This is a genomic window from Bradyrhizobium sp., from assembly GCF_030646015.1.
Taxonomy (GTDB): domain Bacteria; phylum Pseudomonadota; class Alphaproteobacteria; order Rhizobiales; family Xanthobacteraceae; genus Bradyrhizobium.
In genome coordinates, this window is sequence record NZ_JAUSLT010000073.1 from 1 (window position 1) to 55616 (window position 55616).

At 64.8% G+C, this 55616-nt stretch carries 54 protein-coding genes, 2 pseudogenes and 1 riboswitch (1 of these 57 running past the window's edge); of the genes and pseudogenes, 21 read left to right on the top strand and 35 right to left on the bottom strand.

Annotation, left to right across the window (positions count from 1 at the left end; all coding sequences use genetic code 11):
• The 7 genes and pseudogenes from Q7T45_RS10840 to Q7T45_RS10870 form a co-directional block, all read right to left on the bottom strand.
• On the bottom strand, positions 1-1311 hold a 1311-nt coding region (locus Q7T45_RS10840; RefSeq protein ID WP_304870672.1), incomplete at its 3' end, for a pitrilysin family protein.
• Between the two features lie 2 nt (positions 1312-1313).
• Positions 1314-2705: a pitrilysin family protein gene (locus Q7T45_RS10845; RefSeq protein ID WP_304870565.1), complete on the bottom strand. Its 1392-nt coding sequence runs from the start codon at positions 2703-2705 to the stop codon at positions 1314-1316.
• A gap of 174 nt (positions 2706-2879) precedes the next feature.
• Complete coding sequence (locus Q7T45_RS10850) at positions 2880-3611, bottom strand: hypothetical protein (RefSeq protein ID WP_304870567.1); 732 nt, start codon at positions 3609-3611, stop codon at positions 2880-2882.
• 91 nt (positions 3612-3702) lie between these two features.
• Positions 3703-4200, bottom strand: a complete 498-nt coding sequence (lspA, locus tag Q7T45_RS10855; protein ID WP_304870569.1) for a signal peptidase II — start codon at positions 4198-4200, stop codon at positions 3703-3705.
• A gap of 159 nt (positions 4201-4359) precedes the next feature.
• Positions 4360-7359 (bottom strand): isoleucine--tRNA ligase, encoded by a 3000-nt coding sequence (ileS, locus tag Q7T45_RS10860; RefSeq protein ID WP_304870572.1) that lies wholly within the window; start codon positions 7357-7359, stop codon positions 4360-4362.
• Positions 7360-7551: 192 nt separating this feature from the next.
• A pseudogene (locus Q7T45_RS10865) lies at positions 7552-7671 on the bottom strand (sugar O-acetyltransferase); the annotation flags it as partial.
• Positions 7672-7730: 59 nt separating this feature from the next.
• Positions 7731-8702, bottom strand: coding sequence for a bifunctional riboflavin kinase/FAD synthetase (locus Q7T45_RS10870; RefSeq protein ID WP_304870574.1), 972 nt, complete (start codon positions 8700-8702; stop codon positions 7731-7733).
• Between the two features lie 228 nt (positions 8703-8930).
• On the opposite strand from Q7T45_RS10870, the gene Q7T45_RS10875 reads away from it, so the two are divergent.
• Entirely contained in the window at positions 8931-9326 is a 396-nt protein-coding gene (locus Q7T45_RS10875) for a response regulator (protein WP_304742352.1), read from the top strand.
• A gap of 158 nt (positions 9327-9484) precedes the next feature.
• On the opposite strand, the gene Q7T45_RS10880 is transcribed toward Q7T45_RS10875, so the two are convergent.
• From Q7T45_RS10880 to uvrC, 10 genes are all read right to left on the bottom strand, one after another.
• Positions 9485-10339, bottom strand: a complete 855-nt coding sequence (locus tag Q7T45_RS10880; protein ID WP_304870576.1) for a TIGR01459 family HAD-type hydrolase — start codon at positions 10337-10339, stop codon at positions 9485-9487.
• A gap of 15 nt (positions 10340-10354) precedes the next feature.
• The gene (locus tag Q7T45_RS10885) at positions 10355-11827 is read right to left on the bottom strand and encodes an EAL domain-containing protein (protein WP_304870578.1); all 1473 of its coding nucleotides are present in this window, start codon (positions 11825-11827) and stop codon (positions 10355-10357) included.
• A gap of 125 nt (positions 11828-11952) precedes the next feature.
• Positions 11953-13080 carry a YihY/virulence factor BrkB family protein gene (locus Q7T45_RS10890; RefSeq protein WP_304870580.1) on the bottom strand — a complete coding sequence of 376 codons (1128 nt, stop codon included), beginning with the start codon at positions 13078-13080 and terminating at the stop codon, positions 11953-11955.
• A complete protein-coding gene (locus Q7T45_RS10895; RefSeq protein ID WP_370691255.1) occupies positions 13080-13649 on the bottom strand; it encodes a phage holin family protein in 570 nt (189 codons plus the stop codon). The genes Q7T45_RS10890 and Q7T45_RS10895 overlap by 1 nt, the downstream gene beginning before the upstream one ends.
• 266 nt (positions 13650-13915) lie before the next feature.
• Entirely contained in the window at positions 13916-15262 is a 1347-nt protein-coding gene (locus Q7T45_RS10900) for an aspartate aminotransferase family protein (RefSeq protein WP_304870582.1), read from the bottom strand.
• A gap of 155 nt (positions 15263-15417) precedes the next feature.
• Positions 15418-16380 carry a 50S ribosomal protein L3 N(5)-glutamine methyltransferase gene (gene prmB, locus Q7T45_RS10905; protein WP_304870584.1) on the bottom strand — a complete coding sequence of 321 codons (963 nt, stop codon included), beginning with the start codon at positions 16378-16380 and terminating at the stop codon, positions 15418-15420.
• Positions 16380-16847 carry a molybdenum cofactor biosynthesis protein MoaE gene (locus Q7T45_RS10910; RefSeq protein ID WP_304870586.1) on the bottom strand — a complete coding sequence of 156 codons (468 nt, stop codon included), beginning with the start codon at positions 16845-16847 and terminating at the stop codon, positions 16380-16382. The genes prmB and Q7T45_RS10910 overlap by 1 nt, the downstream gene beginning before the upstream one ends.
• 8 nt (positions 16848-16855) lie before the next feature.
• Complete coding sequence (gene moaD / locus Q7T45_RS10915) at positions 16856-17107, bottom strand: molybdopterin converting factor subunit 1 (protein WP_304742367.1); 252 nt, start codon at positions 17105-17107, stop codon at positions 16856-16858.
• On the bottom strand, positions 17104-17721 hold the full coding sequence (gene pgsA, locus Q7T45_RS10920) for a CDP-diacylglycerol--glycerol-3-phosphate 3-phosphatidyltransferase (RefSeq protein WP_304870589.1): 618 nt from the start codon (positions 17719-17721) through the stop codon (positions 17104-17106). The genes moaD and pgsA overlap by 4 nt, the downstream gene beginning before the upstream one ends.
• An 84-nt stretch (positions 17722-17805) precedes the next feature.
• The gene (uvrC, locus tag Q7T45_RS10925) at positions 17806-19914 is read right to left on the bottom strand and encodes an excinuclease ABC subunit UvrC (protein WP_304870591.1); all 2109 of its coding nucleotides are present in this window, start codon (positions 19912-19914) and stop codon (positions 17806-17808) included.
• Between the two features lie 271 nt (positions 19915-20185).
• Here uvrC and Q7T45_RS10930 point away from each other — a divergent pair, with 271 nt between their 5' ends.
• Complete coding sequence (locus tag Q7T45_RS10930; protein ID WP_304870593.1) at positions 20186-20812, top strand: outer membrane protein; 627 nt, start codon at positions 20186-20188, stop codon at positions 20810-20812.
• A 302-nt stretch (positions 20813-21114) separates the two neighbouring features.
• Here Q7T45_RS10930 and Q7T45_RS10935 read toward each other — a convergent pair whose 3' ends face one another.
• The 4 genes from Q7T45_RS10935 to Q7T45_RS10950 all read right to left on the bottom strand — a co-directional run bounded on the left by Q7T45_RS10935 (position 21115) and on the right by Q7T45_RS10950 (position 24064).
• Positions 21115-21327, bottom strand: a complete 213-nt coding sequence (locus Q7T45_RS10935) for a cold-shock protein (protein ID WP_304742374.1) — start codon at positions 21325-21327, stop codon at positions 21115-21117.
• Positions 21328-21605: 278 nt separating this feature from the next.
• Complete coding sequence (locus Q7T45_RS10940) at positions 21606-22466, bottom strand: 23S rRNA (adenine(2030)-N(6))-methyltransferase RlmJ (protein WP_304870595.1); 861 nt, start codon at positions 22464-22466, stop codon at positions 21606-21608.
• 129 nt (positions 22467-22595) lie between these two features.
• Positions 22596-23297: a ribonuclease T2 gene (locus Q7T45_RS10945; protein ID WP_304870597.1), complete on the bottom strand. Its 702-nt coding sequence runs from the start codon at positions 23295-23297 to the stop codon at positions 22596-22598.
• Between the two features lie 296 nt (positions 23298-23593).
• On the bottom strand, positions 23594-24064 hold the full coding sequence (locus tag Q7T45_RS10950; protein ID WP_304870599.1) for a hypothetical protein: 471 nt from the start codon (positions 24062-24064) through the stop codon (positions 23594-23596).
• 165 nt (positions 24065-24229) lie between these two features.
• Between Q7T45_RS10950 and Q7T45_RS10955 the strand changes: the two genes are divergently transcribed.
• On the top strand, positions 24230-24517 hold the full coding sequence (locus Q7T45_RS10955) for a hypothetical protein (RefSeq protein WP_304870602.1): 288 nt from the start codon (positions 24230-24232) through the stop codon (positions 24515-24517).
• Positions 24518-24563: 46 nt separating this feature from the next.
• Positions 24564-25106, top strand: a complete 543-nt coding sequence (locus tag Q7T45_RS10960; protein WP_304870604.1) for a DUF3617 family protein — start codon at positions 24564-24566, stop codon at positions 25104-25106.
• A gap of 169 nt (positions 25107-25275) precedes the next feature.
• Here the strand turns inward: Q7T45_RS10960 and Q7T45_RS10965 are convergent, their stop codons facing one another.
• The 3 genes from Q7T45_RS10965 to Q7T45_RS10975 are packed head-to-tail and all read right to left on the bottom strand — an operon-like array spanning position 25276 to position 27954.
• On the bottom strand, positions 25276-26664 hold the full coding sequence (locus Q7T45_RS10965; RefSeq protein ID WP_304870606.1) for an ATP-binding protein: 1389 nt from the start codon (positions 26662-26664) through the stop codon (positions 25276-25278).
• 10 nt (positions 26665-26674) lie between these two features.
• Complete coding sequence (locus Q7T45_RS10970) at positions 26675-27394, bottom strand: response regulator (RefSeq protein WP_370691256.1); 720 nt, start codon at positions 27392-27394, stop codon at positions 26675-26677.
• Entirely contained in the window at positions 27394-27954 is a 561-nt protein-coding gene (locus tag Q7T45_RS10975; protein ID WP_304870610.1) for a MarR family winged helix-turn-helix transcriptional regulator, read from the bottom strand. Before Q7T45_RS10975 ends, Q7T45_RS10970 begins: the two co-directional genes overlap by 1 nt.
• Positions 27955-28364: 410 nt before the next feature.
• Between Q7T45_RS10975 and Q7T45_RS10980 the strand changes: the two genes are divergently transcribed.
• From Q7T45_RS10980 to Q7T45_RS10995, 4 genes and pseudogenes are all read left to right on the top strand, one after another.
• On the top strand, positions 28365-29444 hold the full coding sequence (locus Q7T45_RS10980) for a branched-chain amino acid aminotransferase (RefSeq protein ID WP_304870677.1): 1080 nt from the start codon (positions 28365-28367) through the stop codon (positions 29442-29444).
• Positions 29445-29665: 221 nt separating this feature from the next.
• Positions 29666-31039, top strand: a pseudogene (hisS, locus tag Q7T45_RS10985) (histidine--tRNA ligase); the annotation flags it as partial.
• A 306-nt stretch (positions 31040-31345) separates the two neighbouring features.
• Positions 31346-31549 (top strand): tautomerase family protein, encoded by a 204-nt coding sequence (locus Q7T45_RS10990; RefSeq protein ID WP_025590867.1) that lies wholly within the window; start codon positions 31346-31348, stop codon positions 31547-31549.
• A gap of 168 nt (positions 31550-31717) precedes the next feature.
• Positions 31718-32113, top strand: a complete 396-nt coding sequence (locus Q7T45_RS10995) for a thioesterase family protein (protein WP_304870622.1) — start codon at positions 31718-31720, stop codon at positions 32111-32113.
• Positions 32114-32249: 136 nt separating this feature from the next.
• On the opposite strand, the gene proC is transcribed toward Q7T45_RS10995, so the two are convergent.
• Both proC and Q7T45_RS11005 read right to left on the bottom strand, forming a co-directional pair.
• Positions 32250-33128 (bottom strand): pyrroline-5-carboxylate reductase, encoded by an 879-nt coding sequence (gene proC / locus Q7T45_RS11000; protein WP_304870680.1) that lies wholly within the window; start codon positions 33126-33128, stop codon positions 32250-32252.
• Positions 33129-33261: 133 nt separating this feature from the next.
• On the bottom strand, positions 33262-33762 hold the full coding sequence (locus tag Q7T45_RS11005) for a YbjN domain-containing protein (RefSeq protein WP_304870624.1): 501 nt from the start codon (positions 33760-33762) through the stop codon (positions 33262-33264).
• A gap of 486 nt (positions 33763-34248) precedes the next feature.
• Positions 34249-34407: riboswitch (FMN riboswitch) on the top strand.
• Between the two features lie 68 nt (positions 34408-34475).
• Here Q7T45_RS11005 and Q7T45_RS11010 point away from each other — a divergent pair.
• The 9 genes from Q7T45_RS11010 (at position 34476) to Q7T45_RS11050 (ending at position 44705) form a co-directional block, all read left to right on the top strand.
• The gene (locus Q7T45_RS11010) at positions 34476-35033 is read left to right on the top strand and encodes a 6,7-dimethyl-8-ribityllumazine synthase (protein ID WP_304870626.1); all 558 of its coding nucleotides are present in this window, start codon (positions 34476-34478) and stop codon (positions 35031-35033) included.
• 226 nt (positions 35034-35259) lie between these two features.
• Entirely contained in the window at positions 35260-36474 is a 1215-nt protein-coding gene (locus Q7T45_RS11015) for an MHYT domain-containing protein (RefSeq protein WP_304870628.1), read from the top strand.
• A 298-nt stretch (positions 36475-36772) separates the two neighbouring features.
• Complete coding sequence (locus Q7T45_RS11020) at positions 36773-37636, top strand: xanthine dehydrogenase family protein subunit M (RefSeq protein ID WP_304870630.1); 864 nt, start codon at positions 36773-36775, stop codon at positions 37634-37636.
• A 13-nt stretch (positions 37637-37649) separates the two neighbouring features.
• A complete protein-coding gene (locus tag Q7T45_RS11025; protein ID WP_304870632.1) occupies positions 37650-38150 on the top strand; it encodes a (2Fe-2S)-binding protein in 501 nt (166 codons plus the stop codon).
• Positions 38147-40570 (top strand): aerobic carbon-monoxide dehydrogenase large subunit, encoded by a 2424-nt coding sequence (locus Q7T45_RS11030; protein ID WP_304870634.1) that lies wholly within the window; start codon positions 38147-38149, stop codon positions 40568-40570. The genes Q7T45_RS11025 and Q7T45_RS11030 overlap by 4 nt, the downstream gene beginning before the upstream one ends.
• Positions 40571-40741: 171 nt before the next feature.
• Positions 40742-41614: a MoxR family ATPase gene (locus Q7T45_RS11035; protein ID WP_304870636.1), complete on the top strand. Its 873-nt coding sequence runs from the start codon at positions 40742-40744 to the stop codon at positions 41612-41614.
• Complete coding sequence (locus Q7T45_RS11040; protein WP_304870638.1) at positions 41611-42819, top strand: VWA domain-containing protein; 1209 nt, start codon at positions 41611-41613, stop codon at positions 42817-42819. Before Q7T45_RS11035 ends, Q7T45_RS11040 begins: the two co-directional genes overlap by 4 nt.
• A 13-nt stretch (positions 42820-42832) precedes the next feature.
• Positions 42833-43657 (top strand): XdhC family protein, encoded by an 825-nt coding sequence (locus Q7T45_RS11045; protein ID WP_304870640.1) that lies wholly within the window; start codon positions 42833-42835, stop codon positions 43655-43657.
• A 238-nt stretch (positions 43658-43895) separates the two neighbouring features.
• Entirely contained in the window at positions 43896-44705 is an 810-nt protein-coding gene (locus Q7T45_RS11050) for an SDR family NAD(P)-dependent oxidoreductase (RefSeq protein WP_304870642.1), read from the top strand.
• 15 nt (positions 44706-44720) lie between these two features.
• On the opposite strand, the gene Q7T45_RS11055 is transcribed toward Q7T45_RS11050, so the two are convergent.
• Entirely contained in the window at positions 44721-44888 is a 168-nt protein-coding gene (locus Q7T45_RS11055; RefSeq protein ID WP_304870644.1) for a hypothetical protein, read from the bottom strand.
• A gap of 242 nt (positions 44889-45130) precedes the next feature.
• On the opposite strand from Q7T45_RS11055, the gene Q7T45_RS11060 reads away from it, so the two are divergent.
• Together Q7T45_RS11060 and Q7T45_RS11065 are read left to right on the top strand one after the other, a co-directional pair.
• Positions 45131-46153 (top strand): magnesium and cobalt transport protein CorA, encoded by a 1023-nt coding sequence (locus Q7T45_RS11060; RefSeq protein ID WP_304870645.1) that lies wholly within the window; start codon positions 45131-45133, stop codon positions 46151-46153.
• A 215-nt stretch (positions 46154-46368) separates the two neighbouring features.
• Positions 46369-47367, top strand: coding sequence for an aldo/keto reductase (locus Q7T45_RS11065; RefSeq protein WP_304870647.1), 999 nt, complete (start codon positions 46369-46371; stop codon positions 47365-47367).
• Positions 47368-47382: 15 nt separating this feature from the next.
• On the opposite strand, the gene Q7T45_RS11070 is transcribed toward Q7T45_RS11065, so the two are convergent.
• From Q7T45_RS11070 to Q7T45_RS11080, 3 genes are all read right to left on the bottom strand, one after another.
• The gene (locus Q7T45_RS11070) at positions 47383-48741 is read right to left on the bottom strand and encodes a hypothetical protein (protein ID WP_304870649.1); all 1359 of its coding nucleotides are present in this window, start codon (positions 48739-48741) and stop codon (positions 47383-47385) included.
• 286 nt (positions 48742-49027) lie between these two features.
• Positions 49028-50317 carry an MFS transporter gene (locus tag Q7T45_RS11075; protein ID WP_304870651.1) on the bottom strand — a complete coding sequence of 430 codons (1290 nt, stop codon included), beginning with the start codon at positions 50315-50317 and terminating at the stop codon, positions 49028-49030.
• A 184-nt stretch (positions 50318-50501) separates the two neighbouring features.
• Positions 50502-51071, bottom strand: a complete 570-nt coding sequence (locus tag Q7T45_RS11080; protein ID WP_304870653.1) for a PRC-barrel domain-containing protein — start codon at positions 51069-51071, stop codon at positions 50502-50504.
• A 405-nt stretch (positions 51072-51476) separates the two neighbouring features.
• Between Q7T45_RS11080 and Q7T45_RS11085 the strand changes: the two genes are divergently transcribed.
• Positions 51477-52247: a phosphatase PAP2-related protein gene (locus tag Q7T45_RS11085; RefSeq protein ID WP_304870655.1), complete on the top strand. Its 771-nt coding sequence runs from the start codon at positions 51477-51479 to the stop codon at positions 52245-52247.
• A 65-nt stretch (positions 52248-52312) separates the two neighbouring features.
• Here Q7T45_RS11085 and Q7T45_RS11090 read toward each other — a convergent pair whose 3' ends face one another.
• Positions 52313-52525, bottom strand: coding sequence for a hypothetical protein (locus Q7T45_RS11090; protein ID WP_304870657.1), 213 nt, complete (start codon positions 52523-52525; stop codon positions 52313-52315).
• 228 nt (positions 52526-52753) lie between these two features.
• On the opposite strand from Q7T45_RS11090, the gene Q7T45_RS11095 reads away from it, so the two are divergent.
• On the top strand, positions 52754-52984 hold the full coding sequence (locus tag Q7T45_RS11095) for a hypothetical protein (protein ID WP_304870659.1): 231 nt from the start codon (positions 52754-52756) through the stop codon (positions 52982-52984).
• A gap of 55 nt (positions 52985-53039) precedes the next feature.
• Here the strand turns inward: Q7T45_RS11095 and Q7T45_RS11100 are convergent, their stop codons facing one another.
• The 4 genes from Q7T45_RS11100 to pgeF all read right to left on the bottom strand — a co-directional run.
• Positions 53040-53438 (bottom strand): response regulator, encoded by a 399-nt coding sequence (locus tag Q7T45_RS11100; RefSeq protein WP_304870661.1) that lies wholly within the window; start codon positions 53436-53438, stop codon positions 53040-53042.
• Between the two features lie 155 nt (positions 53439-53593).
• Positions 53594-54547 (bottom strand): ribose-phosphate pyrophosphokinase, encoded by a 954-nt coding sequence (locus Q7T45_RS11105; protein ID WP_304744914.1) that lies wholly within the window; start codon positions 54545-54547, stop codon positions 53594-53596.
• A 172-nt stretch (positions 54548-54719) separates the two neighbouring features.
• Positions 54720-55358 (bottom strand): hypothetical protein, encoded by a 639-nt coding sequence (locus tag Q7T45_RS11110; RefSeq protein WP_304870663.1) that lies wholly within the window; start codon positions 55356-55358, stop codon positions 54720-54722.
• A gap of 66 nt (positions 55359-55424) precedes the next feature.
• On the bottom strand, positions 55425-55616 hold the 3' portion of the coding sequence (gene pgeF / locus Q7T45_RS11115) for a peptidoglycan editing factor PgeF (protein ID WP_304870665.1). Its footprint extends 579 nt past the window's final position; only the last 192 of its 771 coding nucleotides appear in the window; its start codon lies off the right edge, out of view; it ends in the stop codon at positions 55425-55427.

Here is a 55616-nt window from a genome sequence, read left to right on the forward strand (position 1 = left end):
GCCGACGATCACGGTGAGCAGGCCTTGCCCCCACAACCGCTTCGAGGCCTTCCTGGCGTCGTCCAGCGTCACGGCATCGACGATGGCGTTGCGCTTCTCGATGTAGTCGATCGGCAGCTTGTCGAGCTGGTATTGCAGCAGCGCCGACGCCAGCTTCGAGGAAGTGTCGAGCGCCAGCATCTGCGAGCCCTTGAGATAGGACTTGGCCTCGTCCAGTTCCTGCTGGCTCGGGCCCTCCTCGGCGATGCGGCCAATTTCCTTCTCGATCGCATCGACGGTTTCGCCGGCACGGTCGGCGCGGGTTCCGGTGGTGCCGATGAAGATCGCCGAGCGATCCATCCACAACAGCGATTCATTGACCGAATAGGCCAGACCGCGCTTCTCGCGGACTTCCCGGTAGAGCCGCGACGACAGCCCGCCGCCGCCGAGAATGTGGTTGACGATATAGCCGGCCATGAAATTTGGATCGTTGCGCTTGATGCCGGGGCCGCCGAACATCACCACGGTCTGCGGCACGTCGAGCGGAATGAAGGCGCGCTGCGGAGGCTTGGCGGCCTCGACCTCGGCGACCGGTGTTAGATTCGCCTTGGCCGGCAATCCGCCGAAGGTCTTGTCGAGCAACTGGCCGAGCGTAGCCGGGTCGACATCGCCGACCACGGCAATTCGCAGCGTATCCTTCGCCAGCACGCGGCGGACGTAATCCTTCATGTCGGCGGTATCGATCCTCGGCACGCTTTCCAGCGTGCCGTTGGCCTGGCGGCCATAGGGATGGTCGCCAAAGGCGAGTTGCAGGAACTTGCGGCTGGCCAGCGACGAGGGATTGGAGGTCTCGCGCCGCAGGCCCGAGTTGATCTGGGCGCGAATACGTTCGACATCGGCGCTCTCGAAGCGCGGCGAGGTCACCGCCTTGCGCAGCAGGTCGAAAGCCTCGTCCTTGTTATCCTTGAGCATGCGCAAGCTGCCGCGGAAATAATCCCGCGTCGAGGAGAAGCTGAGCTCGATGGCGCGGCGGTCGAGCCGCTCGTGGAAGGTCTTGGAATCCAGCTCTTCCGAACCCTCGTCGAGCAGGCTGGCGACCATATTGCCGACGCCGGGCTTGTCGGCCGGGTCCTGCGTCGCGCCGCCGCCGAAGGCATATTCCATCGCGATCAGCGGCACGGTGGCGTCCTGCACGAACCAGGCTTCGATGCCTCCCGGCGAAATCAGATGCTGGATTTTGGCAGCGGCGTGCGAAGGCATCGGCGCCAGCGCCAGACAGGCAGCCGCCGCGAAGGCGAGGCGCCGGGTGGACCTGAACGAAGTCACGAAAATGTTCACGAACGCTTCTCCTCGCGTTTCGGCGTGGCATCCTTGATCAGGTAGCCTGTCACCGATCGCTTTTTATCCAGCCATTTTTGCGCGGCGTCGCGGACCTGCTCGGCGGTGACGGCGCGAATGCGGTCCGGCCAGCTTCGGATGTCGTCGATGCTGAGGCCGGAGGTCAGCGCGCCGCCGTACCAGCGTGCCAGTGTCGCCTGATTGTCCTGGGCGTAGATTGCTTCGGCGATCAGCTGGGTCTTGACGCGCTCGAGATCCTCCGACCGTGCCGGGTTCTGCCCGACATCCGCGATCACGCCGTCGATCACCTGCTCGATGTGCGAAAACTCCACGCCTGGCTTCGGCGACACCGAGATCACGAACTGTGTCGCATCGAGCGAGGTGCCCTGGTAGCCGGCGCCGGCGCTGACCGCGAGCTGCTTGTCGATCACCAGCGCGCGATAAAGATAGGAGTTGGAGCCGCTGCCCATCAATTGCGCGAGCACGTCGAGCGCTGGGCTTTCGCCCGCCGCGGCGGTGTTGGCGGAGGGCACCAGATAATAGCGCCGCACGCTGGTTTGTTCGACTCTGGGATCGGACAGCGTCACGGAGCGCGGGGCCGCCGGCACCGGCTCCTGCGGCCGGACGCGGTGGGCGGATATGGCAGGCTGTGCCGGGATGTCGCCATAGGTCCGCTCCACCATCGCGCGGATTTCCCTGGGCTCGACGTCGCCGGCGATCACCAGGATGGCGTTGTTCGGCGCATAGAACCGCTTGTAGAACGCCAGCGCATCCTCGCGGTCGAGCTTCTCGATCTCCTGGCGCCAGCCGATCACGGGGCGGCCGTAGGGATGGTTGAGATACAGCGCCGCCATGATCTGCTCGGTCAGCCGCGCATCCGGGTTGTTGGCGACCCGCATGTTGAATTCCTCGAGCACGACGTCGCGCTCCGGCAGCACGTTTTCGTCCTTCAGGATCAGGCCGGTCATGCGGTCGGCCTCGAATTCCATCATCTTCGCCAGCTGCTCGCGCGGCACGCGCTGGAAATAACCGGTGTAGTCGGTCGAGGTGAAGGCGTTCTCGTTGCCGCCGATCCGAAGCACGGTCTTGGAGAATTCACCGGCCGGATGCCTGGAAGTGCCCTTGAACATCAGATGTTCGAGGAAGTGGGCGAGGCCGGACTTGCCGGGCGTCTCGTCGGCGGAGCCGACCTTGTACCAGATCATGTGCGTGACCACCGGCGTGCGGTGATCCGGGATCACCACGACCTGCAGGCCGTTGGGAAGCGTGAACGTGGCGGGGCGCTCCGACGTCACCGTGGTCTGGGCACGGACGCTGGTTGCGGAAAATGCCAGTGTAAGGAGCAGCGCGGCGGCGAGCGAAACGGCAAAGCGGGGTGTGGGCATCATGACCTGTCTGGCGCGTATTCCGCAAAGCGAGTACCGGGTTTGCGGCAGAATACGTGCAAATGAGAAGCTTGCAGCGCGAACGGAAATGTTCGGGATAACGCCGCGGCACCGTACACCGGGACAATACCGGCGAGCGTCACGAAGCCGAGAGGTTACAATAGATTAAGCCAGCGCCTATTCGCCGTATTTGCCGGCGGCCGGGTTGTATTCCTTGTTCATCGTTTCCTTCGGCCCGGTGCCGTAGGCAAAGTTCGGCGACGGCGTCTGGTATCCGCTCGGCGGTTGCGTCAGCGTTTCCCGGGTCGGCTCACCCTTGAACGGCGCGGTCTCGGTCTTGCTGCCGCCGAACAGGCCGCTGAAGCCGCCCTTGTAGCCGAGCTCCGACGGGCTCAGGAGCACATTGCTGTTGGTAGCGCCGGGCTGGATCGGGTCGCTGGCGCCGTTGCGGGCGGGAGCGGCGGTCTTGCCGGCGGCCAGTTCGGCCGGGGTCAGGATACGGCTGGCCATCGCCGGATCCTTGTTGTCCTTCTTGCGGGCGGCGGCCGCGGCCTTGCGCCGCTGCGCGTCGGGGTCCTTCGGCCAGTTCGGCGCGGGAGCCTCGGCCGCCGCGGAAGCCGGCGGCGGCAAATTGAGCTTGGGGGGCACCACCAGCGGCGACCGCTCGCGGTACTCGATGCCGCGGTTTTCCATGTTGGTGCCGCCGATACCGGCCATGATGCCTTCGATGATCTTCTCTTCGAAGGTCTTGTCGTCCTCGTCGTCGTCAGCGGCGCGGGCAGCACCTGCTGAAATCACGAGACCAATGCCCAGCACGGCGACGGCGAGCTTCAGCCCCCGCCAAGGGGTTCCCCAAGAGATCTGCAACGGGTTTTGCACAATCCGGAAGCTGGCTTCGGTGTCGCGCATCACGCTGTTCCTGTTCAAAATTCTTCCGCCGGGGACGCCGATCTGAGGCGCGCAACTCCGCTCCGGCCCGCAGGGCTCGTATCAGCCGGGATCAGGGCGCTTTTGCGGCGGGTACCCCCAGGAAGGAATCATACAACAGGCCTGTTACCCCGGCAACAATCGCCACGTCGGCAAGGTTAAACACGTACCAATTGTAGGTTTTTCCGCCGATATCGAGGTGGAACAGGGCGAAATCGAGCACCGCGCCATAGGCAAAGCGGTCGATGCCATTGCCGATGGCGCCGCCGATGATCAGGCCGAGGGCCATCGTCGCCAGCAGGGTCTGCGACCGTGCCATCCAGATCGCCAGAACCAGCACCGCCACCGCCTTGATCAGCATCAGGAAGACCTGGACCCACGCGCTGTCGCTCTGGAACCAGCCGAAGCTGATTCCGACATTCCAGGCCAGCACGAGGTCGAAAAACGGCGTAACCCTCACCGCGCCGCGATGGGCGATGTCGAACACGAACAGCAGCCAGAGTTTTGAGACTTGGTCGAGCACCAGCGCTGCGGCGGCGGCGATGATCCCGGAGCGGAGGTGGGGGGTCATGCGACGCCCGTTGCTACGAAACCAGCCGTCGTCCCCGCGAACGCGGGGACCCATACGCCGTGACGATGTGGTTGTAAGAGGTCGTCGATCAACGTCTTGTTTCCATCTCGGACGCCCGGGATTATGGGTCCCCGCGTTCGCGGGGACGACGATAGAGTATTACACACTTACTCCCAGCGCCTTCCATTCCCGCAACGCCCTGGCGTCGCGGGGCGAGACGTCGGGGTATTCGGCATCCTCGCCGACATCGGTGGATATCTTCCACGACCGCGCGCATTTGGTCCCGACGGCCTTCTCGACCACGACGGCGACGCCGGGCACCTCGTTCAGCCGGAATGCACCGGCCGGCGCGTCGTCATTGGTCGCCATCGCATTCGAGGTAATGAATACTTCGGCGAGATCGATGTCGAACAGCGTGTTGAAGATGTTCTGGTCGGAGACGTAGACCAGCGGCGAGGCCTCCAGCGAGGAGCCGATGGTCTTGGCGGCGCGCTCGAGCTCAAGCGCGCCGGTAACGACGCGTCGGACGTCGCGGATGGTCTCCCATTTCGCCGCCAGCGCATCGTCGCGGAATGCCTCGAACTCGGTCGGGAACAGCGTCAGATGCACCGAGGGCTCGGCGTCGGGCCGGTACATCCGCCACGCCTCTTCGGTGGTAAAACTCAGCACCGGCGCCAGCCATTTCAGGATCGAGTCGCAGATGATGTCGATCGTGGTCAGCGCCGCCTTGCGCGCCAGCGACGACGGCGCGTCGCAATACAGCGTGTCCTTGCGGATATCGAAATAGAACGCCGACAGTTCGGTGTTCATGAACGCCGAGAGGCTCGCGACCACGGTCTTGTAGTCGAACTCGGCGTAGGCCTTGCGCACGATGGCGGCCTGGCCGGCGAGCTGATGCAGCATCAGCCGCTCCAGTTCGGGCATGTCGGAGTGCGCGACGGCGTCGCCGGGCGCGAAATGCGCCAGCGTGCCGAGCATCCAGCGGATCGAGTTGCGCAGCTTGCGGTAGGTCTCGATGGTGTTTTTGAGGATTTCCGGGCCGATGCGCTGGTCGTCGGCATAGTCGGTGGCGCAGACCCACAGTCGCAGGATATCGGCGCCGGAGTCCTTCATCACCTTCTGCGGCTCGACGGTGTTGCCGACCGACTTCGACATCTTGCGGCCGTTCTCGTCCAGCGTGAAGCCGTGCGTCAGCACCACGTCGAACGGCGCGCGGCCGCGGGTGCCGCAGCTTTCCAGCAGCGACGACTGGAACCAGCCGCGATGCTGGTCGCTGCCTTCCAGATACATCACGGTATCGGCGCCGCCATCGACCTTGCGGACGATATGGCCGAGTTGAGGAAAATTCTGGCGGTCTTCCAGCACGAAGGCATGGGTCGAGCCGGAGTCGAACCAGACGTCGCAGATGTCGTCGACCTTCTTCCAGTCTTCGCCGGCGCGGGTCCCGAGAAAGCGTTCGCGGGCGCCGTCCATGTACCAGGCATCGGCGCCTTCCTCCATGAAGGCTTCGGCGATGCGCTGATTGACGATTTCGTCCTGCAGGATTTCGGCGGAGCCATCGCTCTTCTCGCGCACGAACACCGCGATCGGCACGCCCCAGGCGCGCTGGCGCGAAATCACCCAGTCGGGCTTTGAGTTGACCATGCCGTTGATGCGATTCTGGCCCGACGGCGGCACCCATTGGGCGACCGAGATGGCGTGTTGCGCGCGGGCGCGCAACGTGTCGCCCGATTTCGCATTTCCGGCATCCGCGATAGGCTTGTCCATCGCGATGAACCATTGCGGGGTATTGCGGAAGATCACCGGCTTCTTCGAGCGCCAGGAATGCGGATACTGATGCTTGAGCCGGCCGCGCGCCAGCAGCATGCCGCGCTCGACCAGCGCCTTGATCACGGCCTCGTTGGCGTCGCCCTTTTCGCCCTTGTCGTTGATGACGCGCTTTCCGGTGAAGCCCGGCGCGTGATCGGTGAAGGCACCGTTCTCATCGACGGTATAGGGGATGATAGTGTTGATGCCACGCTGCTCCAGCTCGCGCGCATTGGCCATCCAGACCTCGAAATCCTCGCGGCCATGGCCGGGCGCGGTATGCACGAAGCCGGTGCCGGTGTCGTCGGTGACGTGGTCGCCGGCGAGCAGCGGCACGACGAATTCGTAGCCGCCGTCGGCGCCTTTCAGCGGATGGGCGCATTCCACCGCATCCAGCGTGTCGGCCGGAACCTCGCGCACCTTCTCGTAGGCCGCGACGCGCGCCTGCTTGAACACGCTTTCCGCCAGCGCATCCGCCAAAATCAGCAGATCGCCGTTTTTGGCCCAGTTATCGCCGGGCGCATCGGTGACCTTGTAGAGGCCGTAGGAAATTTTCGGCGAAAAACTGATGGCGCGGTTGCCGGGCAGCGTCCAGGGCGTGGTGGTCCAGATCACGACGCTGGCAGTGGCCAGCACGCCATGCACCGGCGAGGTGATCGGAAACTTCACCCACACGGTATCGCTGGTGTAGTCCTCGTATTCGATTTCGGCTTCCGCCAGCGCGGTCTTTTCCACCACGCTCCACATCACAGGCTTGGAGCCGCGATAGAGCAGGCCGTTGGCGGCGAACTTCATCAGCTCGCGCGCGATCTGCGCTTCGGCGGCGAAGTCCATCGTGGCGTAGGGGTGGTCCCAGTCGCCGATGATGCCGAGCCGCTTGAATTCCTCGCGCTGCACGTTGAGCCAATGCGTGGCATAGGCGCGGCACTCCTTGCGGAACGCCACCATCGCGGTGGAGTCCTTGAAGTCCGGCTTCTGCTTGCCCTTGGAGCGGTAGTTCTCTTCCTCGATCTTCCATTCGATCGGCAGGCCGTGGCAGTCCCAGCCCGGCACGTAATTGGAATCGAAGCCGAGCATCTGCTGGCTCTTGGTCACCACGTCCTTGAGGATCTTGTTGAGGGAGTGACCGATATGGATGTTGCCGTTGGCGTAGGGCGGCCCATCATGCAGGACGAATTTGGCCCGGCCGGCGGCGCTCTCGCGCAGTCTGCCGTAGAGGCCGATCTCGTTCCAGCGCTTGAGGATCTCCGGCTCGCGCTGCGGCAGGCCGGCGCGCATCGGGAATTCCGTCTGCGGCAGGAACAGGGTCTTGGAATAGTCGGTAACGTCGGACTTTTGCGGCTTCTCGGACATGAATGCTCTGGTTTGGCTCAAGGGGCGCTGAAACGCGATTCATCGCGGATGATGGATAAGGTCCCGGTCTTGCGCCGAGCCTAAGCTCAGGCGGAAGCCGGGCCGCTAATGGGGATGGTGCGCCGCGCAAACATGGGGCTTTCCATAGCAGCCAAGCGGGAAAATCGCAAAGCCCCAGCGTATGCCGGACGGTCAGTCCTCGACCGCCGGACGCGGGTGACGCGGCCGGGCCGGATTGCCGGTAACGGTCTGGCCGGGCTCGACATCCCGGGTGACCACGCTGCCGGCCCCGATCACGGCGCCGTCGCCGACCTGGGCGAGTCGCTCGGTCAGCAGCGTATGCCGTTCCGATACCGGCTTTTCGGTCTTGCTCAACCGACCACTCCCAGCTTCGGAAACGCATCCGGCGCTGCCGCCAGCGCAGCGCGGGCGCGGGCTGAGTCGTCGTCCATCTGGCGCACCAGCGCCTCGATGCCGTCGAACTTCACTTCGTCGCGGATGAAGGCGATGAAGGCGACATCGAGCGACGCGCCATAGAGGTCGCCCTTGAAGTCGAACAGGAACACTTCCAGCAGCGGCGCGCCATTGTCGAAGGTCGGACGGCGGCCAAAACTGGCGACGCCGTCGAGGCGCTCAGTCCCGCGGCCGACCCGCACCGCATAGATGCCGTGCTTGAGCCCGCAATTCTTGTCGAGCCGGATGTTGGCGGTGGGATAGCCGAGATCGCGGCCGCGCTTCTCGCCATGGATCACGGTGCCTGCCACGAACCACGGGCCGCCCAGCATCGCGGTGGCGTCGTCGATCTGCCCCTCCGCGAGCGCCATCCGGATCGCCGAGGAGGACACCGGCCGCTCTTCGATATCGATATGGGCCTGGACGTCGACCTCGATGCCGAGTCGGGGCGCTTCGCTGACCAGCAGGCTCGGCGAGCCCACGCGTCCCTTGCCGAAATGAAAGTCGTAGCCGACCGCGATCCCGCTGATGCCGAGCCGTTCGATCAGGTCATGGTGAATGAAATCCTGCGCCGTGGTCCCGGCGCGGCCCTTGTCGAAGGTCATGACCACCGCGCCGGAAAGCCCGGTCCCGGCCAGCAGTCTCAATTTGCTGGCCTCGTCGGTGAGCCGGAACTGGGGGGTGTTCGGGCTGAAGAAGCTCTTGGGATGCGGCTCGAAGGTCACCGCCAGCGCCGGCCGGTCATGGGCGCGGCCCATCTGCAGGGCAGCCTCAATCACCGCGCGGTGGCCGAGATGGACGCCGTCGAAATTGCCCATCGCCACCACCGCTCCCTTGGGGATGGAGGCTGCGGGCGTGGTGTCGCGAATAACGGTAAAGCCAGGCGTCATTTTGCAGGATTTTTCCGGGCGAGGTCAGCAGGCGCGGGACCGTGACGTGGCAGCCGCGATGAAGTCAAGCCGGGTCGGACCCGCCGTAGAACGGGTGCTTTTGCCATGTTTCCCGCCAAGGTCGGTTAACGGGCTGTTTAAAGGCTGGTGGTACTGGTGGGGGCGGACTGCGGGGCTTCTTGGCCTGGCGCAGGCCGGTGTGGTTTGTAGCGTTGCGGGGGAGTCAAGATGGCGGTTGATTTGTCGATGTCGGTTCTGGTGGTGGATGACTACAACACCATGATCCGGATCATCCGAAATCTCCTGAAGCAGCTTGGCTTCGACAATATCGATGACGCCAGCGACGGCTCGGCGGCGCTGAACAAGATGCGCGTCAAGAAATACGGGCTGGTGATCTCCGACTGGAACATGGAGCCGATGACCGGCTACGACCTGCTCCGGGAAGTTCGCGCCGACCCCAATCTCGCCACCACGCCGTTCATCATGATCACGGCGGAATCCAAGACCGAAAACGTGATCGCCGCCAAGAAGGCCGGCGTCAACAATTACATCGTCAAGCCGTTCAACGCCGCCACGCTGAAGACCAAGATCGAGGCGGTATTTCCGGATATGGCGAGCGCGTAAGGCGCGTCGCAACACCCTCGGGTGTCGTCCCGGCGAACACCGGGACCCATAATCCCGGGCGTCAGTTGTGAAGAAGGCTGCTACCACATCGCGAAAACGAGAGATCACGCGGTATGGGTCCCGGCGTTCGCCGGGACGACGCAAGCAACTCTACGCCCCTACCACCTCAACTCCCGCATCAGCGCCTTCGGCGGGTGGCCGAACAGCTCCTTCACCGAGGCGGGGTCGAGTTGATCGATGCCCTCGAACTCTTCGGAGTGGATGCCGCGGGTCAGGAACAGGCAGTCGATGCCGAAGGCATGCGCGCCGGTCAGGTCGGTCCGCACGGAATCGCCGATCGCCAGCACGCGGTTGAGCTGGATGGCGTGGCTCTGGCGTTCCGCCGCGAGTGCCATGGCGCGCTCATAGATCGGCCGGTGCGGCTTGCCGTAGAAGATCACCTCGCCGCCGAGTTCGCGATAGAGTTCGGCGATCGCGCCGGCGCAGTAGATCAGGCGGTCGCCGCGCTCGACCACGATGTCCGGATTGGCACAGACCAGCGTCAGCTGGCGCTCGCGCGCCTTCAGCATCATGCCGCGATAATCCTCGGCTGATTCGGTTTCGTCGTCGAACAGGCCGGTGCAGACGATGTAATCCGCGGCTTCCAGCGGCGCGAGCATCGGATCGAGGCCGCGATAGATCGAATTGTCGCGCTCGGGGCCGAGCCAGAACATTTTCTTGGTCGAATGGTCGGCGACGAAATGCCGGGTCAGGTCGCCCGAACTGACGATGGCGTCATAGGTCTCGTCGGCGACGCCGAGCTTGCGCAATTGCCGCTGCACCGAATCGGCAGGCCTTGGCGCGTTGGTGATGAGGATCACCGTGCCGCCCTGGGTTCGGAAGTTGTGCAGCGCCTCGCAGGCTTCGGGGAAGGCCACCAGGCCGTTGTGAACCACGCCCCAGATGTCGGAGAGCACGACTTCCACGCCGGGGACGAGGTCGCGAAGCCGCTCGGCAAAGCGCAGTCCGGTCATGGCAGCGACGACCGGTCAGCCCGGCCCAGCGGCGCGCCGCGCCAGCGCGGCGTTGCCGGTCGTCCGCGCCGGGGGCTCGATGGCCGGACCAGGGAGGGGAGCCGTCTTAGGGGGGCCATTGGGTTCCTGCGCGTTGTTCGGAGGCGTCCCGCCGGTAGCAGATGCCCCCTCGGGCCGCAACGGCCGGGGCGGTGCAAACAGAAATCCCTGCCCGAACCGCACGTCGTAATCGAGCAGGTCGACCACGGCGCGTTCGCCTTCGATCCGTTCGGCGATCAGGTCGATGCCGAAGCGGCCGAGCAGATCGGAAAGGTCCGAGGGGTGAATGTCGGAGGTGGAACCCGAGCGCTGGTCGAGCAGCAAGGCGGCGGGGACCTTGATGAAACGGACGCCGCGATCGGCCAGTTCGCGCGGCTCGATCCTGAGATCGGTGACGTGGTCGATCGAGAAACGGTAACCGCGCTGCGCCAGTGCCGCGAGATGTTCGGTTTCGGTCGGGCCGAGGTTGCGAAACGTCGACTGCTTGAATTCGAGCACGAAGGACGGCGCCAGCGCCCGGTTGGCTTCGAGGAAATCGAGGCATTGCGCGAAGGTGGTGGGATTGCCAAGCGTCGCCGCGGCGACGTTGCAGAAGATCCCGACGTCCTTGTTGCGCACCATCAGGCGGCGCAGCACCTGCACGCAGCGCAGCATCACCATGTGATCGATCCGCCCGATCAGCCCGGCGGCTTCGGCGACCCCGATGAAATCCTCGGCGGCGAGAACCTCGTCCTTGTCGTCGCGCAACCGCGTCACCGCCTCGTAGAAGCGCACCTTGCGCTGCGGCAGGGTCACCATCGGCTGCAGATAGATATCGATGCGGTTTTCCTCGACCGCGCCCTTCACGGCGTTGAGGATGTGCGCGTGGCTGCGCGACGGCGTGGCCTCCGTGATCGCAGGTGCTGCTGCGGCAGGCGCTGCCGGGACCGGCACCGCCCTGGCGGGCGCGGGCGCGCTGGCTGTCTCTTCGGCGACATCGGGCAGTTCGCTCGGAGCTTCGCGTTCCGGCGGGCTCGCAGGCTGAGGCGGCGGGGCAGCGGTGCCCGCGGCCAGCATGTCGTCGTGGCTGGCGACCGAGCTCGCGAGCTGCTTGACCAGCACGCCGAGCTCGTTGATCTCGCCGATCACGGTCTGGATGCGGTCGGCGCCGGTCGAATTGGCCGACACCACCCGGCCCTCGACGGCGGCGAGGCGGCGCCCGAATTCGGCAACCTGGCGGGCGAGATCGGCGGTGCCGCGCGACAGATCCGCGATCTGGCCGCCGACATCGGTGCGGTCGCGCAGCCGCATCGACACGGCGTTATAGAGGATCAGGAAGGTCAGCGCGGTGAGCGCCACGATCGCGGATTCCGAACCGCTGATGCCCAGCACCGAATACAGGATAAGGCCGAGCGAGGCCGCAACCAGCACCATGCAGATGGCGATGAAAACCGTGGAAATGCGAATCATGTCGCGCGCAACGCCCTCAAGTCCAGACTGCTCCCGCCCGGTCGAAACGCGAAAGCCGCAGCCATCGGTCGTGTCGTGCGCTCCTCCAGGCGCCGCGAGCTTAGCATCAATGTTGATTCGACGAGCTAGTGTTCTTCTGATTCGGCCGGAACCGCCGGTCCCACCGTGTCCGCCATCACGGCGCCGCGGGCGCCGAGCGGCTTGGGCCGCCCGACCGTCGAATCCTGTGCCGTCTGGTGCTCGATTTCCGAGTTCAGTTCGGCACCGCACAGCACGATGATCGCCGACATCCACATCCACATCATCAGGCCGATGGCGGCGCCGAGCGAGCCGTAGGTGGCATCGTAGTTGCCGAAGTTCGACAGATACCACGACAGCAGCGAGGAGCCGGCGATCCAGAGCAGGGCCGCGGCCAGCGTGCCGACGCTGAGCCATTCCCATCGCGCCGCCCGCCGGCTCGGCCCGAACCGGTAGAGCACGCCGAGCGCCGCCAGCAGCATCGCGAACATCACGGGCCATCGCACCAGGCTGACAATGGTCTTGCTCTCCTGGGCGAGGCCGAGATGATCGAGCGCCAGCGGCAGTGCCACCACCGCGCTCACCATCAGCATCAGCGCCATGATCGCGCCTGTGGTGAAGGCCAGTGACAGCAAGTTCAGCCTGAAAAATCCGCGCTTCTCGCGCTCGCCATAGACCACATTCAACGCCTCGATCACGGCCTTGACGCCGGCGTTGGCGCTCCAGATCGCGAGCCCGAGGCCGAACACGAAGGTCGCGCCGAGCGCGGTATCGCCCTTGGCCAGCACGCGCGCGATCTGGTCCTGCACGATCTGGAACGAGCCCTGCGGCAGCATCACAGCCATCGTCTGCAGATTGGCGCCGATGGTGGAGGCATCCGCGAACAGCCCATAGGATGATACCAGCGCCGTGATGGCCGGAAACACCGCGAGCAGGCCGAAGAACACGACGCCGGCGGCGGTCGCGAGCAGGCGGTCTTCGTCGATCTGCTGCCAGGTACGCCACAGGATATCCTTCCAGGCGGCGAAGGGAATCTGGAAGGGATTGCTGGAAAGCCGGCCGCGTCCAGGCTGCGCGATTTCAGGCGAGAAGCGATGGGCAGGCGCGATTTCCGGTTCGCGAGCCGGCTCCGGCGCGGCGATGGTCTGAAGAAAGCGCTGCGCGGTCAGGACGAAAATCGCCGTAGCCGCGATCAGGAGCAGATTGTCGGCCGCCTCGGAGCGCCGGCCGGCCATCAGGGTGCCGTTCGTCGCGCCTGCTGCCGTCGCACGGCCGCCCAGCCCAACAACGTTGCCGCCAGGAGCAGGCCGGCCTGCATCTTCCTGCTGTCCACGACCAGGCCCGGACGGGATGTCCGCCCTGCGCGGTTCGCGCCGCTCACAGGCGTGGCTGGTTCACGCAGGATTTGCGTCGCGGTATCGGTGGCCGCCTCGACCCGGGCCGGTTTGATCGGATTGGCATTGATGGCGACGCGCAGACGGCTCGCCAGCGACGGGAATTGCGGCGCCGGGCGCTTCAGTCGGCTGGCCGCCGCTCCCGCGCAGATCGCCGCGATCGCCACCAGCAGGCCGCCGGTGGCGCCGAACGCCGGAAATAGCCCGTAATTGATTTCAATCCAGCGAAACAGCGCCGCGGCGCCGACCAGAAGCGCCGCGATCAGGAAAATGCCGGCGGCGGCAAACATCCCGGCCGCAACGGCGTAGGAGGTGGCGGTGCCGGTGGCCTGATTGGTGCGGTCGCGCAAATAAGAGTTTGTGGCCCGTTTGACCTGGTTCAGTTTGAGCGCGAGCCCCGCGCGCAGCAATCCGCTCGAAAGCGCCGGCATGTAGTCGATCCTCCGCCGCAGCGACGCTGATCATCGCTGCGGGGAGTGAACGTGGACGGGTTTTGAAGGTTCCGTAGCTGTTGCGTCGGCGGCGGTCTGCTCCCTCGCCCCGCGCTTGCGGGGAGAGGGTTGGGGTGAGGGGCTCTCTCATCCGCGAGGTCCGGCAAGGAGGAGAGTCCCCCTCACCCGAAATTCGCTGACGCGAATTTCGGCCTCTCCCCGCAAGCGGGGAGAGGCGAAGAAATCTACGCCACCGCGCGGATCACCTTGGCGATCTTGTCGACGATCTCGCCGATCTGGTCCTCGGTGATGATCAAGGGCGGCGTCAGCACCAGCGTGTCGCCGGCGACGCGCATCATCAGGTCGTTGTCATGGAACGCGCTGTTGAGTCCGTCGAAGCCGCGTTTGCCGGGCAGATCGGGTAGGGAACTGAGGTCGACGGCCGCGGTCAGGCCGACGCAGCGGATGTCCACCACATTGGGTTCGTTTTTCAGCGACATCACGGCGTCGGCGAGTTTCGGCTCGAGCATTTTCGCGCGCTCGAACAGCTTTTCCTCGCGGTAGATGTCCAGCGTCGCCAGCGCCGCGGCGCAGGCGATCGGGTGCGCCGAATAGGTGTAGCCGTGAGTCAGTTCGACGACGTGCTCCGGGCCGCTCATGAAGGCGTCGTGAATGGTGTCGCGCACCAGCACGCCGCCCATGGGGGCTGCGCCATTGGTGATGCCTTTTGCAAATGTCAGCATGTCCGGCAGCACGCCGTAACGTTCTGCCGCGAACGCAAAACCGAGTCGGCCGTAGCCGGTGATGACCTCGTCGAAGATCAGCAGAATGCCGTGCTTCTGGGTGATCTCGCGCAGCCGCTTGAGATAGCCCTTCGGCGCCGGCAGCACGCCGGTCGATCCGGCCATCGGCTCGACGATCACGGCGGCGATGGTGTTGGCGCCGTGCAAATTGACCAGCCGCTCCACATCGTCGGCGAAATGCGCGCCATATTCCGGCTCGCCCTTGGTGAAGGCCTGCTTCTCGCGGTCATAGGTGTGGGAAATATGATCGACGCCGGACAACAGCGAGCCGTAGATCTTGCGGTTGCCGACAATGCCGCCGACGGACGTGCCGCCGAAGCCGACGCCGTGATAGCCGCGCTCGCGGCCGATCAGCCGGGTGCGGCCGCCCTGGCCGCTGATCTGGTGATAGGCCAGCGCGATTTTCAGCGCGGTATCGGCGGCTTCAGAACCGGAGTTACAGAAGAACACGTGATCGAGTCCGGCCGGCGCCAGATCGGCAATGCGGCTGGCAAGCTCGAAGGCCTGGGGAATGCCGAACTGGAACGGCGGCGCATAGTCCAGTGCCGCGGACTGCCTGCCGATCGCCTCAGCGATCTGGGGACGGCCGTGGCCGGCATTGCAGCACCACATGCCGGCGGCGCCGTCGATGATCTTGCGGCCGTCGACCGTGAAGTAGTGCATGTCCTTGGCGCCGGCGAGCATCCGCGGGTTCTTCTTGAACGCCCGGTTGGCGGTGAACGGCATCCAGTGCGCGGCGAGATCGTTCGGCACGTTGACGGTGGCGGGGCGTGGGCTCTTATCCAGCATGGGAGGCCTCTTCAAGGTTTTGGGGCATGGGCAGCTACCCGCAAGCTATCAGCTTCGCTGCGCATCGGGAACGCCGATGCAGCGCAATATTTGCGCTCAATCGGGCGGATTGAGGCCGGCTCGCGCGGCACTTGGTCGCTCAAGAACCTGGCCGCTCACAAATCGGCGGCGCCGATCCAGAACACTTCGCCGTCGGAATCCTCGGTTTCGAGCCAGAGCAGCGGCAATTGCGGGTAGGCGGCCTCCAGCGCCGGCCGGCAGCGGCCGATCTCGCACAACAACCCGCCCTGCGGCGTCAAATGCTGCTTGGCCTCGTCGAGGATGCGCCTGACGATATCGAGCCCGTCGGCGCCGCCATCGAACGCGAGTTTCGGCTCGGCGCGGCATTCGCGCGGCAGGTCGGCCATCCCTTGCGCGTCGACATAGGGCGGATTGGAAATGATCAGGTCGTAGCGCCGGCCTTCGAGCGGCCCAAACAAGTCGCCCCGGTGCAGCGTTATGCGGTCCTCAAGGCCGTAATCGGCGACGTTGCGCGCGGCGACGGCAAGCGCGTCCTTGGACAGGTCGACCGCGTCGATCGCAGCATTGGGGAAATTCCGGCTGGCGAGGATGGCGAGACAGCCCGAGCCGGTGCAGAGGTCGAGCACGCTTTCGACATCAGTGGAATCCTCGATCAGCGAACCGCCGGTTTCGTCATCCTCGCCGCCGAAATGCGAGTCCAGCAGCTCGCCGATGAAGGAACGCGGCACGATGGTGCGCTCGTCGACATAGAACGGCAGGCCGCGCATGTAGATCTTGTTGACGAGATAGGCGGCGGGTTTGCGCGACGTGACGCGGCGCGCGATCACGTCGAGGATGGCCTTGGCCTCGTTGGCGGTGACCCGCGCCATCGCGAACGTCTCGAACTGGTCGGGATGCAAATGCAGCGTTTCGCAGACCAGGAAGGCGGCCTCCGCCACCGGATCGGTGGTGCCATGCGCGAACACGAGTCTGGCTTCGATGAAGCGGCTGGTCGCATAGCGCACGAAATCGAGCAGCGTCTTGAGTTCGCCGGATGCGACCCTGGGCAGTTTCATCGCGGCGGGCCGCTTTGCCGCCGGTTTTGCACGCTTCGCCATCAGGATTTGGTCCAGCGCGCGGCGGCGGCGTCGTCGTGGCTGTGGGCGTCGACCCAGCTGGTTCCGGTGGGCTTTTCCTCGCGCTTCCAGAACGGCGCATTGGCCTTCAGATAATCCATCAGGAACTCCGCCGCCTGGAATGCCGCCTGCCGGTGCGCCGAGGCCGCCAGCACCAGCACGATGTTTTCGCCGGGTGTGATGCGGCCGACGCGATGGATCACGGTCACGCCGGTCAGCGGCCAGCGCGACATCGCGGTCTCGGTATGGCGGGCGATTTCGGCCTCCGCCATCCCGGGGTAATGCTCCAGCGTCAGCGCCGCGATCGCCTCATCGCCCTCGCTGCCCCTGCAGATCCCGGAAAACGTCACGATGGCGCCGATATCGGTGCGTCCTTGCGTAAGCGCTGCGATCTCGCGGCCGATGTCGAAATCGGCCTCCTGGATCCGGATTGTCACATGGGCGGCCATTGCGGGGATCAGCCGCCGGTCATCGGCGGGAAAAAGGCAATCTCGCGGGCGCCGGCGATGGCGGTATCGGATTTGACGTGGGCATGGTCGATCGCGGCGCGAATCACCCGTGGGGTCTCGAAGGCATGGGCGTAAGTCTCGCCCTGTCCCGCCAGCCAGGCGATCAGGTCGTCCACCGTGCGAACGCTGGCCGGCGGCTCGACCGTTTCCTCTGATTTGCCGATTCGTTCGCGCACCCAGGCGAAATACTTGACCTTCAACCCTCATCCTCCTTGATGAGATGATGAATGCCGGCGCGGAAATAGTCCCAGCCGGTGTAGATCGTGAAAATCGCCGACACCCACAACAGGACGATGCCGATCAGCGTGGTCGGCGGCAGGATCGCCTCGCCGGCTTCGCCGGCGATCAAAAAGCCGATCGCGACCAGCTGGATGGTGGTTTTCCATTTCGCCAGCTTGGTGACGGGGACGCTGACCCGCAGGGCCGCGAGATATTCGCGCAGGCCCGAGACCAGGATTTCGCGGCACAGGATCACGATGGCCGCCCACAGCGTCCAGCCATGGATGCTGCTATCTGCCGCCAGCATCAGGAGGCAGGATGCTACCAGCAGCTTGTCGGCGATCGGATCCAGCATCCGGCCGAACGCCGAGTGCTGGTCCCAGATTCGCGCATAATAGCCATCGAGATAATCGGTGATGGCCGCGGCGATAAATACCGCCAGTGCCACCCAGCGCAGCCACAACGGGTAGTACATAATGGACTGCAGGAAGACGCAGCCCACCACCACCGGAATCGCGGCGATCCGGCCGTAGGTCAGGATATTCGGCAGGGACATCGAGCTCCTGCCCGAACCCTTTGCGGTGGCGATGTTCATCCGTCTTACCAATACCGCCCAAGCATGAAGGTCAACCGTGCGGCGCAGGTGATCCGTTGCGGGCGACCCCCATGTGACGCGAAACTACCCCGGTTGCGCATGGAAAAACTCGAAAATCTTGCGGGCGCTCTCGGCGCTGACCCCCGGAACCTTGCCGAGATCGGCGATCGAGGCCCGCTCGATCTCCTTCAACGTTCCGAAATGGTGCAGCAAGGCACGTTTCCGTGACGGGCCGATGCCCGGGATTTCCTGCAATCCGGCTTCGCGGATGTCCTTTTTGCGCAGCTTGCGGTGCGAACCGATCACGAAGCGATGCGCCTCGTCGCGCAGCCGCTGGATGAAATACAGCACGGGGTCGCGCGGCTCCAGCTTGATCGCCTCGCGGTCCGGCATGAACAGGGTTTCGCGGCCGGCGTCGCGGTCCGGCCCCTTGGCCACGGCCAGCAGCGTCACCCCGGTCAACTGAAATCCCTCGAAAATCTCCCTGACGGCGTTGAGCTGGCCGCGGCCGCCGTCGATGATGACGAGGTCCGGCCATTGCGGAAACGAATCATCGTCCGCTTTCGGCTTGGCGGCGCCGTCTTCCGCGGGCTTCAACAGCCGCTTGAAACGCCGCTCGAGCACCTCGCGCATCATCGCGTAATCGTCGCCGGGGGTGAGGCCTTCCGACTTGATGTTGAACTTGCGGTACTGGTTCTTGATGAAGCCATCCGGCCCCGCCACGATCATGGCGCCGACCGCGTTGGTGCCCTGGATATGGCTGTTGTCGTAGACCTCGATCCGCTTCGGCGGATGGGCCAAGCCGAGCGTGGTGACCATGCCCTGCAGCAGCCGGCTCTGGGTCGCGGTATCCGCCAGCTTGCGGCCCAGCGCCTCGCGCGCATTGGTCAGCGCGTGCGTGATCATCTCCTTCTTTTCGCCGCGCCGCGGCGTCGTGACTTCCACCTTGAAGCCGGCCTTGATCGACAGCGCATCGGCCAGCAATTCGCATTCCTCGATGGCATGCGACAGCAGGATGAGCTTCGGCGGCGGCTTGTCGTCGTAGAACTGGGCGAGGAACGAGGCCAACACCTCTTCCGGGGTGAAGGTTTTCTCGGCGCGGGGAAAATAGGCGCGATTGCCCCAGTTCTGCCCGGTGCGGAAGAAGAACACCTCGATGCAGGAATAGCCGCCCTCCTGATGGATGGCGAAGACGTCGGCTTCCTCCACGCTGCGCGGATTGATGCCCTGCTGCGACTGGATCGCCGACAGTGCCGCGAGCCGGTCGCGGTAAAGCGCCGCGGTCTCGAATTCGAGTTCGGCGGAAGCCTTTTCCATCTCGCCGGCGAGTTGCTGTTTCACCACGCGGCTGCGGCCGGACAGGAAATCGGTCGCCTCGTGCACCAGTTCGGTATAGCCGGGAAAATCGATTTCCCCGGTGCAGGGGCCCGAACAGCGGCGGATCTGGTAGAGCAGGCAGGGCCGGGTGCGGCTTTCGAAAAACGCGTCGGTGCAGGAGCGCACCAGAAAGGCGCGTTGCAGCGCCGTGATGGTGCGGCCGACCGCACCGGCCGAGGCGAACGGACCGAAATATCGCCCGGGGCGCGACTGCGCGCCGCGATGCTTTAGAATTTGCGGCGCCCAGTGGTCGCCGGTGATGAGAATATAGGGAAACGATTTGTCGTCGCGCAGCTGCACGTTGAAGCGCGGTCGCAGCTGCTTGATCAGATTGGCTTCCAGCAGCAGCGCCTCGGTTTCGGTCGTGGTCGACACGATCTCGACGGTCGCGGTGGCCGCGATCATGCGCAGGATGCGCGCCGGCTGCGGCGCCGAAACCCTTGCATAGGAAGACAGCCGCTTCTTGACGTTTTTCGCCTTGCCGACATAGAGCACGTCGCTGGCCGCATTGAGCATGCGGTAGACCCCGGGCGAGGTCGGGGCATGGCGGACTGCGTGCTCGATCGCGGCATGGCCGGACGCCAACCGGCCTTCCGGCAGTGCTTCGCCTGACTCGTCGGCAATCTCCGGCAGGCCCTCGTCGTCCTCTTCGGAGCCTGAGGTCGCGGGGTCGAACTCCTCCGGCGCCGGGTCCTGCGGCGGCAGATCGGCAGGCGCAGAGGCCGGCCCTACGGCGCTGCGCTCCGTCGGCGGAACCGGAACCTCAGGGGTATCCTCAGAGGTATCCTTGGGGGTCTGGGAAGAATCGTGATCCATCGGCCGAATACTTAAGCGCTGGCCCCGTGCATCGCCAGCGCCGCGACGGCAGCCTCTGCCGACGCCCATCCGCGCGGCGAACCGCAGCGTAACACTTTCTTAAGAATGCTGAGCGGGCGGTAACGGGTCTTAACAACCCTTTAACTTAAAACTCTCGATAAATCTTATCAGAAGAAGAGTGGATTCCGTAACCATGCGGTCTCGCGTTGCGCCCCCAATTCGGGCGCTTCTCGAAGCGGAAGGGGCACGGCAGTTGCGTGGGGAGAGTACGATGAAAAAGCTTGTATCGGGCGCAGTGGCGCTGGCCGCCGTGAGCTGGAATCTGCCGGCGCAGGCCGCCGACATGAACAATTACGGCGCGCGCGCTCCCTATACCGTCAACCAGCCGCTCAACGCCTACAGCTGGGCCGGCCCCTATCTCGGCGCCAATCTCGGCTACGCCTGGGGAAGCGTCCACAACAACCCGGCCAAGCCTTCGGGTTTCGTCGGCGGCGTAACGGCCGGCTACAACTGGCAGACCGGACCATGGGTGTTCGGCGCCGAGGGCGACATCCAGGCGACCGGCGCCAATGATACCTTCGCGCCGTGGAAATTCTCCAATCCGTGGTTCGGCACCGTGCGCGGCCGGGTCGGCTACGCCTTCAACAACATCATGTTCTTCGGTACCGGCGGTCTGGCGTTCGGCGAATTGCGCGGCGAGACCTTCGGGCTGTCGGAAAGCCATACCAGGGCCGGCTGGACCGTGGGCGCCGGCACCGAATTCGGCCTCACCCAGAATTTGAGCGCCAAGATCGAATATCTCTATGTCGATCTCGCCAACTCCAACTTCACCATCACCGGAGCGTCGAACGGTTACCGGTTCGGACTGCTGCGCGCCGGCGTGAACTATCGTTTCTGATACCAAGAAAAGTTCGAACAAGAAAAGATTGACTGCAACCTCCCGGCCGCTTCCCGCGGCCGGGATTTTTTTGTGTGCTCGAAATGGTGCCGGATCGCTTCTCAAGCGGCATCCTCGACTCCCTCATGGTGAGGAGCAGATCCGGCGCGCCCTTGCGTCGCCGGACCTGCGTCTCGAACCATCTGGCACATTTGCTGCTGCCATCCTTCGAGACGCCGCGCGAAGCGCGCGCGGCTCCTCAGGATGAGGAGTGGGGTGTGCCGTCCGAGAAGTGAAGCGACACCTCGCCCGATGGATAGCTGCTATGAAATCACCAGATTGACCGCCTTGGGCCCCTTGCCCTTCTTGTCCGGTTCGACTTCGAAGGTGATGCGCTGTCCTTCGATCAGGTCCTTCAACCCGGCCCGCTCCACCGCGGTGATGTGAACGAACACATCGCGACCGCCGTCATCGGGCTTGATGAAGCCATAGCCCCGTTCTCCGTTGAAGAACTTGACGATCCCAGTCATGGCCATCGGGAAACTCCTCCCCCGTACTGCACCGCCGCCACGCGCCGTCAGCGCGTATCAGCCCGACCGGACATTCGCTGCCGGAAGGCAGGGCCATCTGCGGATTAGGCTGCACCGCCGATCCGTCTTGAAATTATTTGAGGCCTTGTCACTCCGCCGCTACCATTTGCGGAAGCGGAACGTAAAGCCAGTCCAATGGACTGAGCATAATACGGTTCCCGGCAAATTGCCTACCGTTCAAATCGTGCTTTTGCGGCGCGGCAAAGCGGCGGAGGCCTGCAGCGTCAGGGTTTGGGCACTTCGAGCCTGAACCGGCCGGCGCCGCCCTGGCCGAGCGGCTTTTCCAGTTCGGGCAGGATTGCCTTCAACTCGCCCATCAGCGTCCAGGGCGGGTTGACGATCAGAAGCCCCGTGGAGACGAGGCCCGGGGATGCGGCCTGCGGTGCGACGCTGAATTCCAGTCGCAGGCATTTTCCCGGCGGCTTGCCGGCGCCGGCCACCTCGGCGACATGCCGCGCCAGGCCGTCGGTGGCGCGCCGGCTTTTCACCGGGTACCACATCAAATAGCTGCCGGTCGGCCATTTCGCGAAGGCCTCGGCAAAGCCTGCGGCCAGCCGTTCGAACTCGTCCTTCTGCTCGAACGAAGGATCGATCAGGACCAGGCCGCGCCGCTCGTTCGGCGGCACGAAGGCCGGCAGCGCGGTCCAGCCGTCGAGGTCGACCACCCGGGCCTGGGTGTCGCGCCGGAGCGCCTCGATCAGGCGCTTGCGGGCTTTCGGCTCGACCTCGCAGGCGGTCAGGCGATCCTGCGGCCGCAGCAGCGCGCGGGCGATCAGCGGCGATCCCGGATAGGCCTTCAGGTCGCGCTGCGGATTGAACGCCCTGATGATGTCGAGATAGGGTTTCAGCAGCGGCTCGGTCTTTTCCGAAAACCGCGCCTGCATGATGCGGGCGATCCCGGTCAGCGATTCGCCACCCCGGCGGGCTTCCTCGGAGGTCAGATCGTAGACCCCGGCGCCGGCATGGGTGTCGATGACGCGAAACGCCGCCGGCTTCTCGTGCAGATAGGTGAGCATACGCACCAGCACGATGTGCTTGATGACGTCGGCGAAGCCGCCGGCATGAAAGTCGTGACGGTAATTCATGGGAGAGGGGTTACGACATCAGACGACGAAAGTAACCAAGGTCATTCCGGGATGGCGCGTTAGCGCGAACCCGGAATCTCGAGATTCCGGGTTCGATGCTTCGCATCGCCCCTGAATGACGTATCCCCCTCAGGTCCCCCGCATCGGCGGCATCACCACCTCGTCGCGGCGGCAGGCGCGGCGGTCGGTCTCTTCACAGGCGCGGAACTGGAGGTCCTTGCTCATGCAGATGCGCACTTCGCTGAGCCGCTTCCGGCCGCAGACCACCGCGATCGCCGAGGCGCTGAGGCCGGGATTGACCTTGACGAAGGCTTCCTCGATCTCGGCGGGCGCCAGTGTCTTCTCGGCGGCCAGATCGAGATATTCCGGCGGAATCTTCACGGCGGCGCGGGCCTTGCGGATGGTCTCGAAATAGGCCCGGGCGCCGAGCCCGGAGCAGGTGCCGTGCTTGTCCCACTCGGCAAAGATCAGCCCGGGCGCCGGCATCAGATCCAGCATCGACGTCATGATATTGCGATCGAGCCGCGGCGACGGCCGCTGGCAGTAGTTGGGAAAGCCGCGCTCATATTGCGGCCACAGGCCGTGGACCACGAAGGCATAGGGCCGGCCGCACTGGATCTGCGACCGCCCGCTGGTGCCGCGCTCCGCCGCCTCCTCGCAGTAGGAAGGCGACCACGACAGCGACAGCACGTAAAAATCGAACTCGCCGGGGGCATTCTGCCGGCGATCCTGCGCCGCTGCGGTCCCCACCAGCCCTGTCAGGGCGGCCGCGATCAGCAACCCCAGGGAGATCACAACCCGCGAAATCCCGACCCGTAAAAAATGCGACATGACAAAGCCCCTATACTCGGACCGCCCGGAAGTGTAGCAGAAAACCGGAACATTTCAAGAACAAATTATGAAGAGCGACGACGGCGAGGGCGAGATATCACCGATCCCACGCTCACAGCAGGGTCTGGGCAAAAATCGAAAACAACCCCATGCACAGTAAGAGCGGGCCGCCGCACTCGTGCCGCTGCGTTCGGAACGATATGAAAATGCTACGTTTTCACGGTTCCAGCCAAATCTCATCCAGCTTCAGGGGAGGCCAGATTCGGGGCAATCGCCCCAAAAACCCAGGGTGCCGCTCAGGGCTTGGCGGCCTTGCAGCCGGGATTATAGGCCCAGTTGCGGTCGAGCCCGGTCACGCACCATTCCACGCCCTGGCCGAAGCCGGCAAAGCCGCCGTCCTCGATGATCGAGTAGTGCACCTGGCGCAGCTTGCCGTCGCTCAGCATCACGTCGGCGCTGCAATAGCGGCGCGGTATGTTGTCGGACTGCCAGGGCCGGAACGCGGTTTCGTGGATGCGGCCATAGGCCGTGATCTTGAGCGAGGAATTCCAGAAGGTGCTTTCCTTCTCCCAGAACTGGTTGGTGATGGTGCCCAGTGCGGCTTCGCATTCCTTGACCCGGCCGTCATATTTCGGGCCGAACAGCCCGAAATTCAGCTCCAGCGGATTGGCCGCTTGCGCCGACTGGCCCGGGGTAAGCAGACCCAGCATGACGCCGAGTGCTACGCCAACAGCGGGTCGTTTCTGGGCTTTGAAGAAGTCGCGCATGGGGAAATCCGCCGGTGTTCCAACGTCGGGGACGGTGCCGCGAAGCCCGCACGAGGTCAAGTGCAAGGCGGCCACACCTGCCGATAACCCGGCGCTCGGCCGTCCGCCGTTCTTTTCATGGCGGCCGATGCGCCCTAAGGTGCTTGCAGCCAAATGGAGTCTGCGATGCGAATGATTGGGGCTGCGAGCCTGGTTGCGATGGGAATGCTGGCGAGCGCGCCGGTGCAGGCCCAATGGGTGCCGCCGTTCAAGGGCAACGACACCGGCGGCATCATCGCCTATGGGCTGGCGTCGCAGACCGATATCCGCGCCATGGCGATCGACCACTGCGCCGGTTACGGCAAGGTGGTGAAATTCCTCGGCGTGCAGGCCTACGAGGGCGGCTACATCTCGTTCGCCTGTCGCTGGGTGCCGTATTACCGGGCGGACGGGGCCGTGCGCGCCCGTTACTGAACCGGATCATCCCACCTGTCGGAATCGATCAGCCGGGAGTGCGCACATGACGCGACAGCTCGTTTCATTGGTATTAGGCGCTTGTCTGCTGGTGGCTATCCCAGGGCCCGATGCCGTTGCGGTCGAACTGCCGATGCGCAAGGCGGGCCTGTGGGAAATGAAGACCATGCGGGCCGGTTCGTCGACGCCCGAGATGACGATGCAGCAATGCACCGACGAGACCACCGACAAGGCGATGAGTTCGTCCTTCTCGCCTGCGTCGAAGGATCTGTGTTCGAAGAACGACACCCAGAAGACCGCAACCGGCTATGTCAACGATTCCGTCTGCAACGTCGCGGGCGTGACCATGACCTCGCATTCCGAGATCGTTGGCGACTTCAATTCCGCCTACACCGTCAAGGCCACCTCGCAGAGCCAGGGCGGTCCGCCCGGCATGCCGCGCGACAGCACCACGACGATCGAAGCGAAGTGGCTGGGCGCCTGCAAGGCGGATCAGAAGCCCGGCGACATCATGATGCCCGGCGGCATGAAGATGAACATCAAGGACATGGAAAAGCTCAAGGGCCTGATGCCGAAGCCGGCGAAGTAGCCGAGGCGCTCGCTTACTCTCCCCTGTAGGGGGAGGGTCGCTCGCGTAGCGAGCGGGGTGGGGTGACAGTCTCTCAACTCGCTCACTGTTCGATACGATAGACCGTCACCCCACCCCGCCGCTCCTTTCAGTCGCGTCGACCCTCCCCCTCCAGGGGAGGAGAAGAAAGTCACACCGGTATCCGCACCGCCGCACGCAGCCCGCCCATCGGGCTGTCGCCGAGCGTGATGTCGCCGCCATGCGAGCGGGCGATGTCGCGGGCGATCGCCAGCCCCAGGCCGGTGCCGCCCTCGTCCTGGTTGCGGGCGTCGTCGAGCCGCAGGAACGGCTTGAAAACTTCCTCGCGCATCTCGACGGGAATGCCCGGGCCGTCGTCGTCGACCGTGACGGTGAGATAGCGGTGGTCGCGGTGGCCGGTGATCGAGATCGCGTTGGCGTGGCGCGCCGCGTTGGAGACGAGGTTGGCGAGGCAGCGCTTGAACGATGCCGGCTTCACCGTCACCACGGGCAGGCCGTGGAATGTCACGGTCGCGGCGTGGCCGTTGCGCTCGGCGTCGCTGCGCAATTCCTCCAGAGCCAGCGCCATGTCGGTCGGCTGCGCATGCTCGCCGCTGTCGCCGCGCGCGAACGCCAGATAGGCCTCCAGCATGCCGGCCATCTCGTCGACGTCCTTGCGCATGCCGTCGACCTCGGGGCTGTCGCCGATCAGCGCCAGCTCGAGCTTGAAGCGGGTGAGGATGGTGCGCAGATCGTGGCTGACGCCGGCCAGCATCGCGGTACGCTGCTCGATCGAGCGCTCGATGCGCGCCTTCATCTCGAGGAAGGCGTGGGCGGCGCGCCGCACTTCGCGGGCGCCGCGGGGACGGAAGTTCGGCGCCTCGCGGCCCTTGCCGAAACTTTCGGCGGCGTCGGCCAGCCGCAGGATCGGCTTGATCTGGTTGCGCAGGAACAGCACCATGACGATCAGCAGGATCGACGAGGTCCCCAGCATCCAGAAGATGAAGATCTCTGAATTCGACGCATAGGCAGCACTGCGCTGCGCGAAGATCCGCATCACCGCGTCGTCGAGCTGGATGCGGATCTCCACCAGGTTGGAGCGGCCGACGGTATCGATCCAGAACGGTCGCGCGATCTGGCGGCTGAGCTGCACCGACAGCGTCTGGTCGAGCAGCGAGAAGAACGGTTTCGGCCCCGGCGGCGGCATGTCGCCGACGGGGAGGAAATCCAGCCCCATGCCGAGCCGCTGCTGGGCGATGCGCCGCAACTGCGTGCGGTCCTTGTCCTGCGGATAGACCTTGTAGACGTCGATCAGGGTGGCGACATCGGCCACCACGGCGGCGGACAGCCGCCGCGTCACCGTGTTCCAGTGCCGCTCCATGAACACGAACGCCACCACCGACTGCAGCACCACCATCGGCACGATCATGATCAGCAGCGCGCGGGCGTAGAGCCCGGTCGGCATCCAGCCCTTGAAGGCGTTGCCCATCCAGTTATTGGCGGCGGAGACGCGCCCGGCGGCGGAGCGGATCAGTGTGAGGCCGGTGTCGAGCGTGCTCATACTGATATTCTCAAGGCGAAGCGACCAGGCGATAGCCGACGCCGCGCACCGCCTGCAGGAACAGCGGATTGGCTGGATCTTTCTCGATCTTGCGCCGCAGGCGGTTGATCTGCACGTCGACCGCGCGCTCGTTGACGGAGCCGTCGCCGGTCAGCGCGCTGCGCGGCACGGTCTCGCCCGGCGCCACCGCGAGAATCCGCAGCATCTCGCGCTCGCGATCGGTGAGGTGGATGGTCTCCTCGCCCTGGCGCAGTTCGCCGCGGTCGAGATGATAGACATAGGGGCCGAACGCGACCTGCTCCAGCGTCTCCACCGGCGGCGGCGCGGTGCGCTTGAGAATATTGCCGATCCGCAGCACCAGCTCGCGCGGCTCGAACGGCTTTGCGACGTAATCGTCGGCGCCGATCTGCAGGCCCTCGATGCGGGCCTCGGCTTCATGGCGCGCCGTTAGCATGATGATCGGCACCGAGGACGAGGTACGGATGAAGCGGGCGAGGTCGAAGCCGGTCTCGCCCGGCATCATGACGTCGAGGATCAACAGATCGAAATGCAGGCCGAGCAGCTTGGCGCGGGCGTCGGAGGCGCTCGCCGCCGTGGTGACGCGGTAGCCTTCCCCGCACAGAAAGCGCGACAACAGATCGCGGATGCGGCGGTCGTCATCGACCAGCAGCAGATGCGGGGCGTCGTCGGCCGGTTGCGGCGGGGTCCGCGCGATTGTGGAAGCCTGGATCACGACTTGTCCTTTGCGGTTGCGCCGCCGGAGCCGAGAATGGTCGCCAGCACCTTGTCGGGATCGTCGTGATCGATCATCGCGCGCAGGAACTGGCGGACGGTTTCCACGCCATCGGGCGCGATACCCGACAGCGCGCGGTTGATCCGGTCGGTCTGCAGGCCCGCGAGCCTGCCCACCAGCGCCTCGCCCTTGGCGGTGGCGTAGAGCAGCCGCTGCCGCCGGTCGTTGTTGCCGGTGCGCTGCACGATGTAGCCTTCGTCGAGCAGCTGTTTGAGTACCCGTCCCAGCGACTGCTTGGTAATCCGCAGCACGTCCAGGAGATCGGCGACCTTGAGGCCGGGAAAACGGTGGACAAAATGTAGCACCCGGTGGTGCGCCCGCCCGAAGCCGAAGGCCTCCAATACGTTGTCGGCGTCGCCGACGAAATCCCGGTAGGCGAAGAACAGCAGCTCGATGATATCCCAGCGCAAATCGGCCTGACCCGGGGCAGGGGATCGTGCTTCGCCCGCCCTCGAATCGGGGTCTGTGGAGGATGCCGAGAAATTTATGTCAGCCATATTGACGTATCTTGGGTTCAATGTTACAAAACTGTCAGCCGCGACGAAACATTAAGTCGTTTTGAGCGCGGTACAGTTCCAAAGGGCCGGATAAGGCCTGAAGTGGCGGCCGAGTTTGAACAAGGCTGCTGATTTGTTGACCGTGCGATTGTCGAGCGGCATTTCGGCAAACATACTGGACTTCCGCATTCCACAAAAGCGTGTCCTAAGGACATGCCGGCGTGGCAACCGGCCGCAAGGCCGGGCGGGGAAGGCCAGGCGTAACCAACCGCGCCGCGTCGCCGGCGCAAGAACAGGCGCAAGACCAGCGTCAATCCGGGAGAACGTCCATGGCAGTTTCGATCGAGCAGGCCCGCAGAGACAGGCCGACGGCGGACATCGCGCCGGCTCCGACAGCGGGAAGCAAGGCCATGAGTTTGAAATTCGACATCCAGCCTGCGGCGAACCTGACGCCGGAAAAAGAACGGGAGGCAAAGCTCGCGGACCCGGGTTTTGGCCGGGTTTTCACCGATCACATGGCGATCGTCCGCTACAACCAGGCCAAGGGCTGGCATGACGCGCGCGTCGAATCCCGCGCCAATTTCCCGCTCGATCCGGCCACAGCCGTGCTGCATTACGCGCAGGAGATTTTCGAGGGCCTCAAGGCCTACAAGCGCGACGACGGCGGCGTGAACCTGTTCCGTCCCGACGCCAACGCCAGACGCTTCCAGAATTCGGCCGACCGCATGGCGATGGCGCCGCTGCCGGAGTCCGCGTTCATCGAAGCGGTCGAGCAGCTCGTGCGTCTCGACCGCGCCTGGATCCCGGGCGGCGAGGGCAGCCTTTATTTGCGGCCCTTCATGATCGCGAGCGAGGTGTTCCTCGGCGTCAAACCGTCGGCAGAATACATCTTCGCCGTCATCGCCTCGCCGGTCGGCTCCTATTTCAAGGGCGGACCTGCGCCGGTGTCGATCTGGGTGTCGGAGAACTACACCCGCGCCGCGATCGGCGGCACCGGCGCGGTCAAATGCGGCGGCAATTACGCCGCGTCCCTGCGCGCGCAGGCCGAGGCCATCGAGCACGGCTGCGATCAGGTCGTGTTCCTCGATGCGGTCGAGCGCCGCTACGTCGAGGAACTCGGCGGCATGAACGTCTTTTTCGTGTTCGACGACGGTTCGCTCTCGACGCCGCCGCTCGGCACCATCCTGCCGGGCATTACCCGCGATTCGATCATCGCACTCGCCAGGGATGCCGGCATGCCCGTGCGCGAGGAGGCCTACACGATCGGGCAGTGGCGCGCGGATGCCGCCAGCGGCCGACTGAAAGAGGCTTTTGCCTGCGGCACGGCGGCCGTGATCTCGCCGATCGGCAAGGTGTGCTCGGCCAGCGGCGACTTCCTCATCAGCGGCGGCGCCGCCGGCCCGGTCGCCATGGGAATGCGCAAGAAGCTGGTCGACATCCAGTACGGCCGCGCGGCGGACCCGCACGACTGGATCAAGAAGGTGTTTTGAGGGGCGGCGGAAGTCTCGGTGCGTCCCTTTCTTCCCTCTCCCCTTGTGGGAGAGGGTGGACGCGATGCGGAAGCATCGCGGCCGGGTGAGGGGTCTGTCTCCGCGGATGCAGACCCCTCATCCGTCGCCTCACTTCGTGAGGCGCCACCTTCTCCCACAAGGGGAGAAGGAAACAAGCAAGCGGTTGCCGCGCCGGGCCTGCGCTGGTACCAACGCCGGCCATGGCTGAAAAACCCAAAAAACCGCAAAAACTCCGCGCCCGCTTGCCGCGCGGCCTTACCGATCGCGGCCCTGCCGAGATTGCGGCGACCCGCGCGATGGTCGCCAAAATCCGCGAGGTCTATCAGCGCTACGGTTTCGAGCCGGTGGAAACCCCGGCGATGGAATATACCGACGCGCTCGGCAAATTTTTGCCGGACCAGGACCGGCCCAATGAGGGCGTGTTCTCGTTCCAGGATGATGACGAGCAGTGGATCAGCCTGCGCTACGACCTGACCGCGCCGCTGGCGCGCTACGTCGCGGAAAATTTTGACTCGCTGCCAAAACCCTATCGCAGCTATCGCGAGGGTTATGTCTATCGCAACGAGAAGCCCGGCCCCGGCCGCTTCCGCCAGTTCATGCAGTTCGACGCTGACACGATGGGCAGCGCTTCGCCGGCGGCGGACGCGAGATGTGCATGATGGCGGCGGATACGATGGAAGCGCTGGGCATCCCGCGTGGCAGCTATGTGGTGAAGGTGAATAACCGCAAGGTGCTCGACGGCGTGATGGAGAGCATCGGGCTTGGCGGCGACGAGCATGCGGGACGACGGCTCATCGTCTTGCGCGCCGTCGACAAGCTCGACAAATTTCCGATCGCGGAAGTGGAAAAGCTGCTGGGTCCCGGACGATGGGACGGCGGCGAAGAAGGCAAGGGCGATTTCACCAAGGGTGCCGGCTTGAGCGCCACCGACGCGCACGCGATTGCGACCTGCTTCGGCGATCCCGGCAAGGCGGATGACGCCGCGTTTCGTTACCTGTTCGAGTCGGAGACGGTTCAGTTGGCGCGCGCCGAACTTTCCGAGATTTCCAATCTGATCGCGGCTTCCGGTTACGGTCCGGATCGCATCAAGATCGATCCCTCCGTCGTGCGCGGCCTCGAATATTACACCGGCCCGGTCTACGAGGTCGAACTCACGCTCGAGACGAAAGACGAAAAAGGCCGTCCCGTCCGCTTCGGCTCGGTCGGTGGCGGCGGGCGTTACGATGGTCTGGTCTCGCGCTTTCGCGGCGAGCCGGTGCCGGCGACCGGTTTCTCCATCGGCGTGTCGCGGCTGCAGGCCGCCCTCACCATGCTCGGCAAGCTCGACACCACGCCGGAGTTCGGTCCCGTCGTCGTCACCGTGTTCGACCGCGACCGCATCGCCGATTATCAGAAAATGGTCGCGGACCTGCGCAAGGCCGACATCCGCGCCGAGCTTTATCTCGGCAACCCCAAGAACATGGGCAACCAGCTCAAATATGCCGACAAGCGCAATTCGCCTTGCGTGATCATCCAGGGCTCGGACGAAAAAGCCAATGGCAAGGTCCAGATCAAGGATCTGATCCTCGGCGCGGGCCTCACCGAGATCAAGGATCGCGAGGAATATCTGAAGAAGCAGACCGCAGCGCAATACGAGGTCGATGAGAGCAGGATTGTCGAAGCCGTGCGCGAAGTGCTGGCGCGGCATGATGTGAAGTGGAATTAAGCCCTCATGGTGAGGAGGCGCCCTTGCGCCGTCTCGAACCATGGGGACAATGGGCACATCCTTCGAGACGCGGCCAAGAGGCCGCTCCTCAGGCGATAACGGCGAAGCCATTACGCAGGGATGAGGACTGAATTCGTAGCGAAAACGAAGTAGCAAAAACAAAGGGAGTGACAGAATGCCTGAAATTACCGTGAGCATGGCCGCCGGCCGCACCGACGAACAGAAGGCCGGCATGATGCGCGACATCACCCAGGCGCTGGTGAAGAACCTCGGCGTCGACGCCGACGCCGTCGTGATCCAGATCAACGAGGCGCCGCTGGCTCACAAGATGAAGGGCGGCAAGACCTTTGTAGAGCGCGCGGCGGCTGCGAAGAAGTAGAACCGCTCCCTCGTCGTCCCCGCGCACGCGGGGACCCATAACCCCGGTCGTCTGTTGGTGGAGCGTGCTGCTTCAACAAGGCTTTGTAAACTTCCCGTAACCTTGACGTCACGGCGTATGGGTCCCCGCGTGCGCGGGGACGACGGTGTTGAGATTTCGGATCATCCCATGGACGCACGCGACATCATCACCATCGGCATGAGCGCCGAGCGCACCCTCGTGGTGCCGCCGGAACAGACCGTCGGGCATTTCGTCGCGGGGATGCCGATGGTCTATGCGACCCCGATGATGATCCTGGAAATGGAGCTGGCGTCCGGCGACGCCATCCGTGGCCATCTGCAGCCGGGCTGGGTCACCGTCGGCACCGAGGTCGATATCCGCCATCTCGCCGCCACCCCGGTCGGCGCCACCGTGCGGACCACGGCGAAGGTGATCGCAGTGGAGCGCCGCGTGATCCGCTTCGAGGTCGAGGCGTTCGACGGCGAGCGCAAGATCGGCGACGGCCGCCACGCCCGCGGCCTGGTGAATCTCGCGAGTTTCAACAAGCGGATGGGTGCGAAGTAGACGAAACCCGTAGCCCGGATGGAGCCCTTGCGAAATCCGGGGCCGGTGCGGAAACTTGCGCGACTGACCCGGATTGCGCCAATCGGGCGGCGCTTTGCGCCGACCTATTGGCTCCATCCGGGCTACGACGAGTGTGCTACTTCGCCAATTCCTTCGAGCGCCTGGTCGCCGCCGCGACCGCGCGGATCATCAGCTGTTGCAGGCCGCCGTCGCCCATCAGCACTTCCAGCGCCGCCGCGGTGGTGCCGCCGGGCGAGGTGACGTTCTTGCGCAGCGTCGCCGATGAATCGTCCGAGCGATGCAGCAATTCGCCGGAGCCGGCGACGGTTTCGCGCGCCAGTTTTGTCGCGAGTTCGACCGGCAGGCCGGCTTCGACGCCGGCGCGCGCCAGCTCCTCGGCGAGCAGGAAGATATAGGCCGGACCGGAACCGGACACCGCGGTCACCGCGTCCATCAAATTCTCGTCATCGACCCACTCGACCGCGCCGGTGGCGCGCAGCAGCGCGTGGGCGACCGCGCGCTGCGCGGCGCTGACATTGGTCGCCGCCACCGCCACCGTGATGCCGCGGCCGATGGCGGCTGGCGTGTTCGGCATGGCGCGCACCACGCTGCCGCCGCAGACCTTTTCGAGCGCGGCGCTGGTGATGCCGGCCATGATCGAGACCACCAGGGTGGAAGCGCTGACGAATGGCTTCAGCGCCGGCCCGGCCTCGGGGAATGTCTGCGGCTTGACGGCGACCACCAGCGTCGCGACATCGCCGATCTCGTTCGCCGTCGGATTGAGACGGATGCCCTTTGCCGCCAGCGCGCTGATGTCGGCGGAAGGGTGCGGCTCGATCACGGTGACGCGCTTCGGGTCGAGCCCGCCCGCCAGCCAGCCCGTCAGCATCGCGCCGCCCATCTTGCCGGCGCCGGCGAGCACGATGGTGCCGGTGATGTTTTTCAGTGCGCTGGTTGTGTTCAAGGTGCTCACCACAAATGACGCTGTCGTCCCGGCCTCCGAGCCGGGACCCATAACCACAGGTGGTTCTAATGAGGCGAGGGACGAGCGACAAGCATTTTAGCCGAACGCGGGTGTCACGGCGTATGGGTCCCGGCTCGGAGGCCGGGACGACAGCGAATATGTTGCAGCGCCTGCGTTGGAGTCTTCAAGCCTCACCCTGCGTATCGAACATCGCCGCACTCATGGCTTCCGCGGCATTCTTGCCGGCCCAGACCACGAACTGGAATGCGGGAAAATAGCGTTCGCAGGCGTGGATGGCGCCGACCAGCATGCTTTCGCATTGCGCGGTCGAGGCGGTCAGCCCGCCCGGCAGCACCAGCGCCTGCCGGTACATGATCATGCCGGTGTGGGTCCAGATGTCGAAATGCCCGACCCATAATTGTTCGTTGATGGCGGCGATCAGCCGCTGCACTTCGGCGCGGCGGGCGGCCGGAATCTTCATGTCGAAGGCGCAGGCCAGATGCAGCGCCTCGATCTCGCCCATCCAGGTGAAGGACAACTGGTAGTCGGTCCAGTCACCCTTGGAGACGATGGTGACCTCGTCTTCGCCGGATCGTTCGAACGACCAGTTGTTGTCGGCGGCGATGTCTTCGACAACCGCGAGCGGGTTGTTCCGGGAATCGATGATGCCTTCGAGCAGGGACATGCCGTCTCGACCTTACTTTGGTATCGGAGATACGATGGTTGATACGCACGCAGCAGGCCGACACGCGCTGACATAACGCGTCGCTGCCGGACGCAATCCCTTGGGTCCACCTTGTGGTGGGTTCGTTGAGCTTGCCGGGATCAAGTGATGTGATTTGCAGAATCTCCGCAACCGTACGGGGACTCCGTCCACAGGCAAAGGGCCGCTCATCCACAGCTGATCGCAAACGCCATTGTTAACTTTTGGAACAAACCGGAATCGGATTCGCGCAAGGCGAGTCCGGCGCGTCGAATGCAGCCGTCGAACGGTGCTTATGGTGGGCTGGCCATGACGAAATATTGAATCATTTTCATGCGGTTACCGACCTCAAGTCCGGCCGCCCGGCTCTGCGGGCATGGGGACATGCAGATTTCCGATGCGGAAGCCGCTTGCTGGCCTCCCGGTGATTCGCCATAGTTCCCGTCAAGGCCGCTCATACCGGGCGGCCGATGTTCTCAGGGCGGGGTGAAAGTCCCCACCGGCGGTAAGGGTGACGCAGCCCAAGCCCGCGAGCGCCTTCTTGTCCGGACGTTCCGGCGAAAAGGGTCAGCAGATTCGGTGTGACTCCGAAGCCGACGGTTAAAGTCCGGATGAAAGAGAACGGTCGCGACAGCCGCAATCCGCGCGGCTGCTCGTTCCGTATGCCCTGATTCTGGTCCTGAAAGAGGAAAGCCATGAATCAGATGTTGCAAGAACCCCAAATCCAATCTTCTGAAGTTAAATCCCCCGAAATTATCGATCCTCCGGCAACCTCGCATCCGCGCTTTGCAAAACCGCAGCGGGTCGCGTTCGTGCAATCCTCCTGGCACCGCGAGGTGGTGGAGGAATGCCGGATCGCCTTCCTTCAGGAGATCGAGGCGCGCCATATCACGAATGTCGATCTGTTCGAGGTGCCCGGCTCGTTCGAAATCCCGCTGCATGCGCAGATCCTCGCCAAGACGCGGCGCTATACCGCCATCGTCGCGGCGGGGCTTGTGGTCGATGGCGGCATCTACCGCCATGAATTCGTCGCCGACACCGTGATCAAGGCGCTGATGGATGTGCAGCTGCGCACCGAGGTGCCGATCTTCTCGGCGGTGCTGACGCCGCAACAGTTCCACGAGAGCGCCGCGCATCTGGACTTCTTCCGCCGCCATTTCGCGCTCAAGGGCGTCGAGGTCGCGGAAGCCTGCGCCAACACGCTGCTCAGCCTGGAACGGCTGCGCGGCCAGGTCGCGGCGGGGATTGCGTAAACTCTCGTGCCCCGGACGCAGCGCAGCGCGATAGCGGTGCGCTGCTGAGCCGGGGCCCATGATAATTCACGAAAGCGTGGGTCCCGGCTCAGCGGAGCAGCGTGAAGGACGCTGCACCGCGTCCGGGACACGAGGCATGAGGGATTCATTGTCATTCCTCCCGCCGCGCGGGTAAACTCGGCGGCGGGAGGAGGGCACGCCCGCGGCGACGGGCGGCCGAACGATCATGGTCAGCGGACACGATCCTTATCTCGTCGCGCTCTCGGTGGTGATCGCGATTCTCGGCGGCTACACCGGCTTCGGCCTCACCGCGCGCATCCGCGGGACGCCGGGCGTCAGCGCGCGCCTGCTGCTGGCGGGCGCCGCCGCGTTTCTCGCGGTCGGCATCTGGACCATGCATTTCGTCGGCATGCTGGCGGCGCCGATCCCGGCAGATACGGTCTATCTCGTGCTGCCCACCATCATCTCGTTCCTGATCTGCGCGCTGGTGGTCGGCATATCCCTGTTTTTCGTCAGCATCGGCGACCCGTCGCTGCGGCGGGTAGTCTGGTCGGCCGTGCTGCTCGGGGCCGGCATCGCCAGCATGCATTATGTCGGCATTCACGGGCTGTCGGGCAATTTCGCCATTGCGCACGATACACCGATGATCCTGCTGTCGATCGGAATCGGGATCGTCACCGCCTATGGCGGCCTGCGTGCGTTCCTCGCCCGGCAGGACGGCGTCCGGCTGGTCGCAAGTTCGATCGCGTTTGGCGTCGCGGTATCCGGCATGCATTACACCGCGATGCACGGCATGCATTTCGTGCCGCTGGCGGAGGCGGCGCACCGCCATGCCGGCGGGCTGGCGGCGTCGCAGCAATTGCTGGCGGTGATCGTCGCCGTGCTGTGTTTTGTCATTGCCGCGGGCTTCCTGCTGTCGCTGGTGCCGGACCCGCGCCGGCAACCCGTGGCGGCGGCCGCGCCCGCGGTCGCGATCGATCCGGGCCCGCAAGCGGCGATCGCCGATCCGCCCGCGTCTCGCGAGCCGGCGATGCCGTCACCGCGGCTGATGCCGTCGCCGCTTGGCGGCATCGGCCAACCGCCCCGCGCCGCCCCGGCCGCCCGGCTTCCGGTCGAGGGCGCCAATGGCACCCATTTTATCGATTCCGCCGAGGTGCGCAGCGTGCGGGCCGACGCTCATTACACAAGGGTGCATGACGGCACCCGCGAGCGGATGTGCCCGTGGTCGATCTCGGAAGCCGAAGCCCAGCTCGATCCCGGCCTGTTCGTCCGGGTGCACCGCAGCCACATCGTGGCGATCCCCCACGTCAGCTTCGTCCGCAAGGAAGGCGATGGCGCCGTGATCGAGCTCGACGGCCCGTCGCCGCACCGGGTGCCGGTGAGCCGGGCCAAGATCGCCGAGGTGAAAGCGCGGCTGGGGTTGGCAAGGCGGCATGCGTGAGGGTGGGCGTTCGCGGTCTCGTGTCCCGGACGCGGTGCAGCGTTCTTCACGATGCACCGCAGAGCCGGGACCCAGCCTGACCAGGATGGACCCCGGATCAGCAGCGCACCGCAAGAGCGCTGCGCTGCATCCGGGGGACGCAGCCCCATAGGTCTCCATCGCTGACGCATTTCGTGCGCGGTAATCCGCATTTCGTGCGAATTTCCCTTGCCCGTGCCCTCGCGATTGCTGCGAAAAAATTCCGGGAACAGCCTGCCGCCAACGTCTGATCTCAAAAAGACGAATGGAGAAGGCAACCATGATTCCTGGCCCGTTCAGCTATCACCGGCCCGCGAGCGTGGCCGATGCGGTCAAACTGCTCTCGACGCTGGGCGACGAAGCCAGGCCGCTGGCCGGCGGCCACAGCCTGGTGCCGATGATGAAGCTCCGGCTCGCCACCCCCGAGCATCTGGTCGACCTGCACGGCATCGCCGGGCTGAAGGGCATCCGCCGCGACGGCCACAAGATCGTGATCGGGGCCATGACCACCCAGCACGAATTGCTGGCGTCGGACGAGATCAGGCAATCGCTGCCGATCCTGCACGAAACCGCGCTGTTGATCGCCGATCCGCAGGTGCGCTACCGCGGCACCATCGGCGGCAATGTCGCCAATGGCGATCCCGGCAATGACATGCCGGCGCTGATGCTGGTGTTGGGCGCGTTCTACCGGCTCGAGGGGCCGGGCGGCGGGCGCGACATCGCCGCTTCGGACTTTTATCAGGGCGCCTATTTCACTGCGCTTGAGCCCGGCGAAATCCTGACCTCGATTTCCATCCCCGCCGGAGCAGCAGGTCACGGCTACGCATACGAAAAGCTGAAGCGCAAGGTCGGCGACTACGCCACCGCGGCTGCGGCGGTGGTGCTGACCATGGCCGGCGGCAAGGTCGCCACCTGCGCGATCGGGCTGACCAACCTGCACGAGACACCGCTGCTCGCCACAGACGCCGCCAAAGCCGTGATCGGCACCAGCCTCGACGACGCGACACTGGGGAAGGCGGCAGCCGCGGCGGTCGCGATCATGGCGCCGGCCGCGGACGCCCGCGGCCCGGTCGAATACCGCAAGCATGTCGGCGGCATCATGGTGACGCGGGCGCTGACCCGCGCCGCCGCGCGCGCAAGTTAAGGGGGATCAACCAATGGCAAAAACCCACGTAACCATGAAGGTGAACGGCGCCGAGGTCGAAGGCCTCGTCGAACCGCGCACCCTGCTGGTGCATTTCATCCGCGAGAATCTTCTGCTCACCGGCACGCATATCGGCTGCGAGACCACCCATTGCGGCGCCTGCACCGTCGATATCGACGGCATGTCGGTGAAGTCCTGCACGATGTTCGCGGTGCAGGCCCAGGGATCCGACATCACCACCATCGAGGGCATCGCCAATGCCGACGGCTCGCTGTCGGCGCTGCAGGAAGGCTTCCGGATGATGCACGGGCTGCAATGCGGCTTCTGCACCCCCGGCATGATTCTTCGCGCGCAACGGCTGCTGCAGGAGAATCCGTCACCGACTGAGGCGGAGATTCGGATGGGCATTTCCGGCAATTTCTGCCGCTGCACCGGCTACCAGAACATCGTCAAGGCGATCCAGTACGCCGCCGCCAAGATCAATGGCGTCCAGTTCCAGGAGGCTGCGGAATGAACGACATGACTCCCACGCGGGAACAACGCGAAGCCAAACTCGAAGGCATGGGCTGCAAGCGCAAGCGGGTCGAGGACATCCGCTTTACGCAGGGCAAGGGCAATTATGTCGACGATTTGAAACTGCCGGGCATGCTGCACGGCGATTTCGTCCGCTCGCCGCACGCCCATGCGCGGGTCAAATCGATCAACAGCGAAGAGGCGTTGAAGGTGCCGGGCGTGCTGGCGGTGATCACCGCCGAGACGCTGAAAACCGTCAACCTCGCCTGGATGCCGACGCTGGCCGGCGACGTCCAGATGGTGCTGGCCGACGGCAAGGTGCTGTTCCAGAACCAGGAAGTCGCCTTCGTGGTCGCCACCGACCGCTATGCCGCCGATGACGGCATCAACAAGGTCGTGGTCGAATATGAACCGCTGCCGGTCGTGATCGACCCGTTCAAGGCGATGGACCCCGACGCGCCGGTGCTGCGCGAAGACCCCGCCGGCAAGACCTCGGGTGCGCACGGCCCGCGCAAGCATCACAACCACGTCTTCGAATGGACCATCGGCGACAAGGACCTGACCGACGCCGCCTTCAAGAAGGCGGATGTCACCATCAAGGAAATGCTGTCCTATCACCGCACCCACCCGTCGCCGCTGGAGACCTGCCAGTGCGTCTGCTCGTTCGACAAGATCAGGGGCGAGTTGTCGATCTGGGGCACGTTCCAGGCGCCGCATGTGATCCGCACCGTGGTGGCGCTGATCGCGAAGATTCCGGAGCACAAGATCCACGTCATCTCGCCCGACATCGGCGGCGGTTTCGGCAACAAGGTCGGCGCCTATCCCGGCTACATCTGCGCCGCGGTGGCCTCGATCGTCACCGGCAAGCCGGTCAAATGGGTCGAGGACCGCATCGAGAACCTGACCGCGACCTCGTTCGCCCGCGACTACCACATGACCACCGAGATCGCCGCGACCAAGGAGGGCAAGGTCACCGGCCTGCGCGTCCATGTGCTGGCCGATCACGGCGCCTTCGATGCCTGCGCCGATCCGTCGAAATGGCCGGCCGGTTTCTTCAACATCGTCACCGGCTCTTACGACTTCCCGACCGCGCATGTGGCGGTCGACGGCATCTACACCAACAAGGCGCCGGGCGGCGTCGCCTATCGCTGCTCGTTCCGGGTGACGGAGGCGGCCTATTGCATCGAACGCGGCATGGATATTCTCGCTCAGAAGCTCGGGATGGATCCGGCCGAACTGCGGCTGAAGAACTTCATCAAGCCGGAGCAGTTCCCCTATCACTCGGCGCTGGGCTGGGAATATGATTCCGGCGACTACCACACCGCGATGAAGAAGATGATGGAATCGGTCGACTATGCCGGCCTGCGCAAGGAGCAGGCGGCGCAGCGCGAGGCCTTCAAGCGCGGCGAGACCCGCGAGATCATGGGCCTCGGCGTGTCGTTCTTTACCGAGATCGTCGGCGCCGGGCCGTCGAAGAACTGCGACATCCTGGGGATCGCGATGTTCGATTCCTGCGAAATCCGCATGCATCCCACGGGTGCGGGCATCGCCAGGGTCGGCTCCAAGAGCCAGGGCCAGGGCCACGAGACCACCTGGGCGCAGATCATCGCCACCGAGATCGGCATTCCCGCCGACGACATCATGGTCGAGGAGGGCAATACCGATACCGCGCCCTACGGGCTCGGCACCTACGGCTCGCGCTCGACGCCGGTGGCGGGCGCCGCGATCGCGATGGCCGCGCGAAAAATCAAGGCCAAGGCGCAGATGATCGCCGCCTACAAGCTCGAAGTGCATGAAGGCGATCTCGAATGGGACATCGACGGTTTTCGAGTGAAAGGTCTTCCCGAGAAAACGATGTCCATGAAGGACATCTGCTGGGCGGCCTATAATTCGGTGCCGCCGGGCATGGAGCCCGGGCTGGAGGCGGTGAGCTATTACGATCCGCCCAACATGACCTATCCGTTCGGCGCCTATATCTGCGTGATGAACATCGACGTCGATACCGGAGTCTACAGGATCCGGCGCTTTTACGCGCTGGACGATTGTGGCACCCGGATCAACCCGATGATCATCGAGGGCCAAGTCCATGGCGGCCTGACCGAAGCCTTCGCGATCGCGATGGGCCAGGAGATTCGCTACGACGACGAGGGCAATGTGGTGACCGGCTCGTTCATGGATTTCTTCATGCCGACCGCGGTGGAAACCCCGCACTGGGAAACCGATTTTACCGTGACGCCGTCGCCGCACCATCCGATCGGCGCCAAGGGCGTCGGCGAAAGCCCGAATGTCGGCGGCGTGCCGGCCTTCTCCAACGCCGTCAACGACGCCTTCTCGTTCCTGGGCTCGACGCACATCCAGATGCCGCACGACTACTGGCGCAACTGGCGAGCGGCGAAGGAGTTGGGAGTGTTCGCGGCGTAATTTCTCCCCTCCTCCCACGCGCTCTTGCGCGTGGCGGGGAGGGGTCGGGGGTGGGGGGTGCCTCCGCTTGCTCCTCTGGCAGCGAGTTTGCTGAGCCACCCCCCAGCCCCGACCCCTCCCCGCCGCTTCGCGGGGGGAGGGGAGTGGAAGCGAAGAGGAAAATGTCTGCCCATGAAAACCCGCGAAGAGATCGCGCAAGCACTCGCCGCGTCCGGCTACATCGCCGACGCCGAACTCGCGACCGCGATCTCGCTGATGCAACTGCTGAAGCGCCCGCTGCTGCTGGAAGGTGAAGCCGGTGTCGGCAAGACCGAGGTGGCAAAGGCGCTGGCGGCGGCGCATGCCACCGAGCTGATCCGCCTGCAGTGCTACGAGGGCCTCGATCAATCCGCAGCACTCTATGAATGGAACTACCAGCGGCAGCTGCTGTCGATCCAGGCGCATCGCGGCGAGGATGCCGATGCCATCGAGCACCAGATATTTTCCGAAAAATACCTGCTGGAACGGCCGCTGCTGGCGGCGATCCGGCGCGACAAGCCGCCGGTGTTGCTGATCGACGAGATCGACCGCGCCGACGACGAGTTCGAGGCGTTCCTGCTTGAACTGCTGTCGGACTTCCAAGTCTCGATCCCGGAACTGGGAACGATCAAGGCCACCACCATTCCGCATGTGGTGCTGACCTCGAACGGGACACGGGAACTGTCGGACGCGCTGCGCCGCCGCTGCCTCTATCATTATGTCGACTATCCCGACGTCGACCGCGAGGCGCGCATCATCATGGCGCGGATCGAAAGCGCCGGCGCGTCGCTGTCGCTGCAGATCGCGCGGCTGGTCGAGGGCATCCGGAAGGAAGAGTTGCGCAAGGTGCCGGGTGTCGCGGAGACGCTGGACTGGGCGGCGGCCCTGGTCGGGCTCGGCGTGCGCGACCTGCATGAGGCGCCGGAGGTGGTGCACGAGACCCTGATGTGCCTGCTGAAAACCCATGAGGACAAGTCGCGCGTCAGCCGCGAGGTCACCGAGCGCCTGCTGGGGAAGGTCGCATGAGCTGCTGCGGCGCCAGCCCTGGATATGACGAGCTCGACGAAGTCTCCCGCCTCGTCTCGACCAAACTCGCGGCGTTTCTGCGAACCTTGCGCGACAATGGCTTTGCCGTCGGCCTGCACGAAGGCCGCGACGCCGCGACGCTGATGGCATCGGGTTATGCCGCCAAACCCGGGCTGCTGCGCTCGGCCTTCAAACACCTGTTCTCGGCCCGCAAATCCGACTGGGAAAAATTCGATGGCCTGTTCGACGCCTTCTGGCTCGGCAAGCGCGTCAGATCGCGCTCGGTCACCATGGGATCGGCGAAGGCCGCCAACAGCCCGTCGCTGAAAAGTCTGCGCGACAACAAGGCCGAACCGTCAGGAAGCGAAGTAGCGACGGACCAAGTGCCGTCTACCGACGAGGCGCCACAGGATCGCGCCGGCGAAGGCCGCATGGAAGGCGCATCGCGCGTCGACAATATTTCGAAAATCGATTTCCGCAAGATGGCAGACCCCGAACAGATCGCGGAAGCCCACGCTGTCGCCGCGCGATTGGCAAAAACCATGCGCACCCGGCTGACCCGCCGCGACCTGGCGCGGCGGCGCGGTTACCGGCTCGATCTCCGGCGAACTATCCACGGCAATATCAGCCATGGCGGCGTGCCGATCAGCCTGGTCAAACGGCAGCGCAAGCCAAAGCCGCTGCGCCTCGTCGTGCTGCTCGACGCCTCCGGCTCGATGAGCATGTACACCGGCGTGTTCCTGCGCTTCATCCACGGCGTGCTGGACGAGTTCCGCGAGGCCGAAGCATTCCTGTTTCATACGCGGCTCGCCTACGTCTCCGACGCGATGAAGGAAAAGGATTCCGCCCGGGCGCTGGATCGTCTCTCGATCATGGCACAGGGCGCCGGCGGCGGCACCAGGATCGGCGAAAGCCTGCAAACCTTCAATCGCTGGCATGCCGCCCGCGTCATTCATTCGCGAACCTGCGTCATGATCGTATCCGACGGCTACGAGACCGGCGACGCCGCTCTGCTCGGCCGCGAGATGGCGGCGCTGGCCAGGCGCTGCCGCCGTATCGTCTGGCTCAATCCGATGCTGGCATGGCCGGGCTACGCTCCCGAGGCCGCCGGCATCAAGGCGGCGTTGCCGCATGTCGATCTCTACGCGCCCGCCAACACGCTGCAGAGCCTGACCGCGCTCGAACCCTATCTGGCGAAGCTGTGAGGGGGAGGCGCCCATGACCGCGCATGTCGAAGTGATGGACCTGGTGGCGCAGATGAAGGCCGCCGAGCAGGCGTTCGTGCTGGCCACCGTGGTCCGCACCGTTTCGGTGACCGCCGCGAAAGCCGGCGCCAAGGCGATCATCCGTCCCGACGGCACCATCGTCGCTGGCTGGATCGGCGGCGGCTGCGCCCGCGGCGCGGTGCTGAAGGCGGCGCGGGAAGCGCTGGCCGATGGCGAACCACGCATGGTCTCGGTGCAGCCGGAAAACCTGCTGGCCGAACTCGGGGTAAAACCCGGCGAGAACCGCGACGGCGTCCGCTTTGCGCAGAACATGTGCCCGAGCAAGGGCACCATGGACATTTTTGTGGAGCCGGTGCTGCCGCATCCCTCGCTGGTCATTCTCGGCGGGAGCCCGGTGGCGCTGTCGCTGGCGGCGCAAGCGCGGCCACTCGGTTATCACGTCACGGTAGCGGCACCCGCCGCCGACCGGCCCGATGCGCCCGACGCCGACCTGGTGATCGATGGCTATGCGCTCGGCCAACTCAACGAGGCACGGCGCTTCATCGTGGTCTCGACGCAGGGCAAGGGCGACGAAGCCGCGTTGCGCGCGGCGGTCAAAACCGACGCCGCCTATCACGCCTTCGTCGGCAGCCGCCGCAAGATGGCGGCGCTGCGCGAAAAGCTGATCGGCGAGGGCATCGACGCCGCGGCGCTCGACCGCATCAAGGCGCCCGCCGGCCTCGACCTCGGCGCCATCACGCCCGAGGAAATCGCGATGTCGATCCTGGCGGAGATCACGGTGGAGCGCCGGCGCGGGCAGCGGGGGGTGAAGAGGTAGCCGACACGGCGTTCCCCGGACGCAGCGCAGCGCGAAGCGGTGCGCTGCAGAGCCGGGGCCCATCTTGCGGCGCGCTCATGGGTCCCGGCTCTGCGGCGCAGCGTGAAGGACGCTGCACCGCGTCCGGGACACGAGGCTGCGACATTACAGAGAAATGGTGGGCACGGCGCAAGCGCGCCTTTGCCCACCCTAGGGATTCGCGTCATGCTGCCGTATCGCAGCACCGGAGCCATCCATCATGACCGAACCATCCTCCTCCGACTGGCTTGGCCTGTCCGGCCGCATCTGCGTGGTGACGGGCGGTGGCGGCGGCATCGGTCGCGCCGTGGCGTTGAGCCTTGCGCGCACCGGCGCCAAGGTGGCCGCGATCGACCTTGATGAACGCGGCCTCGAGGTGACGCGGATGGAGCTGCACAAAATATCCGGCGACTCTCTTGTGACGCGCTGCGACACTTCGAGCGCCGACAGCGTGGCCGCCGCATCCGAAATCATCGAAAAGGCGCTCGGTCTCTGCGGCGTTCTCGTCAACACCGCGGCGGTGCTGCGGCCGGGCGGGCTGGAAAACCTGTCGCTGGCGGAATGGAATGCGGTGCTGTCGGTCAACCTGACCGGCTATTTTCTCTGCGCCCAGATCTTCGGTCGGCCGATGCGCAAAGCCGGGCGCGGCAGCATCGTTCATGTTTCCTCGATCTCCGGCAGCCACGCGCAGGGCCAGAGCGGCGCCTACAGCGTCAGCAAGGCCGGCGTCATCATGCTGTCGCGTCAGCTTGCGAGCGAGTGGGGGCCCCAGGGCATCCGGAGCAATGTCGTCAGCCCCGGCATGGTGATCACGCCGATGAGCCAGTCGTTCTACGACACGCCCGGCGTCACCGAACGGCGGTCCGCGGTGGTGCCGCTGCGGCGGGTCGGCCTACCGCAGGATATCGCCGACGCCATCCTGTATCTGGCCAGCGACCGCTCGTCCTATGTCAACGGCGACGAGATCACCGTCGATGGCGGCTATGCCAACATGCTGATGAACCTGGTGCCGCGGCCGGGCTTTGAATGAGGGCCGGCCGTTCGATCAGACAGGGATCGGGAAAGTGTGAAGCCGGGATTTGGCGCGAGGGTCGAAGCAGGCGATGAACTTCTGCCCGCTGACCAGCACCCGAAGCCGCCGCCGCGCGGCGCCCGACCGTTTCAGATCGAACAGACCAGAACGCCAGGCAACACCATTGGAAATGGCAGACATCGTAGCCTCCTGTCGAACGTTGCTAGGGTTCTGTGGGGCCGCCTTCATCGTGGGTTCATGGTTCAAAGCACAGGCGTGAGCCAGCTCACGCTTTTCTGATCGGATCCGTTCACGGCGAGATTACCGTCGCAGGGGAACCGGCCAGCCCGCCGGACGGTTGTTGATCGGGACCCATGGCCGGATTTTGGGCGTATAGTGACACGCCCTCAAACCTTTACCTCCAGTCAAGACGGCGAGGTCCCTTGGACGCCAGCATCAATCCGCCGCAGCTGCAGCCAGAGCCACCAGGCCACGAGCCGGGTCTCGTCAATTCGAGTGTTTATGCCGGTGGCCGCCGCGTCAAGGAGATTGCGGTCGACGAGGCCGGCGAGTGGGCGCGACGGCCCGGCCATGTGGTCTGGATCGGCCTGTTCGAGCCCAGCCCCGAGCTGCTGGCGCGGGTGCAGGCGCAACTTGGCCTGCACGATCTCGCCATCGAGGATGCCGGCAAGGCGCACCAGCATCCGAAGATCGAGCAATATGGCGATGCGCTGTTCATCGTGGCCCGCACCGCGCAGCGGATCGAGGGCCGCATCGCGTTCGGCGAAACCCATCTGTTCGTCGGCCGCGGCTATGTCGTCTCGGTGCGCCACGGCGCCTCGATCTCCTATGCCACCGTGCGCGCGCGCTGCGAGTCCTGCCCCATTACGCTGGCCAACGGCGCTGACTACATCCTCTATGCGATCCTCGATTTCATCGTCGACAACTACCAGCCGGTGCTGGAAACCCTCAGCGCCGAAGTCGAGGAGATCGAGGACGGCGTGTTTGCCAGGCCCTCGGGTCAGCTCGACATCCATCAGCTGCATCTGCTGCGCCGCGAATTGCTGCGGCTGCGCAATGCCGTGGTGCCGCTGATCGAAGTCTGCCGGCGGCTGGAACATGCCGAGGTGGCGCCGATCGACCCCGCGATGCAGCCGCTGTTCCGCGACGTCACCGATCACGTGCTGCGCCTGCGCGAAGGCATCGACGGCCTGCGCGAGGTGCTGGCGTTTGCTTTCGAGGCGCGGCTGATGACCGGCCAGGCCGAGCAGACCGAAATCACAAGGCGGCTGGCGGCCGGTGCCGCCATCCTCGCGGTGCCCACCGCGATCGCCGGCATCTACGGCATGAATTTCGACCACATGCCGGAGCTGAAATGGCAGTACGGTTACCCCCTCGTGCTCGGCGTCATCGTGGCGATCTGCGGCTGGCTCTATTGGCGGTTCCGGAAAAACGGCTGGATTTGATTCTATTTTCAGATCAGTGAAGCTAGCGCGCTTTCTTCTCCCCTCCTCCCGCGAAGCGGCGGGGAGGGGTCGGGGGTGGGGGGTCTATCGGCGTACTCGCTGCGGGTAGTAAGCGAGTACTGCGACAGCGAATTTGCTGAAGCACCCCCCACCCCCGACCCCTCCCCACCACGCGCAAGGGCGCGTGGGAGGAGGGGGGAAGAGGAGAAACAACAATGCAATTGCGGATGTTTGGTCGCACGGGAATGCAACTCTCGGTGCTGGGCTTCGGCTGCGGAGCCGTCGGCGGATTGATGGTGCGCGGCGATGCCGCCGACCAGGAGCGCACCATCGCGCGGGCGATCGACGTCGGAGTGAATTATTTCGACACCGCCGTGCTGTACGGCAATGGCGAATCCGAAACCAACCTTGGCCGCGTCCTGCACAGACTGAAACCGGCCGGCGTCGTCGTCGCCACCAAGGTCCGTGTACCGCCGGAAAAGTTCGGCCGCATCGCCGACGCCGTCACGAATTCGCTCGAAGGCAGCCTGGCGCGGCTGCGCCTCGACCGGGTCGACATCCTTCATCTGCATAATCCGATCACCGAAGCCGGAGGCGGCCCGGCGCTGAGCGTCGGCCAGGTGCTCGACGATGTGGTGCCCGCGTTCGACCGGCTGCGCCGGCAGGGCAAGATCGGTTTCCTCGGGATTTCGGCCGTGGGCGACACGACGGCGCTGCATCGCGTGATCGATTCACGCGCCTTCGACAGCGCGCAGGTGGTCTACAACATGCTCAATCCATCCGCCGCCGGGCCATTGCCGGCAAACTATCCGGCCCAGGATTACGGACGATTGTTCGATCACACCGCGGCGGCCGGCGTTGGCGTGGTGGGCATCCGCGTGCTGGCCGGCGGCGCGCTGTCGGGTTCGGCCGAGCGCCACCCGATTGCGGGTGCGGCGCCCGAACCGATCGGTTCGGCGGTTCGCTACGATGCGGATGTCGATCGCGCCCGCCGTCTCGCGCCCTTGGTGGAGGAGGGGTTTGCCGCCAGCCTGACTGAGGCTGCCGTCAGGTTTGCGCTGTCGCATCCGGCGATGGGCACCATCCTGGTCGGCATGGCGACGCCGCAACAATTCGAGGACGCCCTCGCCGCGGTCGAAAAAGGCCCGTTGCCGCAGGCGGCGCTCGACCGGCTGTCCGCGCTGCGGCAGGCTTTTGCGGGCGAAGCACGATGATTTCGGGAGAAGGGCTCAACCTATTCGGTTGAGCGTACCCCTGATGCTGGTAAAAATCTCCCCGATATCCTTGCGCATGGAATCGAGCTTCTGGAAATTCTCGAACACCTGAGCCAGCCGTTGGTCGATCGCCGCCTTGTTTTTGGTAAGCGCCTCGACGCGGGCTTCGAGCTTTTCCTCACCCCTGAATTCGATCTCGCCGAGGGTCTTGATCAGGATGTCGCGATTTTCATTCACTTCGCGGATCAGGGCCTCGATGCCGAATACCGGCGATTGCAGCGGCGCCAGTTCGGCCTGCGACTTGACCACTTCTTCCTTGAAGTGGGTCAGCGTCGCCGATGAATCCTGCAATCGCGTCAGGCGCAGGCGCGATTCGACAATGAATTCGTTCAGCGCGTTCTGGCGGTCGATCAGGCTCTTGCCGTCCGGATCCATCTCCACCTCCGCCAATGCGCGCTCCAGATGCGCCCGGCGTTCCCTGAGTTCGTCGAAGTCGAGGCGGATCGCATTCAGGACGTTGAAGCCGTCGTCCAGCCGCGCAAACCGCTGCTCGATCTCGACCTTCTCCTTCGAGAGTGCCTCGACCCGTGCGCTCAGTCTTTCCTCGCCGCTGGTTTCGAGTTGATCGAGCGACGCGGTCAACTTATCGCGCAGCACGCGCAGGTCGGCGATCAGGACATCGAGGCCGCCCAGCGGCACCAGCTCGGTCTCGGACTTTTCCAGTTCTTCCTTGAATCGGTTCAGCGTCGTCAACGAATCCTGCAGCACGGTTTTCCGTTCATGGATCACCGCGACGTTGTGCGCGAGGTCCTTCAGCCGTTCGGCGATGTTGTTCTTGCTGTCGTCGACCTCGAGATCCGTGAGCCACCTTTCGAGCTGGCGTTGCCGGTCCTTCAACTCGCCAAAGACGGGTTCGATCACCCGCCGCTTTTCGGCCACGACGCCGATCGTCTCCCGAAGCACCTTCTGGCGCCGCCTGATCTCGTCGAGCCGGTCCCGCATATCGACGGATTCGCTTTGGCCATGCGCCAGCACCGCCCTCTGCTCGGTCTCGGTCAGTGCTTTCTCAATGGATGCGATGGCTTCCTGCGGATCGCTGTCGACGAGATGCTGGACCCCGGTATCGAACTGGGTCTGGGTTTCGTGCGCGGTCAAGGTGTCCTGTCGCAGCCCCTTGAGGCGATCGCGCAACCGCTTGTTCTGGTGGGCGAGGCTGAAGGCTTGCCATACCGATGACCCGATCAGCGCCAGGGTCGTGAACAGGATGGCGCCGAGTGCGAACCGTTGCGGACCCGGCAATGCCGCGAAATGGCCGGAGACCTCGGCCGGACTGAGATTGAGCGCGGAGCCTGCAAAGAATGCCGACGCGCCCACCAACACGATCCACGCAACGATTGAAAACCACATTCTACAAAACTCTAATTCGACCGGCAGCCAGCGAACCGGGCCGGAAAGGGAAGGCCGGTCCGCCCAATATCCCGCCATGCTATCGGCTCTGCCGGCTCTGCGGTAGCCGGTTCTAGGCCGCGGCGGCTGCGTCTTTAGATAAATTCAACGGCGGCATGATGGGTCTTCCGGCACGAAACCGACGGGATGATGCAACCGTAGCGTGTCTGCTGGGCTTTTCTGCGAACGGAAGCGAAAGGTCGCGGGCCGCAGCTCAGCCACCCTGCGCCTGCTGGCGCGCGCGCATTTCGTCGCTCGGCCTGACGTCCTGCGAGCGGCTGTAGATCGCAACCGCCGTGATCAGCACCACGGTGAGCACGCCGAACAGCGCGTGGTAGGCGGCCTCTGAGCGGCCGCCGTTTGCCAGCGGTTCGAAGGCGCCGAGGATGATGCCGGAAAGACTCTGCATGCAGGCGACGCCGAGCATCACGGCGGTGTTGAGCGTCGACATGCCGCGCCCGATCAGCCGGTCCGGGATGATGCCGCGGCCATGCGACAGCACCATGGTGCTGGCGGCCGAGACAAAACCCATGATCAGGATGGCGGCGACCGGCACCCAGACCGGCGGGTGCGACGCCAGCGCCAGCGTGGCGAGCATCGAAACCGTCACCAGATTGCCGCCGACCGCGATCCATTTGCGGGTGTCGAGCAGGCGGTCGAGCGGGCCGAAGGCGAGCATGCCGAACTGGTAGGTGACCACGGCGCCGAGCAGCACGTTGCCGGCCGCGATCGCGCTCATGCCGTGCACCTCGCGCAGGAACGGGCCGCCCCACAGCCCCTGCACCGTGAAGGTGCAGGCATAGCTGCAGAAATTCAGCGCCAGGATCGGCCGCAGCCGCGGGTTGCGCAATATTTCCATCAGGCCCTGCAGCATCACGCGCGGCGGCTCCGCGGTGCGCTCCAGGAAGGGGTGGCCGGATGGCGCGTCGCGCACCACCAGCCAGACCGCGCCCGTGGCGAGCGCGGTGAAGGCCACCGCAAAGCCGAATACGCCGCGCCAGCCGATCGCCTCCGAGGCCCAGGCCAGCGGCGTGGTGGCGAGCAGATTGCCGACCAGGCCGATCGACAGCACCATGGCTACCAAGGTGGAGAAGCGGTCCGGCGGAAACCAGCGCGAGATCACCACCATGCTGCCGATCAGCATGGCGCCGAAGCCGGCGCCCATCAGCGCACGGCCGGCGAGCAGGACAGGCCATGAGGTCGCCAGCGTGAAGATGACGCCGCCGACGGTGGCGACCACCAGCATGCCGGTCACGGTGCGGCGCGGCCCGTAATGGTCGAACAGCAGGCCGCAGGGGATCTGCATCGCGGAGAAGCCGAAGAAGAACGCGCCGGTCAGCGCGCCCAGCGCCTCCGGCCCGATGCTGAGGTCGCGCATCAGGTCGAGCCCGATGGTGACGTTGGAGGCGCGAAAAAAATGGCTGGCGACATAGGCCGTGGCCAGTGTCGTGACGATGATCAGGCCCCGGCGGTGGGGGAAGGGCTGCCGCTCGGTGGTCTGCATTGTCAGGGGATGTCCGCTTCTTGTCGCCCATCGCTCAGGGGGCGATGTTGCGGCGGAGCCTAGGCGGGATGGGCGGGGGGTTCAAGGAGGGGGCACCGTGAACAACCAACCGGCCGTCATCCGATCGAAAAAAGGGCCCCACCGGGATGGGGCCCTTGATATCGCCTGGCAGGAAGCCGCAAGCTTAGTTGTAGTCGGAATACTTGAACTGCGGCAACGCCTTCAACTGTTCCTTGTTCCCGCTCATTACGGCATGATCAGGCGTCCAGTCGTTCGCATTGGCGGTGCGTGCAGTCGTGGTGGTGGTCGTCGTGGTCGTATTGGCCGCGCCTGTCGTGGTAGCCGTACCTGCGGGCGCCGTCGAGGTCGTGGTTTCGCGCGTCGCACCTGCGGGCGCGGTCGAGCTGGTGCGGACCGGGGTTTCCACGAATTTCAGCTTGTCCATCGTAACCGCGATGTCATGCTCGCCCATGCCGAGGAAGCCGCCGACGCCGATCACCACGGCACTGACCTTGCCATCCTTGTCCAGAATCAGTTCGTTGACGTCGCCGAGTTTTTCGTTGGCTTCGTTGTAGACGTCGAGACCCATGAGCTTGGATGCGCGCCATTTGCCCTTGAGCATCATTTTCGTGCCGGCGGCGTCCGTGGTGGTAGCGGCCGGAGCGGCGCGATCGGCGGGTTGGGCGGTCTGGGCATAGGCCGGACCGCTGATGATGGCGGCGCTCAGTAGCGCAGCAGCAATGTAATTCTTCATTGTATTCTCCTTGGAAAGGTTATCGATCTCATTAGAACGGAGGATGCAAACGAATGTTCCAGCGCACCGATGGACTTTGCAGGTGCGGGCTGATCATGCAGGTTTCGATTCTCGTCCGCGTCAGCCGGGTGGCCAACATCACGGCTGAAATACCCGCGTCACGGTGTCTTTGAGACACGCTGCGGAACGAACCGGTACGATTTGAATTGAGGGTGTGCACAGCATCCCCTGATGTGCGGCTTGCAGAGAGAGGCCCGCCCCGCGCGCTCACCGCGGGGTGGGTCTTTGCTTTGGGCGCGCGGCTCCGCAAGGACCACACGAAACCGCGAGATGTGGCGTACTTCACAGGCGAGCGTCTGGGATCGGCCTACGGTCGTGCCCTGTTCTGGTCGCAACGGGGTTCCCATGCAGGACACCATCCGGCTCTACCGCACGCTGGCTGACAATCGCGCCTATTGGCGCTCGGTCTGCGAGGGCGCCGTCTTCCTCGCCGCCAGCGCCATCGCGATCTTCGCCGCGGTCAGCTATGCGACGGTGCACGCCAGCAACCCCGTCACCGATTTCGTGCTGAGCCGGGTCGGGCCATACAATTTACGCTTTCTGTTCATCTACGGCACCTTCGCGGCCTTCGTCATCACGGCGGGACTGCTGGCGTCGCGCCCGAACCGGTTGCCCTTCGCGCTCAAGGCCATGGCGCTGTTCCTGCTGGTTCGCGCGGTGTTCGTATCGCTCACCCATGTGGCGCCGTCGCCGATCGATCCGCAATTGCCCGCGGCGTTCCTCAACTCGATCTTCTACGGCAGCGACCTGTTCTTCTCCGGCCATACCGGCCTGCCGCTGCTCGCCGCATTCGCCTTCTGGCACATCCCGCCGTGGCGGATGTTCTATCTGGCGCTGACCGCGTTGTTCGGCGCGGTCGTGCTGCTCGGCCACTATCACTATTCGATCGACGTGCTGGCCGCATTGTTCATCACCCACGGCGTCTTCCAGATGTCGTGCTGGTTGTTCGGCCGCGACTACGCGCTGTTTCGTTCCTCCGAGAGCCAGGCCGTGCCGCGGGTAAAGCGGAAGGCGTCGGTTGCGGTCGAGGGAGTCAGGCGCGCGGCGAAACCGTTCGTGCTGCATATCGTCGGGGAAGACCCGGCGCCGGGCGGTCAACCGACGGGCGGGTCATGAAGCGTGCGAAAGAGCCCTGGGCGCGGTTGTGCGCTATCCTTCGGGATCGCGGTTGAAGTGAAAGGCTAATGCAGCCGTCTTTCATCCCCGCCGATTGGCCAGCTGGCCAGTCTGACTTCAGGCGCGTTCGGTTCGGTGGTGTTCTCTGCGACCTCGAGGTTCGCCTGGATTTGATATTTGGCGGCTTGCGCGAGCCAGTACCATTTTCTCTCTGGCTCGCTCAGCGCCCGCTGGCGGCAATCGGCTTCCAGTTCTCGTAACCGGGTAAGTTCATTCATCGGAGGTGCGTCCGTGAGAAACCACCGGCGTAGCTTGCCACATCGACAGATCAATTGCCGATTTCCATATGCCCATGACCAACGCAACGTTGGGTTATGATGAATAGGGACAACTTTAATCGCAGTTTCTTGGTCCGCGCAGGGCGCCATCTTTGTTCGTTCGATAGCGACCGGAAGAGCAGGGAACGTAGCTGCCTCCTGAATGTTTTCTCCGCTGGAGAATGCGTCATGCCCGAGCCGCTGCCGATCCTGATGGAAAGGTCTATTCAGATTGCCTGGGACTATCTCGAACGCAGCGGTGAACTTGGCGAACCGGAGGCCGCCAGCCGGGTCTTGCTCGACAGCGTTGAGTTGATGGTTCGGCACGGCGAGCGGCGTCAGCTCGTGCTGTCGAACCGGGCAATCGACGCCTATAAGCGATTCCGAACGGAGCGCCGCGGCATTTCGCTGGTTTTGTAAGTCGTACGCATTCCGGGGTTCCATTCCAGGACGCCGGTGAGGACGACCATCCCCCTTACGTGGCTGGCGCGGTCGGCTGGCCACCCGCGTTGAGCAGTTGCGAGATGGCGGTGACCAGTTGCGCCGGGGCGAAGGGCTTGGTCAACAGAATGCTGTTGGGGACGCCGTGCGAGGCCCATTGCTCGGCCGCGGCGCCGGTCATGTAGACGATGGGAAAGGACGGGTCGATCTCTCTCGCCTGCCTTGCTACATCCCAGCCGTCGATTGTGCCCTTCAGGTTTATATCGGAAACGAGCGCCCGGTAATGCTGCCGGTTGCCTTGCAGCATCATCACGGCTTCCTCGCCCGAAGCGACGATCGCCGGTTCGTAACCGGCCTCGCAAAGCGCATGGTCGATGAGCGTCTGGATTAACGGGTCGTCTTCAACGACCAGCACGACCAACAAGTCCGTCAAACTCGAATCCCCCGATAACCAGCCCCCAGACATCACGCGCAAGCGGGCTATTGGTTCCGGCGAAATGCAAATCTGTAGCCCGGATGGATCCAACGGGCCGACGCATGGCGCCGCCCGATGGCGCAATCGGGCGACGTAGCCACGAAACTGAAATCTCAGTCGAACAGACTCGACACCGATTCTTCCGCGGCGGTGCGGCCGATGGCTTCGCCGATCAGGCCGGCGATCGACAGCGTGCGGATATTGGGCGCCTTGCTGACCGCCTCGGTCGGCAGGATCGAGTCGGTGATGACGAGTTCCTTCAGCCGGGAGCCGGCGATCCGGGCGGCGGCGCCGCCGGACAATACGCCATGGGTGATGTAGGCGTAGACGTCCTTGGCGCCGTTGGCGAGCAGCGCATCGGCGGCGTTCACCAGCGTGCCGCCGGAATCCACGATGTCGTCGATCAGGATGCAGGTATAGCCGGCGCAATCGCCGATCACGTTCATGACTTCGGATTCGCCGGCGCGTTCGCGGCGTTTGTCGATGATCGCCAGCGGCGCGTTGATGCGCTTGGAGAGGCCGCGGGCGCGCACCACGCCGCCGACGTCGGGCGACACCACCATGACGTTGGCGAGGTCGAAGCGCTCCTTGATGTCGCGCACCATCAGCGGGGAGGCGTAGAGATTGTCGGTCGGGATGTCGAAGAAGCCCTGTATCTGCCCGGCGTGCAGGTCGAGCGTCATGACGCGGTCGATGCCGGCGTGGGTGATCAAATTGGCCACCAGCTTGGCGGAAATCGGCGCGCGCGAGCCGACCTTGCGATCCTGCCGGGCATAGCCGAAATACGGTATCACCGCGGTGATGCGGCGCGCGGACGACCGGCGCAGGGCATCGGTGATGATCAGCAGTTCCATCAGATGGTCGTTCGCGGGAAACGACGTCGACTGGATGATGAATGCATCCGAGCCGCGGACGTTCTCGTGGATCTCGACGAAGATTTCCATGTCGGCGAAGCGCCGGACCACGGCCTTGGTCAGCGGCAGGCCCAACTGCTGGGCAATTTCGTTGGCAAGAACAGGATTGGAATTGCCCGCGACGAGCTTGATGGAGCCGTTCTTGGCCGACATCAGGGCCTCTCCCCGCGCCTTGCTGGATACAATGTTCAGCATCTTGGAATACCCACAGAACCGGCGCGTTTCGACGAGCGAGGTGATATCAAGGAGGGTATCCGGCTGGCAACCGTGGAATCGGGTTTTCTCGGGTTTTCCTGCGCAAAATCAGGTCCCGGGGCGTTTTTCGTTAACGGCCGCTGTAAGCCAGGGCGCTGTCGCTGCCGAGCGAACTGACCGTAAACCCGTCCGAAACGGGGGCGGGGCCGCTCGCCACCGCCGGGCCGCGCCGGGCGGGCGCCGGGGCGGGCAGGGGCGATTCCGCCGGCGCCGTGCCGTTGATCATGCCGGAGAGGCCGGCAAGGCCGGCCTGCGCGATTTTCCGCAAAATGAGATCGTCGGCGGCGGCCCAGGCGTCGCGTCCGGCCTTGCCGGCCGGTTCCTCGCCGGACAGCCGCAGCGCGCGTTGCTGGTCGCGGTCATAGACATCCCAGACCCAGGCGATGGTGGTGCGGCCGCGGCTGACCTGGGCGGCGAGGTAACTGCGCACCCGGTAGGAGGCCGCGCCCTCGCGGGAGACGATCTGCAGGTTGCGCAGCTTGGATTCGCTGTCGAGTACGCTCACCATCCGCTCGAACACCTGCGGCGGCGGGCCGTCGATCGATTCGAACGCCACCGTCGGGCCACCGCCGGCCATCGCCAGGGCGGCGCCGCCCGGAGCGCCGCCGCTGGCGCAGCCGCCGAGCCCGCAGGCGATCGCAAGCAGCGCCGCCGCGGTAACGGCACGCGCAGGCTTGGCCCGGAACAGGGTTGCGAGAGTGTCCCTCATCGCATCCAGCGATATCGTTAAAACGTGTTAAGGTCTAGGGCAGCGGCATTGTCCGGTTTCGCGACGTCACTCCCGCTCCAGCGCGATCGAATGCACATGCCGGCCGTAGTCCGGCTCCTTGCGGTGCACCGAGCGGCGGTAGCTGTAAAAGCGCTCGTCGGAATAGGTATCGATGCCGGTGTCGTCGATCACGAGGATCCCTGCGTTTTCGAGCCGCATCCGGATCAAGCCGGCGAGGTCGAACATCGAATGGCCCTC

Bases quoted from the DNA above. Each gene is read 5' to 3' on its own strand.
- Q7T45_RS10845 (WP_304870565.1), bottom strand. From the start codon at position 2,705: ATGATGCCCACACCCCGCTTTGCCGTTTCGCTCGCCGCCGCGCTGCTC.
- Q7T45_RS10850 (WP_304870567.1), bottom strand. From the start codon at position 3,611: ATGCGCGACACCGAAGCCAGCTTCCGGATTGTGCAAAACCCGTTGCAG.
- lspA (WP_304870569.1), bottom strand. From the start codon at position 4,200: ATGACCCCCCACCTCCGCTCCGGGATCATCGCCGCCGCCGCAGCGCTG.
- ileS (WP_304870572.1), bottom strand. From the start codon at position 7,359: ATGTCCGAGAAGCCGCAAAAGTCCGACGTTACCGACTATTCCAAGACC.
- Q7T45_RS10870 (WP_304870574.1), bottom strand. From the start codon at position 8,702: ATGACGCCTGGCTTTACCGTTATTCGCGACACCACGCCCGCAGCCTCC.
- Q7T45_RS10875 (WP_304742352.1), top strand. From the start codon at position 8,931: ATGGCGGTTGATTTGTCGATGTCGGTTCTGGTGGTGGATGACTACAAC.
- Q7T45_RS10880 (WP_304870576.1), bottom strand. From the start codon at position 10,339: ATGACCGGACTGCGCTTTGCCGAGCGGCTTCGCGACCTCGTCCCCGGC.
- Q7T45_RS10885 (WP_304870578.1), bottom strand. From the start codon at position 11,827: ATGATTCGCATTTCCACGGTTTTCATCGCCATCTGCATGGTGCTGGTT.
- Q7T45_RS10890 (WP_304870580.1), bottom strand. From the start codon at position 13,080: ATGGCCGGCCGGCGCTCCGAGGCGGCCGACAATCTGCTCCTGATCGCG.
- Q7T45_RS10900 (WP_304870582.1), bottom strand. From the start codon at position 15,262: ATGCTGGATAAGAGCCCACGCCCCGCCACCGTCAACGTGCCGAACGAT.
- prmB (WP_304870584.1), bottom strand. From the start codon at position 16,380: ATGGCGAAGCGTGCAAAACCGGCGGCAAAGCGGCCCGCCGCGATGAAA.
- Q7T45_RS10910 (WP_304870586.1), bottom strand. From the start codon at position 16,847: ATGGCCGCCCATGTGACAATCCGGATCCAGGAGGCCGATTTCGACATC.
- pgsA (WP_304870589.1), bottom strand. From the start codon at position 17,721: ATGAACATCGCCACCGCAAAGGGTTCGGGCAGGAGCTCGATGTCCCTG.
- uvrC (WP_304870591.1), bottom strand. From the start codon at position 19,914: ATGGATCACGATTCTTCCCAGACCCCCAAGGATACCTCTGAGGATACC.
- Q7T45_RS10930 (WP_304870593.1), top strand. From the start codon at position 20,186: ATGAAAAAGCTTGTATCGGGCGCAGTGGCGCTGGCCGCCGTGAGCTGG.
- Q7T45_RS10935 (WP_304742374.1), bottom strand. From the start codon at position 21,327: ATGGCCATGACTGGGATCGTCAAGTTCTTCAACGGAGAACGGGGCTAT.
- Q7T45_RS10940 (WP_304870595.1), bottom strand. From the start codon at position 22,466: ATGAATTACCGTCACGACTTTCATGCCGGCGGCTTCGCCGACGTCATC.
- Q7T45_RS10945 (WP_304870597.1), bottom strand. From the start codon at position 23,297: ATGTCGCATTTTTTACGGGTCGGGATTTCGCGGGTTGTGATCTCCCTG.
- Q7T45_RS10950 (WP_304870599.1), bottom strand. From the start codon at position 24,064: ATGCGCGACTTCTTCAAAGCCCAGAAACGACCCGCTGTTGGCGTAGCA.
- Q7T45_RS10955 (WP_304870602.1), top strand. From the start codon at position 24,230: ATGCGAATGATTGGGGCTGCGAGCCTGGTTGCGATGGGAATGCTGGCG.
- Q7T45_RS10960 (WP_304870604.1), top strand. From the start codon at position 24,564: ATGACGCGACAGCTCGTTTCATTGGTATTAGGCGCTTGTCTGCTGGTG.
- Q7T45_RS10965 (WP_304870606.1), bottom strand. From the start codon at position 26,664: ATGAGCACGCTCGACACCGGCCTCACACTGATCCGCTCCGCCGCCGGG.
- Q7T45_RS10975 (WP_304870610.1), bottom strand. From the start codon at position 27,954: ATGGCTGACATAAATTTCTCGGCATCCTCCACAGACCCCGATTCGAGG.
- Q7T45_RS10980 (WP_304870677.1), top strand. From the start codon at position 28,365: ATGAGTTTGAAATTCGACATCCAGCCTGCGGCGAACCTGACGCCGGAA.
- Q7T45_RS10990 (WP_025590867.1), top strand. From the start codon at position 31,346: ATGCCTGAAATTACCGTGAGCATGGCCGCCGGCCGCACCGACGAACAG.
- Q7T45_RS10995 (WP_304870622.1), top strand. From the start codon at position 31,718: ATGGACGCACGCGACATCATCACCATCGGCATGAGCGCCGAGCGCACC.
- proC (WP_304870680.1), bottom strand. From the start codon at position 33,128: ATGGGTCCCGGCTCGGAGGCCGGGACGACAGCGTCATTTGTGGTGAGC.
- Q7T45_RS11005 (WP_304870624.1), bottom strand. From the start codon at position 33,762: ATGTCCCTGCTCGAAGGCATCATCGATTCCCGGAACAACCCGCTCGCG.
- Q7T45_RS11010 (WP_304870626.1), top strand. From the start codon at position 34,476: ATGAATCAGATGTTGCAAGAACCCCAAATCCAATCTTCTGAAGTTAAA.
- Q7T45_RS11015 (WP_304870628.1), top strand. From the start codon at position 35,260: ATGGTCAGCGGACACGATCCTTATCTCGTCGCGCTCTCGGTGGTGATC.
- Q7T45_RS11020 (WP_304870630.1), top strand. From the start codon at position 36,773: ATGATTCCTGGCCCGTTCAGCTATCACCGGCCCGCGAGCGTGGCCGAT.
- Q7T45_RS11025 (WP_304870632.1), top strand. From the start codon at position 37,650: ATGGCAAAAACCCACGTAACCATGAAGGTGAACGGCGCCGAGGTCGAA.
- Q7T45_RS11030 (WP_304870634.1), top strand. From the start codon at position 38,147: ATGAACGACATGACTCCCACGCGGGAACAACGCGAAGCCAAACTCGAA.
- Q7T45_RS11035 (WP_304870636.1), top strand. From the start codon at position 40,742: ATGAAAACCCGCGAAGAGATCGCGCAAGCACTCGCCGCGTCCGGCTAC.
- Q7T45_RS11040 (WP_304870638.1), top strand. From the start codon at position 41,611: ATGAGCTGCTGCGGCGCCAGCCCTGGATATGACGAGCTCGACGAAGTC.
- Q7T45_RS11045 (WP_304870640.1), top strand. From the start codon at position 42,833: ATGACCGCGCATGTCGAAGTGATGGACCTGGTGGCGCAGATGAAGGCC.
- Q7T45_RS11050 (WP_304870642.1), top strand. From the start codon at position 43,896: ATGACCGAACCATCCTCCTCCGACTGGCTTGGCCTGTCCGGCCGCATC.
- Q7T45_RS11055 (WP_304870644.1), bottom strand. From the start codon at position 44,888: ATGTCTGCCATTTCCAATGGTGTTGCCTGGCGTTCTGGTCTGTTCGAT.
- Q7T45_RS11065 (WP_304870647.1), top strand. From the start codon at position 46,369: ATGCAATTGCGGATGTTTGGTCGCACGGGAATGCAACTCTCGGTGCTG.
- Q7T45_RS11075 (WP_304870651.1), bottom strand. From the start codon at position 50,317: ATGCAGACCACCGAGCGGCAGCCCTTCCCCCACCGCCGGGGCCTGATC.
- Q7T45_RS11080 (WP_304870653.1), bottom strand. From the start codon at position 51,071: ATGAAGAATTACATTGCTGCTGCGCTACTGAGCGCCGCCATCATCAGC.
- Q7T45_RS11085 (WP_304870655.1), top strand. From the start codon at position 51,477: ATGCAGGACACCATCCGGCTCTACCGCACGCTGGCTGACAATCGCGCC.
- Q7T45_RS11090 (WP_304870657.1), bottom strand. From the start codon at position 52,525: ATGAATGAACTTACCCGGTTACGAGAACTGGAAGCCGATTGCCGCCAG.
- Q7T45_RS11095 (WP_304870659.1), top strand. From the start codon at position 52,754: ATGCCCGAGCCGCTGCCGATCCTGATGGAAAGGTCTATTCAGATTGCC.
- Q7T45_RS11105 (WP_304744914.1), bottom strand. From the start codon at position 54,547: ATGTCGGCCAAGAACGGCTCCATCAAGCTCGTCGCGGGCAATTCCAAT.
- Q7T45_RS11110 (WP_304870663.1), bottom strand. From the start codon at position 55,358: ATGAGGGACACTCTCGCAACCCTGTTCCGGGCCAAGCCTGCGCGTGCC.